General features: G+C 61.3%; 57 protein-coding genes and 4 pseudogenes (2 of these 61 running past the window's edge). 30 read left to right on the top strand and 31 right to left on the bottom strand.

Annotation, left to right across the window (positions count from 1 at the left end; genetic code table 11):
* The 4 genes from ACO77H_RS10870 to ACO77H_RS10855 all read left to right on the top strand — a co-directional run.
* A protein-coding gene (locus ACO77H_RS10870; protein WP_432755435.1) for a GMC family oxidoreductase crosses the window boundary here: on the top strand, positions 1–526 show its 3' end. 1,121 nt of this gene lie to the left of the window's left edge; only the last 526 of its 1,647 coding nucleotides appear in the window; the start codon falls outside the window, past its left edge; the stop codon is at positions 524–526.
* 94 nt (positions 527–620) lie between these two features.
* Entirely contained in the window at positions 621–2,246 is a 1,626-nt protein-coding gene (locus ACO77H_RS10865) for an MFS transporter (protein WP_170043170.1), read from the top strand.
* Positions 2,247–2,475: 229 nt separating this feature from the next.
* Positions 2,476–4,425: a DNA topoisomerase III gene (locus tag ACO77H_RS10860; protein ID WP_169956174.1), complete on the top strand. Its 1,950-nt coding sequence runs from the start codon at positions 2,476–2,478 to the stop codon at positions 4,423–4,425.
* Positions 4,426–4,549: 124 nt separating this feature from the next.
* Positions 4,550–4,990, top strand: a complete 441-nt coding sequence (locus tag ACO77H_RS10855) for a CBS domain-containing protein (protein WP_169956176.1) — start codon at positions 4,550–4,552, stop codon at positions 4,988–4,990.
* Between the two features lie 137 nt (positions 4,991–5,127).
* On the opposite strand, the gene ACO77H_RS10850 is transcribed toward ACO77H_RS10855, so the two are convergent.
* Positions 5,128–5,289: a hypothetical protein gene (locus ACO77H_RS10850; protein WP_169956119.1), complete on the bottom strand. Its 162-nt coding sequence runs from the start codon at positions 5,287–5,289 to the stop codon at positions 5,128–5,130.
* A 332-nt stretch (positions 5,290–5,621) separates the two neighbouring features.
* Here ACO77H_RS10850 and ACO77H_RS10845 point away from each other — a divergent pair, with 332 nt between their 5' ends.
* Entirely contained in the window at positions 5,622–5,951 is a 330-nt protein-coding gene (locus tag ACO77H_RS10845) for a hypothetical protein (protein WP_029296579.1), read from the top strand.
* Between the two features lie 120 nt (positions 5,952–6,071).
* On the opposite strand, the gene ACO77H_RS10840 is transcribed toward ACO77H_RS10845, so the two are convergent.
* Positions 6,072–6,974, bottom strand: a complete 903-nt coding sequence (locus ACO77H_RS10840) for a LysR family transcriptional regulator (protein WP_169956177.1) — start codon at positions 6,972–6,974, stop codon at positions 6,072–6,074.
* A gap of 132 nt (positions 6,975–7,106) precedes the next feature.
* Here ACO77H_RS10840 and ACO77H_RS10835 point away from each other — a divergent pair, with 132 nt between their 5' ends.
* The 3 genes from ACO77H_RS10835 to ACO77H_RS10825 are packed head-to-tail and all read left to right on the top strand — an operon-like array spanning position 7,107 to position 9,692.
* Positions 7,107–7,805, top strand: coding sequence for a CoA transferase subunit A (locus ACO77H_RS10835; protein WP_010211319.1), 699 nt, complete (start codon positions 7,107–7,109; stop codon positions 7,803–7,805).
* 34 nt (positions 7,806–7,839) lie between these two features.
* The gene (locus tag ACO77H_RS10830) at positions 7,840–8,499 is read left to right on the top strand and encodes a CoA transferase subunit B (RefSeq protein WP_027603173.1); all 660 of its coding nucleotides are present in this window, start codon (positions 7,840–7,842) and stop codon (positions 8,497–8,499) included.
* Between the two features lie 11 nt (positions 8,500–8,510).
* The gene (locus ACO77H_RS10825; RefSeq protein ID WP_432755434.1) at positions 8,511–9,692 is read left to right on the top strand and encodes an acetyl-CoA C-acetyltransferase; all 1,182 of its coding nucleotides are present in this window, start codon (positions 8,511–8,513) and stop codon (positions 9,690–9,692) included.
* Positions 9,693–9,881: 189 nt separating this feature from the next.
* Here the strand turns inward: ACO77H_RS10825 and ACO77H_RS10820 are convergent, their stop codons facing one another.
* Positions 9,882–10,292, bottom strand: coding sequence for a PaaI family thioesterase (locus ACO77H_RS10820; RefSeq protein ID WP_432755433.1), 411 nt, complete (start codon positions 10,290–10,292; stop codon positions 9,882–9,884).
* A 168-nt stretch (positions 10,293–10,460) separates the two neighbouring features.
* Between ACO77H_RS10820 and ACO77H_RS10815 the strand changes: the two genes are divergently transcribed.
* The gene (locus tag ACO77H_RS10815) at positions 10,461–11,240 is read left to right on the top strand and encodes a DUF4349 domain-containing protein (RefSeq protein ID WP_432755432.1); all 780 of its coding nucleotides are present in this window, start codon (positions 10,461–10,463) and stop codon (positions 11,238–11,240) included.
* A gap of 2 nt (positions 11,241–11,242) precedes the next feature.
* Here ACO77H_RS10815 and ACO77H_RS10810 read toward each other — a convergent pair whose 3' ends face one another.
* From ACO77H_RS10810 to ACO77H_RS10795, 4 genes are all read right to left on the bottom strand, one after another.
* Positions 11,243–12,328, bottom strand: coding sequence for a DUF1615 domain-containing protein (locus ACO77H_RS10810; protein WP_432755431.1), 1,086 nt, complete (start codon positions 12,326–12,328; stop codon positions 11,243–11,245).
* Positions 12,329–12,455: 127 nt separating this feature from the next.
* Positions 12,456–13,430 carry a porphobilinogen synthase gene (gene hemB / locus ACO77H_RS10805; protein ID WP_057959111.1) on the bottom strand — a complete coding sequence of 325 codons (975 nt, stop codon included), beginning with the start codon at positions 13,428–13,430 and terminating at the stop codon, positions 12,456–12,458.
* A gap of 218 nt (positions 13,431–13,648) precedes the next feature.
* Positions 13,649–14,491, bottom strand: a complete 843-nt coding sequence (locus ACO77H_RS10800) for a PhzF family phenazine biosynthesis protein (RefSeq protein ID WP_169956185.1) — start codon at positions 14,489–14,491, stop codon at positions 13,649–13,651.
* A gap of 3 nt (positions 14,492–14,494) precedes the next feature.
* Positions 14,495–15,193, bottom strand: coding sequence for a glutathione S-transferase N-terminal domain-containing protein (locus ACO77H_RS10795; RefSeq protein ID WP_169956187.1), 699 nt, complete (start codon positions 15,191–15,193; stop codon positions 14,495–14,497).
* Positions 15,194–15,448: 255 nt separating this feature from the next.
* Between ACO77H_RS10795 and ACO77H_RS10790 the strand changes: the two genes are divergently transcribed.
* Positions 15,449–16,150, top strand: a complete 702-nt coding sequence (locus ACO77H_RS10790; protein WP_169956188.1) for a histidine phosphatase family protein — start codon at positions 15,449–15,451, stop codon at positions 16,148–16,150.
* Positions 16,151–16,202: 52 nt separating this feature from the next.
* Positions 16,203–17,258: a permease gene (locus ACO77H_RS10785; protein ID WP_170057907.1), complete on the top strand. Its 1,056-nt coding sequence runs from the start codon at positions 16,203–16,205 to the stop codon at positions 17,256–17,258.
* Between the two features lie 117 nt (positions 17,259–17,375).
* Here ACO77H_RS10785 and mnmH read toward each other — a convergent pair whose 3' ends face one another.
* From mnmH to ACO77H_RS10765, 4 genes are all read right to left on the bottom strand, one after another.
* Positions 17,376–18,476, bottom strand: a complete 1,101-nt coding sequence (gene mnmH, locus ACO77H_RS10780; RefSeq protein ID WP_432755430.1) for a tRNA 2-selenouridine(34) synthase MnmH — start codon at positions 18,474–18,476, stop codon at positions 17,376–17,378.
* Positions 18,476–19,510 (bottom strand): selenide, water dikinase SelD, encoded by a 1,035-nt coding sequence (selD, locus tag ACO77H_RS10775; RefSeq protein WP_170043177.1) that lies wholly within the window; start codon positions 19,508–19,510, stop codon positions 18,476–18,478. Before selD ends, mnmH begins: the two co-directional genes overlap by 1 nt.
* A gap of 94 nt (positions 19,511–19,604) precedes the next feature.
* The gene (locus ACO77H_RS10770; RefSeq protein WP_057726241.1) at positions 19,605–20,354 is read right to left on the bottom strand and encodes a TerC family protein; all 750 of its coding nucleotides are present in this window, start codon (positions 20,352–20,354) and stop codon (positions 19,605–19,607) included.
* A gap of 29 nt (positions 20,355–20,383) precedes the next feature.
* Positions 20,384–20,635, bottom strand: a complete 252-nt coding sequence (locus ACO77H_RS10765) for a hypothetical protein (protein WP_170043178.1) — start codon at positions 20,633–20,635, stop codon at positions 20,384–20,386.
* Positions 20,636–20,783: 148 nt separating this feature from the next.
* On the opposite strand from ACO77H_RS10765, the gene nhaR reads away from it, so the two are divergent.
* Positions 20,784–21,689 carry a transcriptional activator NhaR gene (gene nhaR, locus ACO77H_RS10760; protein WP_169956198.1) on the top strand — a complete coding sequence of 302 codons (906 nt, stop codon included), beginning with the start codon at positions 20,784–20,786 and terminating at the stop codon, positions 21,687–21,689.
* On the opposite strand, the gene ACO77H_RS10755 is transcribed toward nhaR, so the two are convergent.
* Positions 21,686–22,840 (bottom strand): MFS transporter, encoded by a 1,155-nt coding sequence (locus ACO77H_RS10755; RefSeq protein ID WP_170043180.1) that lies wholly within the window; start codon positions 22,838–22,840, stop codon positions 21,686–21,688. The genes nhaR and ACO77H_RS10755 overlap by 4 nt on opposite strands.
* Before the next feature lie 209 nt (positions 22,841–23,049).
* Between ACO77H_RS10755 and sstT the strand changes: the two genes are divergently transcribed.
* Positions 23,050–24,273 (top strand): serine/threonine transporter SstT, encoded by a 1,224-nt coding sequence (gene sstT, locus ACO77H_RS10750; RefSeq protein WP_169956202.1) that lies wholly within the window; start codon positions 23,050–23,052, stop codon positions 24,271–24,273.
* Between the two features lie 174 nt (positions 24,274–24,447).
* Here the strand turns inward: sstT and ACO77H_RS10745 are convergent, their stop codons facing one another.
* Complete coding sequence (locus ACO77H_RS10745; RefSeq protein ID WP_432755429.1) at positions 24,448–24,957, bottom strand: DUF1993 domain-containing protein; 510 nt, start codon at positions 24,955–24,957, stop codon at positions 24,448–24,450.
* 115 nt (positions 24,958–25,072) lie between these two features.
* Here ACO77H_RS10745 and ACO77H_RS10740 point away from each other — a divergent pair, with 115 nt between their 5' ends.
* On the top strand, positions 25,073–25,723 hold the full coding sequence (locus ACO77H_RS10740) for a YceH family protein (RefSeq protein WP_169956206.1): 651 nt from the start codon (positions 25,073–25,075) through the stop codon (positions 25,721–25,723).
* Positions 25,724–25,854: 131 nt separating this feature from the next.
* On the opposite strand, the gene ACO77H_RS10735 is transcribed toward ACO77H_RS10740, so the two are convergent.
* The gene (locus ACO77H_RS10735; RefSeq protein WP_170057903.1) at positions 25,855–26,673 is read right to left on the bottom strand and encodes a shikimate 5-dehydrogenase; all 819 of its coding nucleotides are present in this window, start codon (positions 26,671–26,673) and stop codon (positions 25,855–25,857) included.
* Between the two features lie 164 nt (positions 26,674–26,837).
* Between ACO77H_RS10735 and ACO77H_RS10730 the strand changes: the two genes are divergently transcribed.
* The 3 genes from ACO77H_RS10730 (at position 26,838) to ACO77H_RS10720 (ending at position 27,900) form a co-directional block, all read left to right on the top strand.
* The gene (locus tag ACO77H_RS10730) at positions 26,838–27,185 is read left to right on the top strand and encodes a hypothetical protein (protein WP_169956210.1); all 348 of its coding nucleotides are present in this window, start codon (positions 26,838–26,840) and stop codon (positions 27,183–27,185) included.
* A 231-nt stretch (positions 27,186–27,416) separates the two neighbouring features.
* Positions 27,417–27,611 (top strand): hypothetical protein, encoded by a 195-nt coding sequence (locus tag ACO77H_RS10725; protein WP_029296627.1) that lies wholly within the window; start codon positions 27,417–27,419, stop codon positions 27,609–27,611.
* Positions 27,612–27,720: 109 nt separating this feature from the next.
* Complete coding sequence (locus ACO77H_RS10720; protein WP_169956212.1) at positions 27,721–27,900, top strand: hypothetical protein; 180 nt, start codon at positions 27,721–27,723, stop codon at positions 27,898–27,900.
* Here the strand turns inward: ACO77H_RS10720 and ACO77H_RS10715 are convergent.
* On the bottom strand, positions 27,897–28,964 hold the full coding sequence (locus tag ACO77H_RS10715) for an AI-2E family transporter (protein ID WP_169956214.1): 1,068 nt from the start codon (positions 28,962–28,964) through the stop codon (positions 27,897–27,899). The genes ACO77H_RS10720 and ACO77H_RS10715 overlap by 4 nt on opposite strands.
* A gap of 162 nt (positions 28,965–29,126) precedes the next feature.
* On the opposite strand from ACO77H_RS10715, the gene yegQ reads away from it, so the two are divergent.
* A complete protein-coding gene (yegQ, locus tag ACO77H_RS10710) occupies positions 29,127–30,446 on the top strand; it encodes a tRNA 5-hydroxyuridine modification protein YegQ (RefSeq protein WP_432755428.1) in 1,320 nt (439 codons plus the stop codon).
* Between the two features lie 558 nt (positions 30,447–31,004).
* Here yegQ and ACO77H_RS10705 read toward each other — a convergent pair.
* From ACO77H_RS10705 to ACO77H_RS10695, 3 genes and pseudogenes are all read right to left on the bottom strand, one after another.
* A pseudogene (locus ACO77H_RS10705) lies at positions 31,005–31,595 on the bottom strand (methyl-accepting chemotaxis protein); the annotation flags it as partial.
* 315 nt (positions 31,596–31,910) lie between these two features.
* A pseudogene (locus ACO77H_RS10700) lies at positions 31,911–32,684 on the bottom strand (cache domain-containing protein); the annotation flags it as partial.
* A 91-nt stretch (positions 32,685–32,775) separates the two neighbouring features.
* The gene (locus ACO77H_RS10695) at positions 32,776–34,095 is read right to left on the bottom strand and encodes a Na+/H+ antiporter family protein (RefSeq protein ID WP_166647879.1); all 1,320 of its coding nucleotides are present in this window, start codon (positions 34,093–34,095) and stop codon (positions 32,776–32,778) included.
* 166 nt (positions 34,096–34,261) lie between these two features.
* On the opposite strand from ACO77H_RS10695, the pseudogene ACO77H_RS10690 reads away from it, so the two are divergent.
* Both ACO77H_RS10690 and ACO77H_RS10685 read left to right on the top strand, forming a co-directional pair.
* Positions 34,262–35,575 (top strand): annotated as a pseudogene (locus tag ACO77H_RS10690) (chemotaxis protein); the annotation flags it as partial.
* A gap of 150 nt (positions 35,576–35,725) precedes the next feature.
* Positions 35,726–36,481 (top strand): methyl-accepting chemotaxis protein, encoded by a 756-nt coding sequence (locus ACO77H_RS10685; protein WP_407073444.1) that lies wholly within the window; start codon positions 35,726–35,728, stop codon positions 36,479–36,481.
* A gap of 7 nt (positions 36,482–36,488) precedes the next feature.
* Here the strand turns inward: ACO77H_RS10685 and ACO77H_RS10680 are convergent, their stop codons facing one another.
* The 7 genes from ACO77H_RS10680 to ACO77H_RS10650 all read right to left on the bottom strand — a co-directional run bounded on the left by ACO77H_RS10680 (position 36,489) and on the right by ACO77H_RS10650 (position 42,781).
* Complete coding sequence (locus ACO77H_RS10680) at positions 36,489–36,905, bottom strand: DUF1850 domain-containing protein (RefSeq protein ID WP_432755427.1); 417 nt, start codon at positions 36,903–36,905, stop codon at positions 36,489–36,491.
* Complete coding sequence (locus ACO77H_RS10675; RefSeq protein WP_432755426.1) at positions 36,902–38,929, bottom strand: TRAP transporter permease; 2,028 nt, start codon at positions 38,927–38,929, stop codon at positions 36,902–36,904. The genes ACO77H_RS10680 and ACO77H_RS10675 overlap by 4 nt, the downstream gene beginning before the upstream one ends.
* 88 nt (positions 38,930–39,017) lie before the next feature.
* Complete coding sequence (locus tag ACO77H_RS10670; protein WP_432755425.1) at positions 39,018–39,971, bottom strand: TAXI family TRAP transporter solute-binding subunit; 954 nt, start codon at positions 39,969–39,971, stop codon at positions 39,018–39,020.
* Positions 39,972–40,174: 203 nt separating this feature from the next.
* Positions 40,175–41,494, bottom strand: a complete 1,320-nt coding sequence (locus ACO77H_RS10665) for a sensor histidine kinase (RefSeq protein WP_432755424.1) — start codon at positions 41,492–41,494, stop codon at positions 40,175–40,177.
* A complete protein-coding gene (locus ACO77H_RS10660; RefSeq protein WP_169957029.1) occupies positions 41,491–42,159 on the bottom strand; it encodes a response regulator transcription factor in 669 nt (222 codons plus the stop codon). Before ACO77H_RS10660 ends, ACO77H_RS10665 begins: the two co-directional genes overlap by 4 nt.
* Positions 42,159–42,473, bottom strand: coding sequence for a PepSY domain-containing protein (locus ACO77H_RS10655; RefSeq protein ID WP_169957028.1), 315 nt, complete (start codon positions 42,471–42,473; stop codon positions 42,159–42,161). Before ACO77H_RS10655 ends, ACO77H_RS10660 begins: the two co-directional genes overlap by 1 nt.
* Positions 42,473–42,781 carry a PepSY domain-containing protein gene (locus tag ACO77H_RS10650; protein ID WP_169957027.1) on the bottom strand — a complete coding sequence of 103 codons (309 nt, stop codon included), beginning with the start codon at positions 42,779–42,781 and terminating at the stop codon, positions 42,473–42,475. Before ACO77H_RS10650 ends, ACO77H_RS10655 begins: the two co-directional genes overlap by 1 nt.
* Before the next feature lie 159 nt (positions 42,782–42,940).
* Here ACO77H_RS10650 and ACO77H_RS10645 point away from each other — a divergent pair, with 159 nt between their 5' ends.
* From ACO77H_RS10645 to ACO77H_RS10600, 10 genes and pseudogenes are all read left to right on the top strand, one after another.
* Positions 42,941–44,020 carry a patatin-like phospholipase family protein gene (locus ACO77H_RS10645; RefSeq protein WP_170043188.1) on the top strand — a complete coding sequence of 360 codons (1,080 nt, stop codon included), beginning with the start codon at positions 42,941–42,943 and terminating at the stop codon, positions 44,018–44,020.
* 91 nt (positions 44,021–44,111) lie between these two features.
* A complete protein-coding gene (locus ACO77H_RS10640; RefSeq protein ID WP_170043189.1) occupies positions 44,112–44,693 on the top strand; it encodes a hypothetical protein in 582 nt (193 codons plus the stop codon).
* A gap of 3 nt (positions 44,694–44,696) precedes the next feature.
* Positions 44,697–44,909, top strand: a complete 213-nt coding sequence (locus ACO77H_RS10635; RefSeq protein ID WP_169957024.1) for a helix-turn-helix domain-containing protein — start codon at positions 44,697–44,699, stop codon at positions 44,907–44,909.
* A gap of 301 nt (positions 44,910–45,210) precedes the next feature.
* Positions 45,211–45,606 carry a hypothetical protein gene (locus ACO77H_RS10630; protein ID WP_169957023.1) on the top strand — a complete coding sequence of 132 codons (396 nt, stop codon included), beginning with the start codon at positions 45,211–45,213 and terminating at the stop codon, positions 45,604–45,606.
* Positions 45,607–45,746: 140 nt separating this feature from the next.
* Entirely contained in the window at positions 45,747–46,103 is a 357-nt protein-coding gene (gene queD / locus ACO77H_RS10625; protein WP_003190259.1) for a 6-carboxytetrahydropterin synthase QueD, read from the top strand.
* Between the two features lie 73 nt (positions 46,104–46,176).
* A pseudogene (locus tag ACO77H_RS10620) lies at positions 46,177–46,317 on the top strand (DNA mismatch repair protein MutT); the annotation flags it as partial.
* Positions 46,318–46,499: 182 nt separating this feature from the next.
* The gene (gene codB, locus ACO77H_RS10615; RefSeq protein ID WP_432755423.1) at positions 46,500–47,768 is read left to right on the top strand and encodes a cytosine permease; all 1,269 of its coding nucleotides are present in this window, start codon (positions 46,500–46,502) and stop codon (positions 47,766–47,768) included.
* Between the two features lie 102 nt (positions 47,769–47,870).
* Positions 47,871–49,106 (top strand): cytosine deaminase, encoded by a 1,236-nt coding sequence (gene codA, locus ACO77H_RS10610; protein WP_432755422.1) that lies wholly within the window; start codon positions 47,871–47,873, stop codon positions 49,104–49,106.
* 181 nt (positions 49,107–49,287) lie between these two features.
* Positions 49,288–49,950, top strand: a complete 663-nt coding sequence (locus ACO77H_RS10605) for a carboxymuconolactone decarboxylase family protein (RefSeq protein WP_169957020.1) — start codon at positions 49,288–49,290, stop codon at positions 49,948–49,950.
* Between the two features lie 137 nt (positions 49,951–50,087).
* A complete protein-coding gene (locus ACO77H_RS10600; RefSeq protein WP_170043192.1) occupies positions 50,088–51,239 on the top strand; it encodes an MFS transporter in 1,152 nt (383 codons plus the stop codon).
* A 13-nt stretch (positions 51,240–51,252) separates the two neighbouring features.
* On the opposite strand, the gene ACO77H_RS10595 is transcribed toward ACO77H_RS10600, so the two are convergent.
* The 6 genes from ACO77H_RS10595 to ACO77H_RS10570 all read right to left on the bottom strand — a co-directional run.
* Positions 51,253–51,843 carry a type III secretion effector protein gene (locus ACO77H_RS10595; RefSeq protein WP_432755748.1) on the bottom strand — a complete coding sequence of 197 codons (591 nt, stop codon included), beginning with the start codon at positions 51,841–51,843 and terminating at the stop codon, positions 51,253–51,255.
* A 13-nt stretch (positions 51,844–51,856) separates the two neighbouring features.
* Positions 51,857–52,204: a hypothetical protein gene (locus ACO77H_RS10590; RefSeq protein WP_169957017.1), complete on the bottom strand. Its 348-nt coding sequence runs from the start codon at positions 52,202–52,204 to the stop codon at positions 51,857–51,859.
* Positions 52,194–52,331 (bottom strand): hypothetical protein, encoded by a 138-nt coding sequence (locus ACO77H_RS10585; protein ID WP_170057895.1) that lies wholly within the window; start codon positions 52,329–52,331, stop codon positions 52,194–52,196. Before ACO77H_RS10585 ends, ACO77H_RS10590 begins: the two co-directional genes overlap by 11 nt.
* A gap of 45 nt (positions 52,332–52,376) precedes the next feature.
* A complete protein-coding gene (locus ACO77H_RS10580; RefSeq protein ID WP_169957016.1) occupies positions 52,377–52,724 on the bottom strand; it encodes a hypothetical protein in 348 nt (115 codons plus the stop codon).
* Positions 52,725–52,948: 224 nt separating this feature from the next.
* The gene (locus ACO77H_RS10575; RefSeq protein ID WP_262380943.1) at positions 52,949–53,779 is read right to left on the bottom strand and encodes a hypothetical protein; all 831 of its coding nucleotides are present in this window, start codon (positions 53,777–53,779) and stop codon (positions 52,949–52,951) included.
* Between the two features lie 204 nt (positions 53,780–53,983).
* Positions 53,984–55,222, bottom strand: partial view of a TonB-dependent siderophore receptor gene (locus ACO77H_RS10570; protein WP_432755421.1) — the 3' portion only. Its footprint extends 1,167 nt past the window's final position; the window shows 1,239 of its 2,406 coding nt (coding positions 1,168–2,406); its start codon lies beyond the right edge, outside the window; the stop codon is at positions 53,984–53,986.

Below are 55,222 nucleotides of genomic sequence, written 5' to 3'. Positions count from 1 at the left end.
GCTGCACGCGTTCCCGGCGTTTACCGCGTCGGTCTGCGACTTGCGCCCACAAAGTCGCGGACGCATTGATATCCGCTCGGCCGATCCGGCGGCGCCGCCCCTGATCCAGCCCAACTACCTGAGCCATCCCGAAGACTTGCGCGTGGCCGCCGCAGCTATCCGCCTGACCCGGCGCATTGTCGGCGCCCAGGCTCTGCGCCCCTTCAACCCGGTGGAATACCTGCCCGGTGAGGCGTTGCAGAGCGACGAACAATTGCAGGAAGCCGCCGCGCGGATCGGCACCACGATTTTTCACCCGGTCGGCACCTGCCGCATGGGCCAGGATAAGGACGCGGTGGTCGATGCCCAATTGCGCGTGCACGGCGTGCCGGGCCTGCGCATCGCCGATGCCTCGATCATGCCGCGTATCACCTCCGGCAACACCTGCTCACCCACGTTGATGATCGCGGAAAAAGCCGCGCAACTGATCCTGTCCCCGCCAACAAGGAACCTCACCCCCGAAAGAGAACAGACAACACCGGCATGACCTGTAGAAGCCGGCAAGCCTACAGGGCAAGAGCGGCGCTGAAGTTGGCGCCGACAGTGGAACAACAATAAATAATCACTGTGAGGGCTACCCCATGTCAGAACGTGCTCAACCCCTGGACGCCACTCCTGGCGCCACTGTCTCCAGCAAGGAGTCGCAAAAGGTCATCTTCGCCTCGTCCCTGGGGACGGTGTTCGAGTGGTATGACTTTTTCCTCTATGGCGCCCTCGCGGCGGTGATCAGTAAGCAATTCTTTGCCGGGGTCAACGACACCACGGCCTTTATCTTCGCCTTGATGGCCTTTGCCGCCGGTTTTGTGGTGCGGCCGTTCGGCGCGCTGGTATTCGGCCGCCTGGGGGACATGATCGGGCGCAAGTACACCTTCCTCGCCACCATCATCCTGATGGGCGTGGCGACTTTCTGCGTAGGCCTGTTGCCCACCTACGCCAGCATCGGCATCGCTGCGCCGATCATCCTCGTGGTGCTGCGCATGCTCCAGGGCCTGGCCCTGGGCGGTGAATACGGTGGCGCCGCGACCTATGTCGCCGAGCACGCCCCGGCCGGCAAACGCGGCTTCCACACCAGTTGGATTCAATCCACCGCGACCCTCGGCCTGCTGCTGTCGTTGCTGGTGGTGCTGGCCTGCCGTTACTTCACAGGCGATCAATTTGAAGTCTGGGGCTGGCGCCTGCCGTTCCTGCTGTCCATCGTGCTGCTGGGGATTTCCACCTGGATCCGCATGAGCCTGCACGAATCGCCCGCGTTCCTGAAAATGAAAGAGGAAGGCAAGGCCAGCAAGGCGCCGATCCGCGAGTCGTTCGGCAACTGGGAAAACCTCAAGGTGGTGTTGATTGCACTGTTCAGCATCAACGCCGGCCAGGCCGTGACCTTCTACGCCGCGCAGTTCTACGTGCTGTTCTTCCTGACCCAGTTCCTGAAGATGGACCCGGCCCTGGCCAATATGCTGCTGATCATCAGCGTGGTGATTGGCGCGCCGTTCTTTATTTTCTTCGGCTGGCTCTCGGACAAATGGGGGCGCAAGCCAGTACTGATGGTCGGCCTGCTGCTGGCCACCGCCCTGTACTTCCCGATCTTCAAGGGCCTGGCCCACTACACCAACCCGGCGATGGACCAGGCTAGCCGCCAGGCCCCGATCACCGTGCTGGCGGACCCGGCCACCTGCACCTTCCAGTTCGACCCGGTAGGCAAGGCGCGCTTTGACAGCCCATGCGACAAGGTCAAGACCTTCCTGGTCAAACAGGGCCTGCCCTACAGCAGCGAAGCCGCACCTGCCGGCAGCGCGGTGCAAGTGAGCATCGGCGATGTGCGCATCGACGGCTACGACGAAGACGCCCTGCGCGGCGCCGTGACCCTGGCTGGCTACCCGAAATCGGCGGACGTGGCCCAGGTCAACAAAACCATGGTGGTGGTGCTGATCGTCGCCCTGATCCTGATCGCCGCGATGTGCTACGGCCCGCTGGCCGCGCTGATGGTGGAACTGTTCCCGACGCGCATCCGCTACACGTCCATGTCGCTGCCCTATCACATCGGTAACGGCTGGTTTGGCGGGTTCCTGCCAACCGTGTCGTTTGCCCTGGTGGTGTACACCGGCGATATTTTCTACGGGCTGTGGTACCCGGTGGTGATTACCGGGGTGAGCCTGATCGTCGGGCTGCTGTGCCTGAAGGAAACCAAGAATGTGGATCTGGATAAAAACTAATATCCCGCAAAGCCTGTAGATCCCTTGTGGGAGCGGGCTTGCTCGCGATGGCGGTAGGTCAGTCAATGAATGCAGTGACTGGCACACCGTCATCGCGGGCAAGCCCGCTCCCACATTGGTTTGCCGGCGCCCACACAAATTGCTGTATATCCATACAGATAAAGGTTGCTCAATTCCCTTCTTTTGCCCATCCTGCTCTCCATTCAACTATGTAACGAATGGGCTGAGCATGCGGCTGTTCCTCTGTGAAAAACCCTCCCAGGCCAAGGATATCGCGGCCGTGCTCGGCGCCCGGCGCCGGGGCGACGGTTGCTGGCTGGGAACCGACGTCACCGTCACCTGGTGCATCGGCCACCTGCTGGAAACCGCCCCGCCCGATGCCTACGACGCCAAGTACAAGCGCTGGGTGCTGGCCGACCTGCCCATCGTCCCGGAAAAATGGAAGATGACGGTCAAGCCCAAGACCGCCAACCAGTACAAGGCGGTCAAGCGCCTGCTCGGGGAAGCCCGGGAATTGGTGATTGCCACCGATGCCGACCGCGAGGGCGAGATGATCGCCCGGGAGCTGGTGGAGCATTGCCGCTATCGCGGGCCGATCCAGCGCCTGTGGCTGTCGGCTCTGGATGATGCCTCGATCCGCAAGGCCCTGGCCTCGTTGAAGCCTGGCGCAGACACCTTCAGCCTCTACCATTCGGCCCTGGGCCGCTCCCGTGCCGACTGGCTGATCGGCATGAACATGAGTCGCCTGTTTACCCTGCTCGGCCGCCAGTCCGGCTATCAGGGCGTATTGCCAGTGGGCCGGGTGCAAACCCCGACCCTGCGCCTGGTGGTGGACCGCGACCGCAGCATTGCCGACTTCGTCCCGGTGGCTTACTGGGCAATCGACGTCGAACTGCTGGACCAGCAGATGCGCTTTATCGCGCAATGGCGCGCCGCCGACGATCTCTGTGACGATCAGGGCCGCTGCCTCAATCCGGAGCGGGCACAGCAGGCGGCAACGGCGATGAGCAACGCAGCCAGCGCGCGCCTGGTGAAGCTGCGCACCGAACGCATGCGCGAAGTGGCACCGCTGCCCTTTGACCTGGGCACGCTGCAGGAGATCTGCTCGAAGAAGCTCGGTCTCGGCGCCCAGGAAACCCTGGATATCGCCCAGTCCCTCTACGAAACCCACAAGGTCATCACCTACCCACGCAGCGACTGCGGCTACCTGCCCGTGAGCCAGCATGGCGACGCGGCGACTATTCTCGCGGCACTGGGCCGCGCCGACCCGGCGGTAAATGCGCTGATGCCACACCTCGATGCGCAACGCCGCTCCCGCGCCTGGAACGACGCCAAGGTCAGCGCCCACCACGGCATCATCCCCACTGGGGCCGGCAAGGACCTCGCGCAACTGACCGGCAAGCACCGCGCCGTCTACACCTTGGTCCGCGCCCGTTACCTGGCGCAGTTTCTGCCCAACCACGAATACGACCGCACCCAGGCGGATTTCGACTGTGCCGGTGAAGCCCTGCGCGCGGTAGGCAAAGTGGTGGTGGAGCCGGGCTGGAAGCGCGCCTTGCCCGAAGCCCTGGCGCCCAGCAAGGGCCGCGAGGCGCCGGCGCCACAGCCTTTGCCAGCGTTGGTGCAGGGCCAGGATTATGCAGTGGCGAAGGTCAACCTCAAGGACCTGTGGACCCAACCGCCCAAGCCTTTCACCGAAGGCGACCTGATCAAGGCGATGAAGAACGTCGCCAAACTGGTGGAGGACCCGTTGCTCAAGCAAAAGCTCAAGGACACCACCGGCATCGGCACCGAGGCGACGCGGGCCGGAATCATCCAGGGCCTGCTGGACCGTGGTTACCTGGTGAAAAACGGCAAGGCACTGTCTGCCACACCGGCGGCCTTCAGCCTTATCGACGCGGTGCCCAGGGCGATTGCCGACCCCGGCACCACGGCGATTTGGGAGCAGGCCCTGGACATGGTGCAAAGCGGTGAGATGAGCCTGGAAGAGTTTGTCGCCAAGCAGGCGGCCTGGATGAGCAAGCAAGTGGCCCGCTGCAATGGTATGCAAATGACCATCAGCGGCCCGGCCAGCCCGGCAGGCCGTGGCGCCACCCCCTGGAAAAACAAACGCAAGCCGGCCAAACGCAAGGCCGGCGCCAGCCCGAAACGGGTGGCAAAACCGGCAAACAAGGGCTGAAATACCGAAAAAAGTCGAGTAATGACGCTTTTCAAGCGGATATACGCCGCTTTAGGTCTTGCTCTGGCGCCGGCGGTCTAGGATTCTGTAGGAACTGCCTAATAACAAAACCGGGGTGGCCACCATGAAGACCGTCGCACAGTTGCTCAAGTCCAAGGACCAGAAGAATCAGGAAGTCCATACCATCCAGTGGAACCACACCGTGTTTGAGGCGCTGGTGGTGATGGCAGCGAAGAACGTCGGCGCTTTGCCGGTGGTCAAGGACGACAAGGTCGTTGGCATCATCAGTGAGCGCGACTACGCGCGTAAACTGATTCTCCATGGACTGTCCTCGACGAGCACACAGGTCCACCAGGTGATGAGTTCACCGGCAATCACCGTGGACACCCACAAAAGCGTCGAAGACTGCATGGGTATCATGACTGACGGCCACCTGCGCCACCTGCCCGTGGTGGAAGGCGGAGAACTGCTGGGCCTGCTGTCCATTGGCGACCTGGTCAAGGAAGCCATCGCTGAACAGGCTGCCCTTATCCAGCAATTGGAACAGTACATCCGCGGCGAATAGCATTTACCAAAACACCTCGAAGCCAATGTGAACACAGGCTTATGTGGGAGCGGGCTTGCTCGCGATAGCGGTGGATCAGTCAAAAAAATTACTGACTAATCCACCGCTATCGCGAGCAAGCCCGCTCCCACATTAGATCACTGGAAGGGTCCAGCATCGCCATGCTTACCCCGACTCCCCGGCACAAAAAATGACGCCCAAGTCACCTTTTCCCAGACCGCCCTCTCTTCTGCAAAAAATATGTAGTGATCAAAAATAATCACTACATAACCGTTGACGTAACCATTTTGACCTTGCATGATTCAAGCGTCTCCCGGATCGGGAGCGTTGGTAACACGCGTTTTGAACAAGCTCGTCTGACCGCCGAGCTGTTTTTCCGGATGTGCACTGCCCACAAGGCAGATTGATGAAGCTGACCGGCCCGAAAGGATCGGTACAAGAAGCTCAAATGCTGCTTGTCTTCGTTATGAAACCATTGCGTAGCAGTTCATCAGAAACACTACATGCATCAGGTTCAAGACCCTGCCCGTATTTGGCAGACCGTTTCTGACGCCCGGTTTTCGCAACCGGAGACAACTAACGTGAATTAACGAATCAACTGAAGATCGCCAACTGGTCAAGGGGCTTACACATGAATCTGAACAACCAACCAACTATCGATGAATTGGCTGAGATGTTCGCAGCGCAGAAAGACACACTCGACGACCATATCCTGTGGATTGGTAAATCGGGCGAAGTGCAAATTGACTGCCTGGCGCCCCATACCGAAGAAGCCGAGTTCGACCGCAATAACCGTGAACTGGCGGCGCGCCTGAAGATGTACCGCCGCGGCCAGGGTTATGTCGGTAAAAAGGCCGCTGCCGATCGCAACTTTATTGAGCAGGTCTTCGATACACTTAACAATGCCTGGGAGTCGTTCAAGGACAACTCGCAAGTTAAAGTGATTGACCGCTACTACTAAGAATAACTAGACCTTTGTGGGAGCTGGTTTGCTTGGGATAACCGTTTAACGATCAACAGAGTTGTTGAATGTTAGATAGCTATCGCTGGCAAGCCAGCTCCCACATTTGTTTGTGTTGACTTAAATCCCCGGGAATCGCCCCTTCTGCGCTTCGCCCCTGAAGATATCAAACAGTGCCTGCGCCGCCGCCGACAGCTCATGTCCTGGCTTGGTCAGCACCCCAATCGGCCGCTCGATCACGGGATCACACAAGGTGATGCAACGGGCACCTGCCTCTTCCATCTGCTGCGCGCACAATGCTGGCACGGCGCTGACGCCCAGGCCGCTGGCGACCATCTTGCCCACCGTCGCCAATTGATGGCTTTCCAATGCCACCGGCAGCTTCATCTGCAAGGCACCCAGGTGCTCTTCCAACATCACCCTTACCGTCGAAGGCCGCTGCAAGGTAATGAAGGGTTGTGCCAGCAGGGTTTTCCAATCGATCTCGGTCATGTGTGCCAGCGTTGAGTCACCGGGCACTACCGCGACAAAGCGGTCCAGGTACAGCGGGGTAAAGGCCAACGACGATCCCGATGAAGGTTCAAATGCCACACCCAACTCGACCTGGCGATCGCGGACCATTTCCAGGACCTGTTCGTTGATCAGGTCGTGCACCGTGACATTGACCTGGGGAAACCGCGCGCGAAAGATCTTCAGGATCGGCGGCAGCAGGTTGCCGGCAAACGACGGCATAGCCGCCACCGTCACTCGCCCGCGCTGCAGGGTGAAGCGCTGGCGTAGTTCATCCTCGGCATTGTCCCAGTCGGCAATCAAGCGCCGGGCCAGGGGCAGCAGGGATTCGCCTTCCGGGGTCAGCGCGACGTTGCGCGTATTACGGCTGAACAGCCGCCCGCCCAGGCCTTCCTCCAGGCCTTTGATAGTCAGGCTCAAGGCCGACTGGGACAAATGCAGGCGCTCACAGGCGGCGGCAAAACTCAAGGTCTGGGCCACGGCAAGGAAGGCCCGCATCTGTTTAACTGTCATAACGCTGCTCCAATGGCCGGATAATTGTGCTGTTTTTTAAATCAATCAACCTTAAAAAACAACTTAACAAATCAATCCCCCGGCGCAACACTCGGTTCACTGGCTGGACCACAAACAATAAAAGAGGTGCATATGGCAGGTTTCGATAAACGCGTGGCGTCCTATGAAGAAGCGCTGGCAGGCCTGGAAGACGGCATGACCGTACTCTCCGGTGGTTTTGGCTTGTGCGGCATCCCAGAAAACCTCATCGCCGAAATCAAGCGCAAAGGCACCCGCGACCTCACGGTAGTTTCCAACAACTGCGGCGTCGACGGCTTCGGCCTGGGTGTATTGCTCGAAGAAAAACAGATCAGCAAGGTCATCGCCTCCTACGTCGGTGAAAACGCCCTGTTCGAGAAGCAACTGCTCAGCGGTGAAATCGAAGTGGTGCTCACGCCCCAGGGCACCCTCGCGGAAAAAATGCGCGCAGGCGGCGCCGGCATTCCAGCGTTCTTTACCGCCACAGGTGTTGGCACGCCCGTCGCCGAAGGCAAGGAAACCCGTGAATTCAACGGGCGCCCATACCTGATGGAAGAATCCATCACCGGCGACTTCGCCATCGTCAAAGGTTGGAAAGCCGACCATTTCGGCAACGTGATCTACCGCCACACCGCCCAGAACTTCAACCCGCTGGCCGCCACCGCCGGCAAGATCACGGTGGTCGAAGTCGAGGAAATCGTCGAACCGGGCGAGCTGGACCCGGCGCAGATCCACACCCCTGGCATCTACGTCGACCGGATTATCTGCGGCACCTTCGAGAAGCGCATCGAACAGCGCACTGTCCGCAAATAATCTGCCTCCAGCCCGAACAATAAGGACTCATAAAATGGCTCTTACCCGCGAACAAATGGCTCAACGCGTCGCCCGCGAAATGCAGGACGGCTTCTACGTCAACCTCGGCATCGGCATCCCGACCCTGGTGGCCAACTACATTCCCGAAGGCATGGAAGTGATGCTGCAATCGGAAAACGGCCTGCTGGGCATGGGACCGTTTCCTACCGAAGACACCATCGATGCCGACATGATCAACGCCGGCAAGCAGACCGTCACCGCACGTATCGGCGCGTCGATCTTCTCCTCGGCCGAATCCTTCGCGATGATTCGCGGCGGCCACGTTGACCTCACGGTGCTCGGCGCCTTTGAAGTGGACGTGCACGGCAACATCGCCTCGTGGATGATCCCCGGCAAGCTGGTCAAGGGCATGGGCGGCGCCATGGACCTGGTGGCCGGTGCAGAAAACATCATCGTGATCATGACTCACGCCTCCAAGGACGGTGAGTCCAAGTTGCTCAGCCAGTGCAGCCTGCCGCTGACCGGTGCCAACTGTATCAAGCGCGTGCTGACGGACTTGGCCTACCTGGAAATCGAAAATGGCGCTTTCGTCCTCAAGGAACGCGCACCTGGCGTCAGCGTGGAAGAGATTGTGAGCAAGACCGCCGGTAAACTGATCGTCCCGGACCACGTTCCAGAAATGCACTTCCAGTGAGGACAGATTCCATGCAAGACGTCGTGATTGTTGCTGCCACCCGCACCGCCGTGGGCAGCTTTCAAGGGGCCCTGGCCGGCATCTCGGCACCGGAACTGGGCGCCGCCGTGATCCGCCGCCTGCTGGAGCAGACCGGCCTGGACCCTGCACAAGTGGACGAAGTGATCCTCGGCCAAGTGCTGACCGCAGGCTCCGGCCAGAACCCGGCGCGCCAGGCGTCGATCCTCGCCGGGCTGCCCCACGCGGTGCCGAGCCTGACCTTGAACAAGGTCTGCGGCTCGGGCCTCAAGGCCTTGCACCTGGGCGCTCAGGCCATCCGTTGCGGTGATGCCGAAGTGATCATCGCCGGCGGCATGGAAAACATGAGCCTGGCCCCTTACGTGCTGCCCGCGGCCCGCACCGGCCTGCGCATGGGGCACGCGAAGATGGTCGACAGCATGATCACCGACGGCCTGTGGGATGCGTTCAACGACTATCATATGGGCATCACCGCCGAGAACCTGGTGGACAAGTACGGCATCAGCCGTGAAGCTCAGGATGCCTTCGCCGCCGCCTCCCAGCAAAAAGCGGCCGCGGCGATTGAAGCCGGGCGCTTTGCCGATGAAATCACGCCGATCCTGATTCCCCAGCGCAAGGGCGACCCGATTGCCTTTAGCGTGGACGAACAACCCCGCGCCGGTACCACCGCCGAGTCCCTGGGCAAGCTCAAGCCCGCCTTCAAGAAAGACGGCAGCGTCACCGCCGGTAACGCGTCGAGCCTCAATGACGGCGCCGCCGCCGTGCTGCTGATGAGTGCCGACAAAGCCAAGGCCCTCGGCCTGCCAGTGCTGGCGCGTATCGCCAGCTACGCCAACGCGGGCGTCGACCCGGCGATCATGGGCATTGGCCCGGTGTCTGCAACCCGTCGCTGCCTGGACAAGGCCGGCTGGCAGTTGGCCGACCTGGACCTGATCGAAGCCAACGAAGCCTTCGCCGCGCAAGCGCTGGCAGTGGGCAAGGAACTGGAGTGGGACGCGGCCAAGGTCAACGTCAACGGCGGCGCGATTGCCATCGGCCATCCGATTGGCGCATCAGGCTGTCGGGTGCTGGTGACCCTGCTGCATGAAATGATCAAGCGCGATGCCAAGAAAGGCCTCGCGACCTTGTGCATCGGCGGCGGCCAGGGCGTGGCATTGGCCCTTGAGCGCGACTGATTCAACGAGCAACACGAAAAAGGCCTGGCTCCACGAAAAGCCGGGCCTTTTTTTTTGCCTATTTTGATTGGCGAACACCGTCCAATGTAGGAGCTGGCTTGCCTGCGATAGCGGTGTAACAGTCAATGCTACCGGTGACTGCCCCACCGCTATCGCAGGCAAGCCAGCTCCTACATTAGATCTCTATCGTCAATTGGATTGCGGCACGGCAAACACCGCATTGGCCCGCACCACCACCTTCTCCCCCACCTGCAAGCTGACCGTGGCAAACGCCATCTGCCGCCCGCGCTTGTGATGCTCCAGCTGCACCTCGATCCACTCGCCGACCTGCACCGCCCCCAGATAATCAAGGGTCATGCTGGCGGTAATCAACGGCACCGGTGGGTCGCTGGAAAACGCCATGGCGTAGCCCATGCCGACATCCGCCAGGGTTGCCAATACACCACCGTGCACCGTGCCGCGCCCATTGGCATGGCGGTTGTCGGCGCGCAGGCCCAGTTGCAGCCGTAGGCCCTCACCACGGCAATACACCGGGCCCAGTAGATCCAGGAGCGGGCTGCTGCGGGATAAGGGAGCAAAACCTTCAGGGACGTTCGTCATGGTGGATCTTCCTTGTGACCGAGCATGAGGTTTAACCTGCATCGCTCGATGCGGCCAGCATGATCAACCGGGGAAATCTGGGCCGATAAGCGTGCGCCTGCTTTGCGTTCGCCGGGCAAACCGGCTTTAATCGCCGCGCATTTATCCCGCACAGTTGAAGGAACCGTAATGCGCCACCTGGAAGGCAGATCTACTGCGTTGATGTTATTGGCCGCCCTGCTGCTCGGCGGCTGTTCGCCCAAGGAATATTCCGAAGGCACGCCGATCAATGGTGAACAGGGCCGGGCCGGCGCGCTGCTGGCCTATGAACACGAGTTGAGTCTGGCGATGCCGCTGGCGCTACTCGCGCCGCGCATGCAGGCCACCCGCCAAGCCTGCGAGTCGGCACAGTTCGGCGCCTGCAATATCCTGCGTATCGAAGAAAACAGCGACGGCGGCATGATCGTGTTGCGCATCGCCCCCAGCGGGGTCGAACCCTTGGTGAAGATGGCGGCCGAGGGCGGGCAACTGGGCCAGCGCATCACCAGCGCCGAAGACCTGGCCGACGCAGTGGCCGATGTGCGCCGCCGCCAGCAACGTTTGCAGGCCCAGCAAAAGCGCCTGGATGAACTGGCCGCACGCAAGGACATCACCGTGGGCGACCTGATCACCCTCACCAAGGAACAGGCTGCCATCGAAAACGAGCTGCAGGAGCTGGCGCAGATCGCCGCCGGCCAGCAGCGGCGCCTGGACACCAACCGCGTGACCCTGAACTTCAGTCCATCCGACGGCGAACATCAGCAATCACGTTTTGCCCGGATGTTCGGCAACCTGGGCGACAACCTGGTCGACGGCACCGCCGATGCCCTGGAACGCTCCAGCTACGTGCTACCGTTCGTGATCCTCGCGTTCCCGGTGTTGTGGCTGTGGGTCTGGCTGTGGCGCAAGCTGGTCAAGCGCCGCTCCTGACCTCAACGCTTCATGCAGCGCTGGTAACGCTCATCCACGCGCTTGGCGAACCAGGCCGTGGTGAGGTTGCGGGTAATCTTCGGGCTCTTGAGCACAATCCCCGGCAGGATCGCCCGTGGCAGCGGCTTGCCTTCGGCTTTTTCGGCCAGGGCAAATACCCGCTGGTACAGGGTGGTCTGTTCAAAGTCCAGGCGATCGCCCTGCTCCAACTGGCTGCGAATGCTCGGGTTGCGCATGTCCAGCTTCTTGCCCAGTGAGCGCACCGCCAACTCCGTGGTGCCGGGCATGATCGAGCCATAGCGGATCAAATCGCCATCCAGCACCAGGCGGGTACCGGAAGCGCGGCTGACTGCGGCCTGGAACGCGGCATTGCGGCTGGCGTACCAACCGGCGTTGAAGTCGGCAAAGCGGTACAGCGGCTGCTCGTAGCTCACCGGATAACCCAGCAAATGGGCAATGCCGAAGTACATGCCGCCGCGCCGGGTGAACACTTCGCGGCGAATGCTCCCATCTACGGTGTAGGGATAATTGCGCGCCTGCTGCTCGGCGAAGGTAATGCTCACCTGCATCGGGCCTGCGGTATGCACTGGGTTGAAACTGCCAAACAAGGTACGGCCCAACGGCACGGTGCCGATAAAGTCGTCAAAGATCCCACTCAGGTCCTTCTCGGTTCGCGCGGCGCTCAGGCGTTCGGCGTAGGACTTGCCCGTGGGCGAGCGCAGTTGCAACGCGGTGCGCACCAGCACCGCCGGCACGTGGACCTTGGCCGCGCGCTTGAGGATTTCATCCTGGGCGATCTTGCCCATGTTCGGCACCGGCGGGTCCACCTGATAGGTGGACTCTTGCTCGGTGACCGCCAGCACCGCACAGATATTCTCGGTGCTGGGGTAGATTTTCTGGCTGTCGAGTGCCGTGTAGATATCCTGGGCCCAACCGGCGCGATCCGGCACCTTGGCCGGCATCAGTCGCACGATCTGCGCCTTGACCTCGGCCTCGCTGCGCTCGGGGAGCTGCTGGCTGCGTTGGGTCGAACAACCGGCCAGCACCAGTAAGGCGGCCAGGCACAGAGTCAGCCGGGATGAAAACATGCGGGGGGTTTCCTGTGAGTCGCTGAAAGCACCCACTATCTCACAAACCCACACCCATCCCTGTAGGAGCGGGCTTGCCCGCGATGGCATCCTCAAGCCGGCCCCCACAGTACGGCATGCGCCGGGATCAGATACCGGCGAGCGCCAGGTCCATCGCAAAGTAGGTAAAAATCAGGTCCGCACCGGCACGCTTGATCGAACCCAGGGTTTCGCGCACCACACGGGCTTCGTCGATGGCACCGGCCTGGGCACCGAACTTGATCATCGCGTATTCGCCGCTGACCTGGTACGCCGCTACTGGCAAGCGCGAGGCTTCGCGGATGTCACGGATGATGTCCAGGTACGCACCGGCCGGCTTGACCATCAGCGAGTCGGCCCCTTCCTGCTCATCCAGCAAGGATTCGCGCACGGCTTCGCGGCGGTTCATCGGGTTCATCTGGTAGCTTTTGCGGTCGCCCTTCAGTGCACTGCCGCCTGCCTCGCGGAACGGGCCATACAGGGCCGAAGCGAATTTGGTGGAGTACGCCATGATCGGGATATGGCTGAACCCGGCCGCGTCCAGGGCCCGGCGAATGGCCTGGACCTGGCCGTCCATCGCGGCCGACGGCGCGATCACATCGGCACCGGCACGGGCTGCCGCCACCGCTTGCTTGCCCAGGTTGGCCAGGGTGCGGTCGTTGTCCACTTCATTGCCGTGCATCACGCCGCAATGGCCGTGGTCGGTGTATTCGCAGAAGCAGGTGTCGGACATCACGATCATTTCCGGCACTGCGTCCTTGCAGATCGCCGACATGCGCGACACCAGCCCACGCTCGTTCCAGGTATCGCTACCGCTGGCGTCCAGGTGATGGGACACGCCGAATGTCATGACCGACTTGATCCCGGCGCGGGCAAAACGCTCGATTTCACTGGCCAGTTTCGATTCGGGGATGCGCATCACACCGGGCATGCTGGTAATCGGCACGAAGTCGTCGATTTCTTCTTCGACGAAGATCGGCAATACCAGGTCATTGAGGGTGAATTCGGTTTCCTGGAACAGGCTGCGCAGCTCGGGGGAACGGCGCAGGCGGCGGGAACGGGCTTCGGGGAACTGACTGGACATGGGTTTTCCTACAATTTCCTACAAAAAACGCCAGGGCAAGTGGCAAGGCCGCTAGCTTAAAGGCGAAAGCTTATGCCTGGATTGACCGAGAGCACAAATACGGCGGCCATAACGGTGTTTTGCCGTTCACGTAACAATGCGCCCAGGCGGAACAAGCAGCAGCAACGAGTGACCTGCAGCGACCGGGCTGGCCCGTTCCCCACAGGTGCTTTTCGGCGTTACAGGGTCAGGCTGCCTTCGATACACACCGAGACGGCGCCGCCGATCCAGATCTCATCGCCCTGCTGCTGCACCCGGATACGCCCGGCGCGGCCAATGGCCGTGCCCTGGCTGACCACATACTGGCTGGGGGCCAGGCCCGCACTCAGCAGCCATTGCGCGACGCCCGCATTCAGGCTGCCGGTGGCCGGGTCCTCGGGTGCACCGTCACCGGCAATAAACGCACGCACTTCGAACTGCGCATCGACGTCATCGCGTGTCGGATCGCACGGGGCAACCACGCCCACCGCCAGCCCGAGCAGTTTTGAATAGTCCGGCTGCAAGTCCAGCACTGCCTGGCGATCCGGCAACATCAACGCCAGCCAGCCGGCGCCGTTATCGACCCATTGGCTGCGCACAATCGCTTCAGGCTCAAGGTTAAGCGCCAGGCGTACACGCTCCAGCAGCACGGCATCCAACGGCCCTGAGCGCAGCAACGGCGGCGCGATAAACGCCAGCTCCTCGCCCTGGCGACGGATGCGCACCAGGCCAATCTCGCACTCCTGGATGATTTCGCTGCCCCGGGGCACGCCACCGGCTTGCAGCCACGCCTGGCAACTGCCCAGGGTTGGGTGACCGGCGAACGGCAGCTCCTGCACGGTGGTAAAAATACGCACCCGGTAATCCGCACGCGGGTCGCGCGGTTGCAGCAGGAACGTGGTTTCGCTGAGGTTGGTCCACTTGGCGAAGTCGGCCATCTGCTGGTCGCTGAGGCTATCGGCGCCCAGCACCACTGCCAGTGGGTTGCCCTTGAGGGCCACGCTGCTGAATACGTCCAGTTGCTTGAAATCGAAAGTCGGCATGGGTCAGCTCGGAATATTCAGGCCACGGATCACCGCCGGCCGGGCGACAAAGCCATCCAGCGCGCGCAGCACATTGGGGAAGTCACTGATGCCCACCAGATCGCCCGACTCATAGAAGCCAATCAGGTTGCGGATCCAGGGAAAGGTCGCGATATCGGCGATGGTGTACTCATCGCCCATGATCCAGCTGCGGCCCAGCAGGCGTTTTTCCAGGACGCCCAGCAGGCGCCGGGCTTCAGCCGCGTAGCGATCACGAGGGCGCTTGTCTTCGTAGGCCTTGCCGGCAAATTTATTGAAGAAGCCAACCTGGCCGAACATCGGCCCGATCCCGGCCATCTGGAACATCAGCCATTGCAGGGTTTCGTAGCGCGCGGCAGGTGCCTGGGGCAGCAGTTGCGCGGTTTTCTCCGCCAGGTAGATCAGGATCGCCCCCGACTCGAACAACGCCAGCGGTTCACCGCCCGGGCCGTTGGGGTCGATGATCGCCGGGATCTTGTTGTTGGGGTTCAGGGACAGGAACTCCGGCGAGAGCTGGTCCTGGGTGTCGAAGCTGACTTTGTGCGCCTCATACGCCAGGCCCACCTCTTCGAGCATGATCGAGACCTTGACCCCATTGGGCGTCGGCAACGAGTACAGCTGCAGGCGCTCGGGGTGCTGGGCTGGCCATTTGGTAATAATCGGAAACGCTGCAGCTGAAATCATCGATATACCCCAAGGTGAGAAAAACCCATGATAGCCATCCGGCGGCACGCTTGCATCGGTCTTCAATTCGCAACATCCGCTGGCTAATCTCCTGTACCAAGCGAACCAAAACGCCCTGACGTACTCTTAGAAGCGCTTGAACGGTTGAATGGAGGCATACCGCCATATCTGTCACGGAAAACCGCACGATGCTTGGAGCGTCGCTGTGGCTGGGCCTTCCAGCCTTGATCCGACGCACTGAAGACTCGAACCCTAATGACTATCAAGCCTTTGTGCATTGGCAAACGTTTTAGAAAATGTGCTTATTTCCTGGTGCCGACACTGTTTGTCGGTGGCGCCTTGATGCTGGCCTTTGAAGCCCGCGAAAGCAGCGCCGAGCCGAAGAACGGCGTGCAGACCCTGGTGTTCCTGCGCCATGGCGAGAAGCCCGTGGGCGGCCTGGGCCAACTCAATTGCCAGGGCCTCAACCGCGCGATGAACCTGGCCACCGTATTGCCAGAAAAATTCGGCGCCGCCGATTTTGTATTCGCGGCCAACCCGACGCGCAATGTCGAGGAAGGCGAGTTCGACAATTCCTACAGCTACATTCGCCCATTGATGACCATCAGCCCCAGCGCGATCAAACTCGGGCTGCCGGTGAACATCGAGTTTTCGGCCAACGACACCAGCGATCTGGCTGACGAGTTGATGGAGGACAAGTACCACAACTCCACCATCTATACCGCCTGGTCCCACGGCTACCTGCCGGAATTGATCAACAAGGTCGCGAGCGAAGCGGTCGGCGAGAAGTACACCATCACCGAAGACTGGTCCGGCGGCGACTTCGACACCTTGTACGTGTTGACCCTGACCTGGCAGAACGGCAAGGCCAGCCTGCTCAGCCGCAACTACAAGCAAGGGCTGGATAACGGCTTGCAGACCTGCCCGGATGCGACACACGCAGGCGCCGACACCTGACACCGGGACCGCGTATGATGCGTCGCTATCGACTTATCTGCGGATCTTGACCATGTCTAACCTCACCTCTGCCAGCCCTGTACGCGGCTGGTCCTTCTGGTGGAAGCCGGCGCTGTTCCTGTTGGTGGCCTGCGTCGGCCTGTATTACGTGAAGTGGTCACCCTACTACTTCAAGGCGTTCGTCGCGGCGGACAGCCACAGCATCGGCAACTCGATCCTCAATGACCAGCAAGGCTCGCCATTGGCGGCGGCCCTGGCCTATGCCCAGGTGTATTTCCTGGCGATCTGGAAAGCCGCCGTGCTGGCGGTAATTCTCGGCTCGTTGCTGCAAGTATTGATTCCACGGGACTGGCTGTTGCGCCTGTTCGGCCGCGCCGGGCTAGGCTCCACGGTGCGTGGCGGGCTGTTCGCCCTGCCGGGCATGATGTGCAGTTGCTGCGCCGCGCCGGTGGCCGCCGGGATGCGTCGCCAGCAAGTATCGGTGGGCGCGGCCCTGGCGTTCTGGATGGCCAACCCAGTGCTCAACCCCGCGACCCTGGTGTTCATGGGCTTTGTGCTGGGCTGGGATTTTGCCGCGCTGCGGCTGGTGGCCGGGGTCGTACTGGTGATCGGCGTCGCCCTGATCGCCCAACGTATCGCCCGCCCCGAGCAGGTGCCACAGGTGGCGCTGGAGGCCGTGGCCGACGTCAGCGGCGCCGAGACCCAACCCTTCCTCAGCCGCTGGCTGCGCACCTTGTGGCAGTTGTTCTGGAGCACCATCCCGATCTACATCCTCGCGGTGTTGCTGTTGGGCGCGGCGCGGGTGTGGTTGTTTCCCCATGTGGACGGGGCGATGGCCGACAGCCTGCTGTGGCTGGTGCCGCTGGCGATTGTCGGCACCCTGTTTGTGATTCCGACTGCCGCCGAAATCCCGATCGTACAGACCATGATGGCCCTGGGGCTCGGCACCGGGCCCGCAGTGGCACTGCTGATGACCCTGCCGAGCGTGAGCCTGCCGTCGCTGTTGATGCTGCGCAAGGATTTCGACACGCGGGTGCTGGTGACGGTGGCCGGGTTGACCATGCTGATGGGCGTGGTGTGTGGGTTGGTGGCGGTGGTCGTCCTGTAGGGAGGGGTTGACTGTCAGGGCCTTATCGCAGGCAAGCCAGCTCCCACATTTGGAACTGTGAATACATTCAAAATGTAGGAGCTGGCTTGCCTGCGATGAGGCCCGAAAACCAGCCAATCACCCGCGCCGGGCACCACGCTCGCGAAGATACTCCAGCACCGCCCCCCGCTCCCCGGCAAACTCGATCCGCGCGCCCTTCTTCTCACGCTGGAACGCGTACATCGGGTCGTAGTATTCACGCAGCCCGACAATCCAGCCGCGGTGCAAATCCACGTTCCCCGAGCGGGCCTGCTCGGCCAGGGCGTCCTGCATCAGCCCGTGCAAGCGCTGGTAGCGTTCGCCGCCCAGGCGCTTGTGGATATTGGCCAGGCTCTGCACCAGACGCTCGGCGAACAGGCTGAAGCCCGCTTCGCCAAACTCGGCCTCGAACTGCGCGCACAGGTCGATCACATAGTCGCGCAAGACCCGCTCGACGCGGTTTTCCAGGCTTTCTTCCAGCCATACCATCGGGTACGCCTGCATGCCCCGGTGCAGGTTCAGCGGCAAGGCGCAGCTGCCGATCATGCGGCTTTCATCTTCAAGCACAAACTGCTCGATCCCTTGCGCACGTTTTTTCAACACGTCCACCGCCAGGCGGTTTTCAAAGTCGATATTCGATGGCTGGCCCGTGGCGCGCTTGCCAAAGCTGGAGCCCCGGTGATTGGCATGACCCTCCAGGTCCAGGCCATTGCGCAACTGATGGAGCACCTCGGTCTTACCACTGCCCGTCAGGCCACCCAGCAGGACAAAGTCACACTGCTCGACCGCCTGCTCCACAGTCTCCAGCAAGAAGGTACGCATGGCCTTGTAGCCACCGCCGACCCGGGGATAGTCGATCCCCGCTTCGTCCTTGAGCACCTTCTGCACCAAGTGCGAACGCAAGCCGCCACGGAAGCAATACAGGTAACCGTCAGGGTTGGCCTGGGCAAACGCGGTCCAGCGCGCCAATCGCTCCTGCAAAATTGCGCCGCTGACCAGTTGGTGCCCCAGCACAATCGCCGCCTGCTGCCCCTGCTGCTTATAACAAGTGCCCACCCGCTGGCGTTCGTCGTCGTTCATCAACGGCAGGTTGACCACGCCGGGGAACGCGCCCTTGACGAATTCGACCGGTGCGCGGGTGTCCATCATCGGCCGGCCGTTGAGAAAGATATCGCGGTAATCGGTAATGTCGATGGGCATCAAGACACCTCTACCGCGTTGCTCTGTCGCTCAACCAACTGGCCAATCGGCGCCAGGTTCAAGCCCAGTTCGGCAGCTGCCGCCAGAAACTCGGCTTCGCCCTCGGGCGTGACCGCCACCAGCAGCCCGCCACTGGTTTGCGGGTCGCACAGCACGCGCTTGTGCAATTCATTGATACGGCCCAACTGGCTGGCGTAGCTGTCGAAATTGCGCAGGGTGCCACCGGGCACACAGCCCTGGTCCAGGTAGTACTCCACCCCCGGCAGGCGTGGGACTTTTTCGTATTCGATAAGGGCAGTCAAACCACTGCCGTCAGCCATTTCCACCAGGTGCCCGAGCAGGCCGAAACCGGTCACGTCGGTCATGGCGCTGACCCCGGCCAGCTTGCCGAAGCGGCTGCCGGGCTTGTTGAGGGTGCACATCCAGTCCCGCGCCAGGCCGATATCCGCCTGCCGCAGCTTGCCCTTCTTCTCGGCGGTGGTAAGGATGCCGATGCCCAGGGGTTTGGTCAGGTACAAACGGCAGCCAGCGGTGGCGGTGTCGTTGCGCTTCATATGGCGTTTGTGCACCAGCCCGGTGACGGCTAGGCCGAAGATCGGCTCCGGGGCGTCGATGGAATGGCCACCGGCCAGGGGGATGCCCGCTGCGTCGCACACCGCGCGGCCACCGCGAATCACTTCGCGGGCGATTTCCGGGGCCAGCACGTTGACTGGCCAGCCGAGAATCGCGATAGCCATCAACGGATCGCCGCCCATGGCGTAGATATCGCTGATGGCGTTGGTGGCGGCTATGCGCCCGAAATCGAAGGGGTCGTCGACGATCGGCATGAAAAAGTCAGTGGTGGACACCACCCCGCGCTCGTCGTCGATGGCGTACACCGCCGCGTCGTCCCGCGAGGCATTGCCCACCCAGAGCTTGGGGTCGAGGTTCTGCGCACCGCTGCCGGCGAGGATCACTTCCAGCACCTGCGGCGAAATCTTGCAGCCACATCCGGCACCGTGGCTGTACTGGGTCAGGCGAATCGGCTCGTTCATGGTGGACCTCAAGCAATCAAGTGCGGGGATTCTAACAGACAGCAAAAAGCCGGCTGGGCTCATGTGAGCGCAGCCGGCCTTTGGGTTCCAGCGGTTACTGGCGGGCAGCGAGCAAACGCTTGTGGCGATTGCGCCGCGCGATGTTCAGGCACTCGATGGCAGCCGAGAAAGCCATGGCCGCATACACGTAGCCTTTAGGCACATGGGCACCGAAGCCTTCGGCGATCAAGGTCATGCCGATCATGATCAAGAAGCCCAGGGCCAGCATGACCACAGTCGGGTTGTCGTTGATGAACTTGGCCAGGGGTTCAGCCGCCACCAGCATCACGATCACCGAGGTCACCACGGCAATGATCATGATCGGCAAATGCTCGGTCATGCCAACGGCGGTGATGATGCTGTCGATGGAGAACACCAGGTCGAGCAACAGGATCTGCCCGATGGCCGCGGCAAAGCCGATCGCCACGGTATTGCCGACGCTGGCCTTCTCTTCGGGCTCCGGGTCCATGCTGTGGTGGATCTCGGTCGTCGCCTTCCACACCAGGAACAGGCCACCGGCGATCAGGATCATGTCCTTCCACGAAAACGCCTGGCCGAACACTTCAAACACCGGCGCCGTCAGTTGCACGATAAACGCGATGGTGCTCAACAGGCCCAGGCGCAGTATCAGCGCCATGCTGATGCCGATGCGCCGTGCCTTGGCCCGGTGTTGCTCCGGCAGCTTGTTGGTGAGGATCGAGATGAAGATCAGGTTGTCGATCCCCAGCACGATTTCCATGACGATCAGCGTCGCCAGGGCCACCCAGGCGGTGGGGCTGGCGGCCAACTGTAAAAGGTAATCCATAGGTCAGTCCTGACTGGGTGTACGGGAAATTAAGCTTCTTTGGAATCTGGCTCAGGCTTGGAATCCTGCTCTTGCTCGTCTTCCTTGGGGGCAATCAAACCCTGGGTCGCTTCGCTCAACGCCTGTTCGGCGGCTTTATGGGTGTCATCAATGGCCTGCTTGGCCGCTTCGCTGGCTTTGCCCAGCACCTGCTGGGTGCTCTTCTCGACCTGGTCGCAACCACTGAGCACCACTAATGAAAGCGCAAGCAACGACGCCGCGCCCAGGGAATTGAATTTCATGATGTATTCCTCGTTAGAACCGTTGGACCCAAGCATTGGGCCCGCGATAGCGAGGCATTCTAAGGAAGCGAACACTTCAGGAAAATTCGTATTTTTTTCGCTTATACTTCGGTTTACACGAAGTAACACTCTGCAACCGAGGCGCCTGATGCTCAATTACCGACAACTGCACTACTTCTGGGTAGTCGCCAAGACCGGCAGCATCGTGCGTGCCTGCGAGCAACTGAACCTCACGCCGCAGACCATCAGCGGGCAAATCAGCCTGTTGGAGCAGACATTTGGTATCGCACTGTTTCAACGAGTCGGCCGCCAACTGGAGCTGACCGAGGCTGGGCGCCAGGCCCTGCCCTATGCCGAGCAGATGTTCCAGACCGGCAATGAGCTGGAAGCGATGTTGCGCGCCCAGCCCAATGAACAGCAGATTGTGTTTCGCGTTGGCGTGGCGGACGTGGTGCCCAAGTCCATCGTCTATCGCCTGATCGCGCCGACCATGGAGTTGAGCGAGCCACTGCGCATTACCTGCCGTGAAGACAAACTCGAACGCCTGCTGGCCGACCTGGCGATCCAGCGTCTGGACCTGGTGATCTCCGACAGCCCGATGCCGACGCACCTGGACATCAAGGGCTACAGCCAGAAGCTTGGGGAATGCGGCATCAGTTTCTTCGCCACCCAGGCGTTGGCGGACCTGCACGGTGGTGATTTCCCACAGTGCCTGCACGGTGCGCCACTATTGATTCCCGGTGCCGAAACCGTAGTGCGCAGCCGTTTGCAGCGCTGGTTCGCCGAGCAGCAGATCCGCCCGAAAATCATCGGTGAGTTCGACGACAGCGCCTTGATGCAGGCCTTCGGCCAGTCCGGCAGCGGGATTTTCATTGCCCCCAGCGTGATTGCCGAGGAAGTGCTGCGCCAATACGGCGTGGCATTGATTGGCCAGACGGACGCGGTCACCGAGTCGTTCTATGCCATCTCGGTGGAACGCAAGGTCAAGCACCCCGGCATCGTGGCGATTACCGAAGGTGCTCGCCGCGAACTGTTTACCGCGTTGCCCGCCTAGGCGCAGGCGACCCGGGTCTTGGCGGTCATCAGCCACAGGGCCAGGAGAATCGACAGCAGGATAAAACCCGACGCGGCGAACCCCAGGCTGCCCAGGCCCAAGGTGTCGATCACCCGCCCGCCGACCATCGCGCCCAGGCCAATGCCCAGGTTGGCCCCGGCAATGTTCAAGGACGCGGCAAATGCCGGCGCATGGGGCGCCGCCTTCATCAAGCGCACATGGCTGACCAAAAACAGCGCCGCCTGGGTCACGCCCCAGATCCCCATGGCCGCAGCCAGGCCGAGGGTGGAGTGGATCGCCGGTACCAGCGCCACCATGCCGGCAATCATAAAGCCGCAGAACACCATGGAGGCGATCAGCGGATGCTTGTCGACCATGCGTCCGCCCAGGGAATTGCCGATCAGCCCCACGGCGCCAAAGCCCATCAGGCACCAGCCCACCAGCGTGCCATCGAAGCCGGCCAGGCGCTCGAGAATGTCGGCCAGGTAGGTATAGGCAGTGAACATGCCGCTAAATACCAGGATCGACAGCAGTACGTGGCCCTGCATCAACGGGTTGCGCAGGATCTTGAACTGCGAACGCAGGGTCACCGCGTCCTTCTTCACTGTGGTCGCCGGCAGGTAAATCAACAGCAGCAATGCCTTGAGCACCGCCACCCCGGCGAGAATGCCGAAGGCGCTGCGCCAGCCGAACATATCGGAGATCAGCGTACCCACCGGGATGCCGAAGACCGTGGCGCAGACGATGCCGAAGCCGATCTTGGCAATCGCCCGGCCAGCGTAGTCCGGCCCGACGATGTCCACCGCCGTCTCGCTGGCCAGGGCCCAGAACACCGGCAATCCGAGGGCCGGAATCAGGCGGGCCACGGCCATTACCCAGATATTCGGCGCCAGTGCCGCGAGGGTGTTGGCCGCGCCGAACATCAACAGAATGCTGATAAACAGGCGCTTGCGCTCAAAGCGTGCGAAATACGCGGTGAGGAACGGCCCAAACGCGGCTACGGTGAAGGCAAACAGGGTCACCAGCAGACCAGCCTGGGACACGCTCACATCCAAATCACGGGCGATGGAGGGCAACAGGCCCACGATGACAAATTCGGTGGTCAACACCGTAAAACCGGCTGCGGACAGCAGCAGGATGGGCAACAACATGCACAACTCCAGAAACGGCGACGCCAGCGCTGACCCAAGGGCCCGCTGACATAGAGATAAGAAGAGGATGGCGAATCTTAACAGAATGTGACCGGACCACACACGGCCTTGGCGACTGAATGCCGCAGCAAACGGGATGTTTCCTACAGCATGTTAGACTTCGCGCCCTGCATAGCGCTGCACACATTAAAAAAACTAGAGACACTATTATGACTGCTGCTCCTTCGCTGCTTCAACGCCTGCTGCGCGTCAGCCTGGTGACCCAAATTGTCATCGGCCTGGTTGCTGGCATCTTGCTAGCCCTGCTGTCGCCCAGTGCTGCCCTGTCCACCGCGTTCATCGGCAAGGTATTTGTCTCGGCGCTCAAGGCCGTGGCGCCCATCCTGGTGTTTGTGCTGGTGATGGCCTCGATTGCCAACCACAAGCATGGCCAGGAAACCCATATCCGGCCGATTCTGTTCCTGTACCTGCTGGGTACCTTTTCGGCGGCGGTGGTCGCGGTGATTGCCAGTACCCTGTTCCCGTCGAGCCTGGTGCTCAGCACCCATGACGTGGCCATCAGCGCTCCCGGCGGGATCGGCGAAGTGATGCAGAGCCTGTTGCTCAGCGTGGTGGACAACCCCGTCAGCGCTTTGATGAACGCCAACTTTATCGGGATCCTGGCGTGGGCCATCGGCATGGGCATCGCGATCCGTCATGCCGGGGAAACCACCCGTACCGTGCTGGACGACCTGTCCAACGGCGTCACGCTGATCGTGCGCGTGGTGATTCGCTTCGCACCGCTGGGGATTTTCGGCCTGGTGGCCTCGACCCTGGCCGCTTCTGGCTTCGATGCGCTGCTCGGTTATGCGCACCTGTTGCTGGTGCTGATCGGCTGCATGCTGTTCGTGGCCCTGGTGGTCAACCCGGCGATCGTGTTCTGGAAATTGCGTCGCAACCCCTACCCGCTGGTGCTGCTGTGCCTGCGTGAAAGCGGGATCACCGCCTTCTTCACCCGCAGCTCCGCGGCCAACATCCCGGTCAACCTGGCGTTGAGTGAGCGCCTGGGCCTGCACGAAGACACCTATTCGGTATCGATCCCGTTGGGTGCGACCATCAACATGGCCGGCGCCGCCATCACCATCACCGTGCTGACCCTGGCCGCCGTGCATACCCTGGGCATCGCGGTCGACCTGCCGACCGCCGTGCTGCTCAGCGTGGTGGCGGCGATCTGTGCCTGTGGCGCGTCGGGTGTGGCCGGGGGTTCGCTGTTGCTGATTCCACTGGCGTGCAGCCTGTTCGGCATTCCGAGTGAAATCGCCATGCAAGTGGTGGCCGTGGGCTTCATTATCGGGGTGTTGCAGGATTCGGCGGAAACCGCGCTGAATTCGTCTACCGACGTGCTATTCACCGCAGCGGCGTGCCTGGGCCACGAAGACAAGAACCCGGCCTGACACAACCCGGCAAGCAAGTAGGAGCTGGCTTGTCGGATCGCCGCATCGCTGCGATAGCATCACCTCGGTCTATCAGTGATACCGAGGTGATGCTATCGCAGCGATGCGGCGATCCGACAAGCCAGCTCCCACACAAGCCCGCTCCCACATCTGTTTTGCAGTGTTACTCAGGGTTTAGAACGCGCCCATGTAGTCACGCTTGCCCACTTCCACACCGTTATGACGCAGCAACGCGTAGGCGGTGGTGACGTGGAAGAAGAACTGCGGCAGACCATAGGTCAGCAGGTAGGACTGGCCGCTGAAGCGCTTCTCTTTAGGGGTGCCTGGGCGGGTGACGATCTCGATGCCTTCCTTGCCGTCGATCTGCGCCGGGGTAATGGTGTCGATGAAGGCCAGGACCTTGGCGATCAGCGCTTGCAGGTCGGCGAAGGTGACTTCGGTGTCTTCGTATTTCGGCACTTCAATCTCGGCCAGGCGCGCGGAAACACCCTTGGCAAAATCCACGGCGATCTGCACCTGGCGTACCAGCGGGAACATGTCCGGGAACAGACGCGCCTGCAGCAAGGCGTTCGGGTCGATGTTCTTGGCAGTGGCGTGGGCCTCGGCCTTGTTCAGCACATCGCCCAGGGCGTTGAGCATTTGCTTGAAGACCGGAAGGGAAGCGGCGTACAGGGAAATAGTCATGACAGTCTCGACAGTGGTGACAGGGTTTGAACAGCCGCGATTATAGACATGAGCGCTGCTTGTCTTTTATTTTTTCGGGATTAGGCTAGTGGGCTCACTGCATAGGGAAAGCGCGATGACCGCCGAGCACGACACCACCTCCTCCGAGCCGCGCCTCAACAGCACGGAAATCCGCGTTCTGGGCTGCCTGATCGAGAAGCAGGCCACCAACCCGGAAACCTACCCGCTGACCCTCAATGCCCTGGTCCTGGCCTGCAACCAGAAAACCAGCCGCGAACCGGTGATGAACCTCAGCCAGGGCCAAGTCGGCCAGAGCCTGCGCGCCCTGGAAGGCCGTGGCTTTACCAAACTGGTGATGGGCAGTCGCGCCGACCGCTGGGAACACCGCGTAGACAAGGCCCTGGAACTGGTGCCGGCGCAGGTGATTCTGACTGGCCTGCTGTTCCTGCGCGGCCCGCAGACGGTCAACGAATTGCTGACCCGCAGCGGGCGCATGCATGACTTTGAAGATGCCGAGCAGGTGGTGCACCAACTGGAACGCCTGATCGCTCGCGATCTGGCGGTGCTGGTGCCCAAGCAGGCCGGCCAGCGCGAAGACCGCTACACCCACTCCCTGGGCGACCCGGCGGATATCGAGGCGATCCTGGCCGCCCGTGGCAGCCCGGTGGAGCGCAGCAGCGCTGGCAGCGGGGTTCCTCTGGAACGCATCGAAGAGCTCGAAGCACGGATTGCGGCGCTGGAAGAGCGCCTGTCGCGGCTCGAATAAACGTCCCCCCTTATGGGAGCGGGCTTGTGTGGGAGCGGGCTTGCTCGCGAAAGCAGTGGGTCAGTCAGCATCAATGTTTGCTGGGCCGACGTCTTCGCGAGCAAGCCCGCTCCCACATGGGCCGGCGGTGTTTACTGGCGGGCGAAATTCACCGCCTTCTGGAACTGTTCGTCGGTCGGCCGGATGCCGGTGTACAGCACGAACTGCTCCAGGGCCTGGATCGCAATCACTTCCAGGCCGGTAATTACCCGCTTGCCCTGGGCCCTTCCCCGCACGATCAGCGGTGTTTCGGCGGGGATCGCCACTACATCGAACACCGTGTCGGCCGCATCAATCGCGTCGGCCTCGAATGCCAGGTCCTGCGCCTGGGCGCCGCCGGTCATGCCGATCGGCGTCACGTTGACCAGCATCTGCGGGCGCGCCTTGCCCAATGTCGCCTGCCACTCATACCCCAGGTTGTGCGCCAGGGCCCGGCCCGCCGTTTCATTGCGCGCAACGATCAGCCCATTGGCATAGCCACCATCACGCAAGGCGCTGGCCACGGCCTTGGCCATGCCGCCGCTGCCGTGCAGGGCGAAGGTCGAGTCCTTGGGCACCGCGTGCTTTTGCAGGAGTTGCTCGATGGCGATGTAGTCGGTGTTGTAGGCCTTGAGGTGCCCGGCGGTGTTGACGATGGTGTTGATCGAGGCGATGGCGCGAGCCGAGTCGTCGAGTTCGTCCACTAACTCGATACAGGCCTCCTTGAACGGCATCGACACCCCGCAGCCACGGATACCCAAGGCCCGGATGCCGGCCACGGCGCCGTTCAGGTCTTGGCTGCTGAAGGCCTTGTAGTAGAAGTTCAGCCCCAACTGCTCATACAAATGGTTATGAAATCGCAGGCCGAAATTGCCTGGCCGGGCCGACAACGACATGCACAGCTGGGTATCCTTGTTAGGGTTCATCAGCATCAGTAACGCCTCTTCAAGTAAGCAAATCGGTACAGACCTTACACAACCTTTACCTAGTGGTAGTGCTGTTTTCCTGAAATACGTTGTCTTAAAAGTATCCCCGCGACAATCCTTGAGTCTATTGATTGCAGACCACAAGCGCAGGGGCCAACCGAGGAAAGACCATGATTCGTAAAATCCCCAGGATCGCCTTGCTGATCGGGGCACTCGCTGTAGCCGGCCAAGCCTGCGCCCATGGTGGCGGTTGGGGTGGCCCGGCCGTATTGGGTGCGGTTGTCGGCGCAGCCGTAGTGGGCTCAGTGATCGCCAGCCATGATCGGCCGGTATATGTGCAGCAACAACCGGTGTATTACCAACCGCAGCCGGTGTATGCCGCCCCGCCACCGGTCTATTACCAGCCGGCGCCGGTGTATGTACAGCAGCCGGTGTATTACCGCCCGGCGCCGGTGTATTACGGGCCACCACGCGGTTATTACGGCCCGCCCCGCGGCTATTACGGGCGCGGCTGGTAAGCCCAGCAGAAAAAGCCTCGCCCTCCAGGCGGGGCTTTTTTATGGGCTGCCAGGTCTGAATAAATCTCGCCAAGGTCGCTATCGAGACAACGCCGACTGTTAAATCCGACATTATTAAGGCCAAAGTGCACTTGCCCAACCGGGGGGCGCGCTGTCATGTTTGTGTCACGCGGCACTCTCACTATCGAAACTGTCCCCCATAACAGGTCATAACAACAAGGACGACCCACCATGCCCACACAAAACCCGCACCGTACCGCCGGCCTCTGCACTTCGAGCAAGGTCTACAGCGCCTTGACCGAACTCAAGCACCTGGAGGGCCATCGCAGCGCCAAGTTTCTCTCGCTGCTGGCAGAAAACCTGGTCCACAAGGGCCTGCTCAATGAACAGGAAGTGCTGCACATGCTGGACCAGGTGGTTGACTGAACCCCTGCCGGCGCAGTCTCGATCACAGTGATGTTGACTATCGAGCAGGGTGATTTTCCCTCGTCGCCTGGCCGCCGTAAGGTGACCTCCATCAGCAATGGAGGTAGATATGCCCACTATCCAGATCATGTCCGTCATCGGCAGTGCCGTCCCCGGCCCCCTGCGGGAACTGGGTTTGCTCGCCTGCTGGTACCTGGTACGCGACGGTGAAGCCATCAGCGGCCCACTGACTTCACTACCCGATGCCCAAGCCCTGTCACGCAAGATGGCCCATTGCTTCTCAGCCTAGGGCAATGGCAGCCGCACCCGCGGTTTGGTCTCGACAAACAGCGCCCAACTGGAGATAAACAGCGCGGCAATCAACGGCCCGATGACAAAGCCGTTGAGGCCGAAGATCGACAGGCCGCCCAGGGTCGAGATCAGGATCAGGTAATCCGGCATTTTGGTGTCCTTGCCTACCAGGATCGGGCGCAGCACGTTGTCCACCAGGCCGATCACAAACACCCCGAACAAGGCCAGCACCACCCCCTGCCAGATTGAACCGCTGAGCAGGAAATAAGCGGCCACCGGCCCCCAAACGATCCCCGCACCCACGGCCGGCAGCAAAGACAGAAACGCCATCAATACCGCCCAGAGCAACGCGCTGGGGATATCCAGGAACCAGAAGATCAGGCCGCCCAACGCGCCCTGGGTCACCGCCACCAGCACATTGCCCTTTACGGTCGCGCGCACCACGCGGTTGAACTTCAGTTGCAGGCGACGCTTCTGCGGCTCGGCCAGCGGCACCGCCGTGCGCACTTTGCGCACCAGGTCGGGGCCGTCGCGCAGCAGGAAGAACAGCAAGTACAGCATGATGAAAAAGCTCACCAGGAAATCAAAGGTGCCCTGGCCAAAGCTGAACGCCTGGCTGGCAAAGAACTGGCTGCCCTGCATCGCGCCCTTGACGATTTTCTCGCGCAGGCCTTCCAGGTTGCCCATGCCGAAGCGGTCCAGCAGGTGCTGGAAGTACGGCGGCAGGAAGTTCTTGAATTGTTCGATGTAGCCGGCCACATCCAATTTGCCGCTTTCGACGTTCTTGTACAGCGTCGCCCCCTCCTGCACCAGCAAGGCGCTGGTGATGATCACCGGCAAGATCGCGATCACCAGGCACACCATCAGGGTACACAACGACGTGAGGTTGCGGTTCCAGCCAAACTTGAGCTGCAGGCGGCGCTGCATGGGCGCAAAGATGATCCCCAGGATGACCGCCCAGAACACCGCGCCATAGAACGGCAACAGGATCCAGAAGAACGCGAGGGTCACGATGACCAGCAGCAACAGCAGGGTTTTGAATTGCAGATTCGTTTGGTTCATGTCCGATCCGTACCAGAAAAACGCCGGGCGCCCAGCGCGCCCTGTTGCTTAGTCCGCCGGGCGTCGCACGAGTGCCATCTTTATTTCTACAGCGTAGACCCAGATCAATAAGCGCCCGCCCCGGCTCGGCTACCCTGCCGCCCTTTTGCGACCCAAATCCCCATGCTCCCTGTCCTTGCCCCCGAATTGCTCGCCCCTGCCGGCACCCTGAAAAACATGCGCTACGCCTTTGCCTACGGTGCCGACGCGGTCTACGCCGGCCAGCCGCGCTACAGCTTGCGGGTGCGCAACAACGAGTTCGACCACGCCAACCTGGCCCTGGGCATCGCCGAGGCGCAGGCCCAGGGCAAGCGCTTTTATGTGGTGGTCAACATCGCGCCGCACAACGCCAAGCTCAAAACCTTTCTCAAGGACCTGGAACCGGTGATCACCATGGGCCCGGACGCGCTGATCATGTCCGACCCGGGCCTGATCATGCTGGTGCGCCGGCACTTCCCGCAGATGCCGATCCACCTGTCAGTACAGGCCAATACGGTGAACTGGGCCAGCGTCGAGTTCTGGCAGCAGCAAGGCATCTGCCGGATCATCCTGTCGCGGGAGCTGTCCCTGGAAGAAATCGCCGAGATCCGCCAGCACGTGCCGGCCATGGAGCTGGAAGTGTTTGTGCATGGCGCACTGTGCATGGCCTATTCCGGGCGCTGCCTGTTGTCGGGCTATATGAACAAGCGCGATGCCAACCAGGGCACCTGCACCAACGCCTGCCGCTGGAAATACCAGGCCACCCCGGCGGTCGAAAACACCGTGGGTGATATCGTCCAGCAGTATCAACCCGAGCCGACCCTGGGCCTTGGCGCGCCCACCGACCAGGTGTTTCTGCTGCAAGAGGCCAATCGCCCGGATGAGCAGATGCCGGCTTTCGAGGACGAGCACGGCACTTACATCATGAACGCCAAGGACCTGCGGGCGGTGCAGCACGTCGAGCGCCTGACGCAGATGGGCGTGCACTCGCTGAAGATCGAAGGCCGCACCAAATCCCACTTTTATGTGGCGCGCACCACCCAGGTGTACCGCCAGGCCATTGATGATGCAGTGGCCGGGCGCACGTTCGACCGGGGCTTGATGACCAACCTTGAGTCCCTGGCCCAGCGCGGCTACACCGAAGGCTTCCTGCGCCGCCATGTGCACGACGAGTACCAGAACTACCAGAACGGCAGCTCCGTCTCGGAACAACAGCAGTTTGTCGGGGAATTGACCGGCGAACGGCGCGGGGAACTGGCCGAGGTCAAGGTGAAGAACCGCTTTGCCGTGGGCAATCACCTGGAGTTGATGACCCCAGCGGGGAATTTCCACTTTGATTTGGGGATGATGCATAACGCCAAGGGCGAGGCGATCGAGGTGGCGCCGGGGGATGGGCATACGGTGTATGTGCCGGTGCCGTTGGAGATGGATATCGGGTTTGGGTTGTTGATGCGGGATGTGTAGCGGCTGTTAGGGCCTCATCGCGGGCAAGCCCGCTCCCACATTTTGAACTGTGAATACATTCAAATGTAGGAGCTGGCTTGCCTGCGATGGGGCCAGAACCAGCACCGCAATCGCCAGGTCAGATCCTGAACTGCCCCACCAACCCCCACATTTTGAACTGTGAATACATTCAAATGTAGGAGCTGGCTTGCCTGCGATGAGGCCAGCACCAGCACCGCAATCGCCAGGTCAGATCCTGAACTGCCCCACCAACTCCCCCATTTTGAACTGTGAATACATTCAAATGTAGGAGCTGGCTTGCCTGCGATGGGGCCAGCACCAGCCCCCCAATTACCAGGTCAGATCCTGAACTGCCCCACCAACCCCCACATTTTGAACTGTGAATACATTCAAATGTGGGAGCTGACTTGCCTGCGATGAGGCAAGAACCAGCACCCCAATTACCAGATCAGATCCTGAACTGCCCCACCAACTCCCCCATTTTGAACTGTGAATACATTCAAATGTAGGAGCTGGCTTGCCTGCGATGAGGCCAGAACCAGCACCCCAATTACCAGGTCAGATCCTGAACTGCCCCACCAACTGTCCCAACCGCTGCCCCAGTTCCGCCAGGCTGCGGGAGGTCTGCGCGCCCTGTTGGGTCTCGTCCGCCACGCTGTCCACCGCCACGGCAATCTGATGCACGCTGCGGTTGATCTCTTCGGCCACGGCGGTTTGCTCTTCAGCGGCGCTGGCGATCTGCGCGTTCATGGTGTTAATGGTGCCGATCAACTGCGCCATGGTATCGAGGGACGCCCCGGCTTCATTGGCCTGGGCCGAGGTGCCGTCGCCGGCATCGCTGGAGCGGCGCATGGATTCCACGGCCGCCTCGGTGCCTTTTTGCAGGCGGTCGATCATGCCCTGGATTTCCTGGGTACTTTGTTGAGTGCGGCTGGCCAGCGCGCGGACTTCATCGGCCACCACCGCAAACCCACGCCCGGCTTCACCGGCACGGGCCGCTTCAATGGCGGCGTTGAGGGCCAGCAGGTTGGTTTGCTCGGCAATCGAACGGATCACCCCAAGCACACTGACAATCGACGACACGTCCTGTTGCAGGCTGTCCAGGGACACGCCACTGCTGCGGATGTCATTCACCAGCGCATGAATCTGCGCGATGCTGCCATCCACCACGCGCTTGGCGGCCTGACCTTCGGCGTCGGTCTGCTGGGCCGCCACCGCCGCGCCCTGGGCACTGCGCGCCACTTCATGGGCGGCGGATGACATTTCATTGATCGCGGTTGCCACCTGGTCGGTTTCCTGGCGCTGGCGCTCCATGGCCTGCTCCGAACGATGGGCCTGCTCGGACACCTGGCTGACCAGGCCGGTCAGTTGCGAAGTCATGTCGGTGATCTGGCGCACCAGGCCGTGGATCTTGTCGACAAACCGGTTGAACGAGCCCGCCAGTTCACCCAGTTCGTCCTGGCTGGTGATTGCCAGGCGGCGCGTCAAGTCACCTTCACCGGCGGCGATGTCGTCGAGGTTGGCCTTCATCAGGTGCAAGGGACGCAAGATGGTATTGGCCAGCAGCATGCCCACTGCCGCGATCAGCAACAGCAGCACCGCCGCAATACCGATAATGCTCAACAACACCCCTTCCATACGCTCGTTGACCTTGGCTTCCACCTCGCTGACCAGGGCGTCAATACCGTCGAGGTTGACTGACGTACCAATCACCATGTCCCACTTGGGCAGGTATTCGGTGTAGCCGAGCTTGGGCACCAGTTCGGTTTGCCCCGGCTGGGTCGAGCTGTATTGCAGGTAGTGGCTGCCGTCCTTGCCGACCTTCACCAGGTCGCGGTTGACGTAGACACCGTTGGGGTCGCGGTTGTCCTTGAAGCTTTTGCCCACGCCGTCGGGGCTGTTGCCCTTGAACAGGCGGATGGTTTCGGAGTCGTAGCCAAAGAAATAACCGTCCTTGCCGTAGGTGGTGTTGGACAGCAACCTGACCACCTGCGCCCGCGCCTCTGTGTCGCCAGGGGCTGCGGCGTCGTACAGCGGCTTGATGGTGGTCATCGCCACCTCGACATAACTTTGCAGGGTGGCCTTGGCGTTATTGAGCAGGCGCTGGCGGGTTTCGGCCACCTCGGTGCGCGCCTGTTCCTTGAGAATCCACACCGTGGTCAGGCTGATGACCACCGCAAACAACAACACCGGCAATACGGCAAGGGACAGGACTTTGGCCTTCAGACTCAGACGCATGGATCTTCTCTCTTGTAGGGCAACGTTAAGAGGTTAACGGCCCGCAGAGAAAAAACTGTAGGAGCCGGCAAGCCAACTCCTACAGGGGGTGTTACAGGGTCATCGCGGCAAACCAGCCGAACACCAGCAACGGCAGGTTGTAGTGCAGGAAGGTCGGGACCACGGTGTCCCAGATATGGTGATGCTGGCCGTCAATGTTCAGACCCGAGGTCGGCCCCAGGGTGGAGTCCGACGCTGGAGAGCCGGCGTCGCCCAGGGCCCCGGCGGTGCCGACGATGCAGACGATGGCCAGCGGGCTGAACCCCAGTTGCACACACAGCGGCACAAAAATCGCCGCAAGGATCGGCACGGTGGAGAATGACGAGCCAATGCCCATGGTCACCAGCAGGCCCACCAGCAGCATCAACAGCGCCCCCACGCCACGGCTGTGGCCGATGAAGGCGGCGGAGGCCTGCACCAGCGTCTGTACCTGGCCGGTAGCCTTGAGCACTTCGGCAAATCCGGAAGACGCGATCATGATGAAGCCAATCATCGCCATCATCTTCATGCCTTCGGTGAACAGGTCATCGGTGTCGCGCCAGCGCACGATGCCCGATACCGAGAAGATCAGGAAACCCGCCAGGGCGCCGATGATCATCGAGTCCAGCCACAACTGGATAATAAAGGCCGAGGCAATGGCCAGCCCGGCCACCAGCAGGGTCAGCGGGTTGTATTGCACCGCCACTTGCTCGACCCGCTCGATCTTCTCCAGGTCATAGACGCGCTTTTTGCGGTAGCTGATAAACACCGCCACCAGCAGGCCGAACACCATGCCCAGCGCCGGGATGCCCATGGCATGGGTGACATTGACCTGGCTGATATCCACCCCGCTCTTGGCAACGTTGGCCAGCAGGATCTGGTTGAGGAAGATGTTGCCGAAGCCCACCGGCAGGAACATGTACGGGGTGATCAGGCCGAAGGTCATGACGCAGGCGATCAGGCGCCGGTCAATCTGCAACTTGGTCAGCACATACAGCAGCGGTGGCACCAGCAACGGGATAAAGGCGATATGGATCGGCAGGATGTTCTGCGAGGCAATCGCCACCGCCCCCAGCAGGCAGATCAGCAGCCATTTGACATGACTGCCGCCGGTAGCCTCCTGGCGGTCCACCAGCAGCAGGGCCTTGTCCGCCAGGGCGTGGGCCAGGCCGGACTTGGCAATCGCCACGGCGAAAGCACCGAGCAACGCGTAGGACAGCGCCACTGTGGCACCGCCGCCCAGGCCGCTGTTGAACGCGCTGAGCGTCGCGTCGATCCCCAGGCCGCCGGTCAAGCCGCCGACCAGCGCGCCGACGATGATCGCGATGACCACATGCACGCGGGACAGGCTGAGCACGAGCATGGTACCGACCGCGGCGATTACTGCGTTAATCATGGTTACCTCAAGACAGAAACATAAAAACAACACGCGCCGGCGCCCTGGCCAGATGGCGACCACGACACACGCAGAAAGGGAGTTTTATTAGAGGGCGCGCACTTTGCAGCAGCCGGCGCGTCATGTCAAAGCGCGACGTCGCAAACAGAATTCAATTGATCGTATGAATAAAGAAAAAAACCACGCGGCCGATACAACGGATCATCTCTGTCGTAACGAAAGGTTAAGGATCTCCATGTCGCTCAGGCAGCTGTCCATTCAATGGAAAATCACCCTCCTCGCCGGCCTTTGTCTGTTGGGGATCGTGACCCTGCTGGTGGGTCTGTCGCTGTATCGGATGGACCAGAGCTCACAAAGGGTCCAGACCTCCAGTACGCAGATGCTCAATGTCGCGGCCCAATCGCGCATCGAAGCCCAGGGTGAAGTCCAGGCCCTGGGCATCCGCCAGCAATTTATGGACGCCTATCAGTACGGCCATGGTTTTTCGCGCCAGGTGTTGTTTTTGCGCGAGCAGGCCGAGAAGCGCTTCCTCGATGCCTTCGACCTGCGTGAGGACCTGACCCGCCAGGTCAAGGCTGCCCTGCAAGCCAACCCGGACCTGCTGGGCCTGTCCCTGGTCTTTGAAGCCAATGCCCTGGATGGCAAGGATGAGCTGTTCGCCGGCCAGGCGGAGCTGGGCAGCAATGAAAAGGGACGCTTTGCCCTGTACTGGTCGCAGCCGACACCCGGCACGCTGACCTCGATGGCGCTGCCGGAAAGCGATATGTCCGACACCAGCGTCGGCCCCAGCGGCGAAAAGGCCAACACCTGGTTCACCTGCCCGCGCAGCACGCTCAAGCCGTGTGTGATCGAGCCGTACTTCTATGTGATCGACGGGCACAACGTATTGCTGACCAGCATCGTGTTCCCGCTCATGGTCAATGGCAAAGTCATCGCCTCGCTGTCGGTGGACATCAACCTCAACAGCCTGCAGGCCGTCAGCCAGAACGCCAGCCGCAAACTGTATGACGGCCAGACCAACGTCAGCATCATCAGCCCGGTGGGTTTGCTCGCCGGCTACAGCCCGGATGCCAGCAAGCTCAGCCAGCGCCTGGACAGTGTGGATACCGCCAGCGGCGCGCAACTGATCAGCGCCATGGCCAGCAGTACCCAGACCTACAGCCTGCGTACCGATCATCAACTCAAGGTCCTGGCCCCCTTCCAGCCCATTCCCAATGGCAAGTCCTGGGGCGTGTTGCTGGATGTGCCGGAACAAGTCCTGATCGGCCCCGCGCAAGCCCTCAAGGCCGAGCTGGATGCCGACAACACCAAAGGCACCCTGCTGGAACTGGGCCTGGGCCTGCTCGCCGCCATCGTCGGCTTGCTGTTGGTGTGGCTGATGGCCCGCAGCGTGACCCGGCCGATCCTCGGCGTGGCTCGTATGCTGGAGGATATCGCCAGTGGCGAAGGCGACCTGACCCGGCGCCTGGCCTACGACAAGCGCGATGAGCTGGGCGAGTTGGCCAGTTGGTTCAACCGCTTCCTCGACAAACTGCAACCGATCATTGCCGAGGTCAAACGCTCGGTACAGGACGCGCGCAGCACCGCCGACCAATCGGCGGCAATTGCCAGCCAGACCAGCGCCGGCATGGACCAGCAGTACCGCCAGGTGGATCAGGTGGCCACCGCCTCCCACGAAATGAGCGCCACCGCCCAGGATGTCGCGCGCAGCGCAGCCCAGGCAGCACAAGCCGCCCGCGATGCCGACCAGGCCACCCGCGAAGGCCTGACCGTGATCGACCGCACCACCACCAGCATCGGCCACCTCGCCGCCGACATGAGTACGGCGATGGCCCAGGTCGAAGGCCTGGCGGCCAATAGCGAGCAGATCGGTTCAGTGCTGGAAGTGATCCGCGCGATTGCCGAACAGACCAACCTGTTGGCGCTCAACGCCGCCATCGAAGCCGCCCGCGCCGGTGAGGCCGGGCGCGGTTTTGCGGTGGTGGCAGACGAAGTGCGCAACCTCGCGCGGCGCACCCAGGAGTCGGTGGAAGAAACCCGCCAAGTGATCGAACAGTTGCAAAACGGCACCCAGGAAGTGGTGAGTTCCATGAACAACAGCCACCGCCAGGCCCAGGGCAGTGTCGAGCAGGTGGGCCAGGCCGTCACGGCATTGCGCCAGATCGGCGACGCCGTGACTGTGATCAGCGACATGAACCTGCAGATCGCCAGCGCCGCCGAACAGCAAAGCGCGGTGGCCGAGGAGATCAACAGCAACGTGGCGACGATTCGCGACGTGACCGAATCGCTGTCGGAACAAGCCAATGAATCGGCGCGGGTCAGCCAGACGCTGAACAGCCTGGCCAATCAGCAACAGGGCTTGATGGACCAGTTCCGAGTCTGATGGCGCCTTAAAATGCGCGGGGCCTGGCGCTGGATGCAATATCCAGCTCACACCCCCACAGCTCCAGCGCCGGTCGGCTCGCGTGTGGCGGGCCGAGCCAGGCACTCAGCCAGTGGCAGCGCTGGTTGAAGCACACTTGATAATCCCCGGCCTCGGGGGCTCGCCCCACACGCAACGGTTGCACAGGCGGTAACTGACGCCGGTAATGCCAACTGCCCTCGCGCAGTTCGGCGCCGTGCGGGATTTCCATGCCTGCCCCGGAACCCTTGACCCGCGCCTCGCCCAACAGCAACCCCTCGGGCGTTATGCGGTAGTCCTCCTCCCAGCGCACTTTCTCAACGGTATGGGTCCAGGCCAGGGTGAAGGCTGGCGTGGGGATTTGTGCCCAGACCGCGCCGGCCAACCCCAGGCACAGGCCGATCACGCAGTGGCCACCTGAGCTCGGCGAGCACGCCAGCAGTGCTGTGCGATCAACAGTACGGCCAGGGCGAAGCCGATTTCATCGCTTAACGGCGTCGCCAGAATCAGGCTGGCACCGGCGGCAAAGCCCAGCATGCGTTCCCACCCACTGAGCCGAGTCTGTAGGTAACCGGTGAACACCGCGCCCCAGATGCCAATGGCCAGCAGCGCCTTGGCCACCACATACAGTGTGGCCAGCAGACTGTCGCCCTGGAGCATCAACGCCGGCTCGTACACCGCCATGAACGGCACGACAAACCCGGCCACCGCGATGCGGATCGCCCACAGGCTGATGTTCAGGCCGCTTGCCCGGGCAATCGGCGCCGCCGCGAAACAGGCCAGCGCCACCGGTGGCGTGAGGTCCGCCATGATGCCGAAATAGAACACGAACATGTGCGACACAATCAGCGGCACCCCCAGGTCGAGCAAGGCCGGGGCGGCAATCGAACTGGTGATGATGTAGTTGGGAATGGTCGGGATGCCCATGCCCAGAACCAGGCAAGTGAGCATGGTGAGCAGCAGCGACAGGAACAGGCTGTCCTGGCCGATGGCAAGGATATAGCCGGCAAAGGTGGAGGCCACCCCGGTCAGCGACACCACGCCGATGATCACCCCCACCAGGGCGCAGGCGATGCCCACCGGCACGGCATGGCGCGCGCCTTCGACCAGCGCATGCAGGCAGAGGCCCAGGGTGTCGCGGCCGCCCTTGATAAACCAGCACACCGCCACCAGCAGCGCCACCACCCCGAACACCATGCCGATACCCAGCCGGAAGAACCCCGCGCAGAGCACGCCCAGGGCAATCCAGAAGGCCAAGCGCATGACCCTGGATGAAACACGCAGGATGATCGCCGAACCAAGAATCACGATGGACGTCAGTACCAGGCCGACCATGCCCGAGAACAACGGTGTGCGCCCGGAGAACAGCAGGTAGATCAGCACCAACAGCGGTATCAGCAAGTACCAGCGCTGTTTGACCGCCGCCCAGGGGTTTGGGCATTCGCTCTTGGGCAGGCCACACAGGTTGGAGCGCCGGGCTTCCAGGTGAACCATCCAGAACACCGAGCCGAAGTACAGCAAGGCCGGAATCAGCGCGGCCCTGGCCACTTCGAAGAACGGCACGTTGATCGTCTCGGCCATGATAAACGCCACTGCGCCCATGATCGGCGGCATGATCTGGCTGCCCATCGACGAGGTCGCTTCCACGCCGCCGGCAAACGCCGATTTGTAGCCAAAGCGCTTCATCAACGGGATGGTGAACTGGCCGGTAGTGACCACGTTGGCCACGCCCGAACCGGTGATGGTGCCCATCAGTGCCGACGACACCACCGAAACCTTGGCCGGGCCACCGAGCTTGTGGCCGAACAGGCCCATGGCGAAATCGGTGAACAGCTTGATCATCCCGGCCTGTTCAAGGAATGCGCCGAACAGGATGAACAGGAAGATGTAAGTGGCTGAAACATAGGTCGGCGTGCCATACAGCCCCTCGGTGCCAAAGGCCAGTTGGTTGACGATCTGGTCGATGGCGTAGCCACGGTGCATCAAGTCGCCCGGCAGGTACTGGCCGAACAGGCCGTAGGCCAGGAACAGTGCACAAATCAGTGGCAGGGCAATGCCCATCACCCGTCGCGCGGCTTCAAATACCAGCACGATCAGCAGCAGGCCGACGAGCATGTCACTGCCAGTCAGGTCGCCGGAGCGTTGAATCAGGTCGGCTTCGAAATACCACTGGTAGAACGCCGTGGCCATCCCGGCCAGCCCCAGCAGCCAGGCCAGCGGTTGCCAGGGCTGGGCCCTGCCCCGCGCCGGAAAACACAGAAACACCACCAGTAACAGGAAGCCCACGTGCACGGCCCGCAGAATCTGGCTGGAAACCGGGTGGAAGGCGGCGGTGATGATCTGGAAGGTGGAAAACAACAGCGCGACATAGAACAGGGCTCGGGGCCAATCCCTGGGATTGGCGGCGAGGCTTTGGTCTTGCTCACTCATGGAGGCACTCCCACATTACAACGTCGATAGGCCAATAAAACCTGGCGTACGGTGTACGCAGGCTTTACTGGCAGCCCTGGTACGTGGTCTACAGGGCGCCCACTTCCCTGTAGAAGCGCTCGGCGCCTGGATGCAGCGGGATCGGCAGGCCCTTGGCCGCGCCTTCGAGCTGGATATCCTTGGCGGCCGAATGGGCATTGCCCAGGTGATCGAGGTTGTCGAACATGAGTTTGGTCATCTGGTAGGCCACGTCATCGGGCACACCGTCATGGCTGACCAGGAGGTTGGTGATGGCCACTGTCGATACATCGCTGGCCTGACCGTCGTAGGTGCCCGCCGGGATCGTGCCGGCCTGGTAGGCCGCGTTGCCGATCTTGGCGATGACATCCGCAGGAATGGCAACGAAGGTGACCGGCAGGGTCGCCGCCAGGTCACGAATCGCCGCCATGCCCAGGCCCGAAGACTGCAGGGTGGCATCCAGCTGGCGGTTCTTGATCAACTCCACTGACTCGGCATAAGGCAGGAACTCGACCTTGGCCATGTCTTCGTAGCGCAGGCCAGCCGCCTTGAAGATTGCGCGGGCGTTGAGCTCGGTGCCGGACTTTGGCGCGCCGACGGAGATGCGCTTGTTTTTCAGGTCGGCCAGGGTGGTGATGCCGGACTCCTGGCTGGCAACGATCTGAATGTAGTTGGGATAGGTACCGGCAACCGCCCGCAGTTTTTGCAGCGGAGCCTTGAAGCCAGCGTCCTCTACGCCATTCCAGGCATCGGCTACCGAGTCACCGAGGGCAAAGGCCAGCTCGCCGCGACCGGCTTGCAGCAGGTTGAGGTTTTCCACGGAAGCCTTGGTGGCCTGCACCGAGGTCTTCGACCCTTCGATGCCGTTGCTGTAGAGCTGCGACAGGCCCACGCCAATCGGGTAATACACGCCGCTGGTGCCGCCAGTCAGCACGTTGATAAATGTGGGAGCGGCGAGTGCCGCCGTACTTGCGGCAAAGGCTGCGACAGCAGCAAACACGCACAAACGCTTGGTCATTCGCATGGGAGTCACCTTTTATCTTTCTTATTAGGTGCCGAGCAAGCGAGTGCCCGGCTGACAAGTGCTCTGACATATGCCATGGGTTGCGAGCGGGAAAACCCGCTCGACGTGGCCAGCCAGGCGGCTGTTATAAGCGAAATAGTCCCAGCCAGGCGTTACAGGAAAAGCCTTGTTGCAAATTCCTACAGATCGGAAGCAAGGTGCCATCAGACCTGGCGTCGGGGCAGCTCGATCAGCACCTTGAGGCCGCCCAGTTCACTCTCGCGCAACTGCAATGTGCCACCCCATACCTCGACGATATCGCGCACGATCCCCAGCCCCAGGCCGTGGCCATCGGTCTGTTCATCCAGGCGGGTGCCGCGGCTGAACACCTGGGTGCGCTGGGCCTCGGGAATCCCCGGCCCGTCATCCTCGACCCGCAACTGAAAACCGTGGGGCGCCTCGTCAATGCTCACCCGCACTTCGGCATCCGCCCATTTGCAGGCGTTGTCCAGCAGGTTGCCCAAGAGCTCCAGCAAGTCCTCGCGGTCCCACGGCAGTTGCAGGCCGGGGCGAACGTGGTAGCTCAGGTCCAGGTGCTCGCCGTGAATCATGTTCAGGGTCGCCAGCAGGCCCGGCAATTCGCTGTCGCAGTCGAACAACGCACCGGGCAGGGTTTCACCGGCAAGGCGCGCGCGATTGAGTTCGCGGTTGAGGCGTTGCTGCACCTGCTGTAATTGCTCGCGCAGCAGCTTGGCCAGTTGCGGCTGGTCCTTGAGCTGCTCGCTGGAGGCCACGCTCAACAGTACCGCCAGGGGGGTTTTCAGGGCATGCCCGAGGTTGCCCAGGGCATTGCGCGAGCGCTTGAGGCTGTCTTCGGTGTGGGCCAGCAGGTGGTTGATCTGCGCCACCAGCGGCTCCAGCTCCACTGGCACCTGGGTGTCCAGTTGTGAGCGTTGGCCTTGTTGCAGTTGCGCAATCTGTTCACGCGCGGTTTCCAGCGGGCGCAAGGCCCGGCGCACGGTGACCCGTTGCAGGATCAGGATCAGCAGCAACGCCGCCAGCCCGAGGACCAGGCCGACCTGGCGCATCAGGCGGAAACTTTCCCGCACGGGCGTGTAGTCCTGGGCCACGCTGATGGAAATCGACTGGCCGAAACGCTTGTAGTCCGAACGCAGCACCAACAGTTGCTGGCCTTCCGGGCCCAACTGCAGGTTGCCCTGCAGGCCGGCCTGGGGCAGTTGCGGCAGTTCCTGGTCCCAGAGTGAGCGCGAGCGCCAGTGGTGGTCGCTGAAGTCGATACGGAAATAGTGCCCGGAAAACGGCCGCTGATAGGCCGGTGACAAGCGCTGCTCATCCAGTTGCACGCCGCCAGGGCCGCGCACCAAGGCCACCAGCAGGTTTTCGCTGTCATTGCGCAAACCCGACTCCAGGTAGCGCTGCAAACCCATTTCAAACAGCCACAGGCTGGTTTGTGCCAGCACCAGGCCGACGATCACCATCACGCTGATCAGCCCCAGGCTCAACCGCCGCTGGATCGACCTCACGCGGGGCTGGCGCCAAAGCGATAACCCTGGCCGCGCCGGGTTTCAATCACGCTGCGTCCCAGCTTACGCCGCAGATGGTTGACGTGGACCTCGAGGACATTGGAGTCGCGCTCGGTCTCACCGTCATACAAATGCTCGGCCAGGTGGCTTTTGGAAAGGATCTGTTCGGGATGCAGCATGAAGTAACGCAACAGGCGAAACTCGGCAGCGGTCAGTTGCACCTCGGCACCGTCGCGCATCACGCACTGGCGGCCTTCATCCAGATGCAAGCCTGCCGCCTGCAAGGTCGGCTGGTTGGCCTGGCCATGGGAGCGGCGCAACAACGCCTGGATGCGCAGGTACAGCTCTTGGGGGTGGAACGGCTTGCTCAGGTAATCGTCGGCCCCGGCCTTGAGCCCTTCGATGCGCTCGGCCCAGGAGTCGCGGGCGGTGAGGATCAACACCGGCGTCGCCAGGGCGGCGGCGCGCCATTGGCTCAACACCTCAAGCCCAGGCAGCCCAGGCAGGCCCAGGTCAAGGATGATCAGGTCATAGGGCTCGCTGCGCCCCTGATACACCGCGTCACGCCCGTCCGCCAGCCAATCCACGGCATAACCCTGGGCTTTGAGCCCGGCCAGCAGTTCATCAGCCAACGGTACGTGGTCTTCCACCAGAAGCAGGCGCATCAGTCATCTTCCTCGTCTTTAAGCAGTGCGCCAGTGGTCGCGTCCAGTTTGATTTCCCGGACCACGCCATCGGTGGTCACCAGTTCCACTTCATAGACATAGCTGCCGTGTTTGCTCTCAAGCTCGGCCTCCAGCAACCGGGAGCCGGGATGCCGCGCCATGGCCTGCTGCAACAGTTGTTCAAGGGACAGGATCACCCCCTGCTGGCGCAGTTCCAGGGCTTCATCCTGGTTGAGGTCCCGGGCAGCCACCACCGAGCAAAAGGCCAGGAGCACCAGCGCCAATCGACTGCCGGTGCGTAGATTTACCTTCATTACGTATCCTGATGATCCTTGAGGACTTGCCCGGTGACAGCGTCCAATTCCACATCCCACTCGACGCCTTGGGCATCGCGCAGGTCAACCTGGTAAATATATTTGCCGTATTCCTGCTCCAGTTCGGTTTCATGCACGGTGCCACCTGGATGTTTGGCCAGGGCGGCGGCATTGAGCTTCTCGAAGGACTGGATGGTACCAGCGTCACGCAATTTCAGCGCTTCATCCGGCCCCAGGTCCCGCGCCTGGGCCAGGCCGGTGGTCAGGGCGATGATACTGGCGGCGACAATTGCTGTGAGGTTTTTCATGACAAGTCTCCATTTCACAATGTTTTACCTACGGCCCCCACAGTACGACGCGCAACTTAACTGAAACTGAATTGCCACTATGGCAATTGTCCCACAACACCTTGCCAGCCCCCTGGGGAAATTTCCTATACTGCCCTGCTCGCCTGCACAGAGATCGGTATGACGGCCATCCACATCAAGTTCCCAGCCCTGACGCTCAAGGCTGGCCAGCGCGCCTTTACACGCATTCGCGAGCACGGCCTCAAACCTCAAGACGTGGGGATTCTGCCCGGCGCGGCCGGGGGCCCCAAGGCCTTGGGCATTCAGGGCCTGGACCTGGCGTTGTTCGGTGACTGGCTGGCACGCGCGCCCCGCGAGCGCGCGCTGATTGGCGCATCGATCGGCTCCTGGCGCTTTGCCAGTGCCTGCCTGCCCGACCCGGTACAAGGCTTGCTCGACCTCGGTCGCCTGTACAACGAGCAACGTTTTGCCAAGGGCGTGACCATGGCCGAGGTCAGCCAGAGCTGCCAGCGCATGCTCGATGACTTGCTGGCCGGGCGCGATGCAACGCTGCTGGATAACCCGCACTATCGCCTGAATATCGTGGTGGTCAAAAGCCATGGCCTGCTCGCCGATGACCACCGTGGGCGCTTGGGCCTGGGCCTGTCCTCGGTGATCGCCGACAATCTGCGCGGCCGTGCGCGACTGTCGCGGCACTTTGAGCGGCTGATCATCCACGACCCGCGCCAGGCCCCGCCGCTGCACCCACTCAAGGATTTCCCGTCGCGCTTCCTCGACCTGGAACTGGGCAACCTGCGCCAGGCCTTGCTGGCGTCCGGCTCGATCCCCATGGTGATGCAAGGCGTGCGCGACTTGCCGGGCGCCGGTGCCGGCACCTATCGCGATGGCGGCCTGCTGGACTACCACCTCGACCTGCCCTACCACGGTGATGACATTGTGCTATACCCGCACTTCACCGACAGAGTCATCCCCGGCTGGTTCGACAAGAGCCTGCCGTGGCGGCGCAGCAGTCCGCAGGGTTTGCGCGATGTATTGCTGGTGGCCCCTTCACGGGACTACCTGGCCCGCCTGCCCTACGGCAAATTGCCGGATCGCAGCGACTTCAAGCGCTTTATGGGGGACGACACCCGGCGCAATCAGTACTGGCAAACCGCGATGAATGAGAGCCAGCGGCTGGGCGATGAATTCCTTGAACTGGCCGATAGCGGTCGATTGGGTGAGCGTTTGATTGCACTCTAAGCATCGGCCACTGTTTTTTTTCGCAAAAAATTATTGTAATTCGATAATTATTCATGGATTATTCTTCCATCAACCCCGTATGGATCAACCCATGAGCAATCACCTGCATACCGTCTCCACCAACACCCGGCTGCGGTCCATAGGCGCGTTTGCCGCACTGTTGGCGTGGTCGGTCGCGCTGATCGAATTCGGCGCGCCGATTTTGTACTGGATCTTCGACTATCCCACCGCCCTGGCAGAGTATCTCAATGCCTACGGCGAGCAGATGCCTTCGCTGTTAGCCCCTGGCTACCAACCGGCCCCCTGGATCATGGGCCTGGTCCTGGCCCTGGAAATGCTGCCGATCAGCCTTACAGTGCTGGCGCTGGTGCTGACCGGGATCTTTTTCATGCGCCTTTCCAAGGGGCACATCTGGACCGAGGCCAATATCAAGATCCTATGGTGGATGGGCCTCCTATTCATTGCTACCCCGCTGCTGGCACCGGTTGTTTCCACCCTGCAAGGCTTGGCCCTGGCGATTGAAATGCCGCCTGGCGAGCGCACATTCAGCCTCAGTGTGGGTGTATCATCCGCAGCCATCTATGCAATCATACAAGGCATCTTTCTGTGCGCATTCTCATTGATAGTGGCCGAATCAAAAGTTATCGACGATGAAAATAAAAGCATCATCTAACCCATGACAATCATTATTCGATTGGACGTCATGATGGCGAAGAAAAAGATTCGCTCCAACCAACTGGCAGATGCCATTGGGATTACCGAAGCCAATCTGTCGCTATTGAAAAATGGAAAGATCAAAGGCTTCAAACTCGAAACCCTGAACAAGCTGTGTATCGCCCTGGATTGCCAGCCAGGCGACTTGCTGGAGTTCGAGAGCGAAGACGCCTAGCTCTGGAATGGGCTGCCTGGCTTGCGGGCAACCCTGTAAGATACTGATCAATTTAACGCGGACCTCCCCCCTATGACACCCATAAAGTTCCTGGGCCTCTTCACTATCGCCCTGATTACTGGCTGTAGTAACAGCAGTTACGACCCTTCCTCGTTCAAGTTTTATGAACCAGGCACGCAGTTCGGCAACCGCTACGGTTCATCTTTCTGGTTGAATACTCCCTGCCCTAAACGTGGTTGCGATAACAACAAGTTGTTCTTCAATCCAGCCCATCAAGAAACAACTTTGGAAAGATACAACCATGCATTCTAATCGCAAAAAACTGTATAGCCTTGGCATGTTCCTGCTTCTGGCGGCCGGCCACGCAAACGCGCAGGACTTGCCCAATCTCTCGCTTCTCACTCGCTATGGCGTCACCGAAGACCAGTTGCCGGCAGCCCCCACCGACCTGGCACTGAACACCGAGCCGACGAAAAGCCGCTTTGAAATCCAGCCCGAACGGCCATTGATCCGGGTGGAGAAAAACGGCGACCTGGTGTCCGAAACCACCGGCAATATCAGCATTGATAATGCAGCCGCCCAAGGCCAGGTGCAGTGTGCTCGTGCGCACGCAGAACTGGAGCGCCGCGGGTCGCAGAGCTCATTGGCCTGCGGGGATGGGGTCAAGGTCAGTACTACGCTATGGTCCCAGGAATAACCGTGCTTTACACACCACGCCAGGTCGCCCGATAAACAGGTTAGAATACGCGCCACGTCGGTCGCCTGGGCCCATCAAGCGCTCACCCGACCCTGACAATCGCACACCGCCCTAGAAACTCCTGCCTTACAGGTCATACCGTGGAAATTTTCAAAGAGTTCACCTTCGAGTCCGCCCACCGCTTGCCTCACGTCCCCGAAGGCCATAAATGCGGGCGCCTGCATGGTCACTCCTTCAAGGTGGCCATCCACCTGAGCGGCGACCTCGACCCGCATACCGGCTGGATCCGTGATTTCTCGGAGATCAAGGCGATTTTCAAGCCGCTCTATGAGCGCCTCGACCACAACTACCTCAACGACATACCCGGCCTGGAAAACCCTACCAGCGAAGTGCTGGCCAAGTGGATCTGGAATGAGTTGAAGCCGTTGTTGCCGGAACTCAGCGCTATTCGCATCCATGAGACCTGCACCAGTGGCTGTATTTATCGCGGTGAGTAATTCGCTGCTGTGCTCGGTGGCAACAGCGATTAAAACCAGGCCTTGAAGTACACCAAGCAAGCCCACCATGGCATCAGGCTTTGAAACCACCGACGTTGGTTTCTTCAGACTCGACGACCTGCCACCGCTATCACGCGGGCGCACCATCGAGAGTGATCTTGCAGCAGCCTTCGCCTTTCACCGCGGCGAAATCAGCCAGACCCTGTTTGACTGACACCCTGGCACGGTGATCCAACTTGTATCACCGCTGCACCGCTTTTGTGCCTGGCTGGGCCTAACCAACAAGCAATCCCAGCCTCCTGCCCTTCCCCGCGCCCGAATACTGTGCAACCTGCACAGCCCCCACTTGGCACGGGCGCTGCAACAAGCCCTGGGTCACTCACAGGGGAACGGCACATGACGCAGAACGAACCGGGCAACGATTACCCTCTCAGCGAAGTGCCCATGCATGCACGCAAGGGCCTTGGCTCCACGGCCATGGTGTTGCTGGGCTTCACTTTTTTTACCGCAACCATGTTTGCTGGCGGCAAGCTGGGGGTGGCCTTCAGTTTTACCCAGATGCTCGGTGTCGTGGCCCTGGGTAACCTGCTATTGGGTATCTACGCCGCAGGCCTGGGTTATATCGCCTTCAAGAGCGGCTTGAACTCGGTGCTGATGGGGCGTTTCTGCTTTGGCGAAGTGGGTAGCAAATTAAGTGACCTGATCCTGGGGTTCACCCAGATTGGCTGGTACGCCTGGGGTACCGCCACGGCGGCCGTGGTACTGGGCAAATATTTCGAATTGGGCCAGGGCAGCGTACTGGCACTGATGGTGCTGTTCGGCCTGGTGTTCTGCGCCACGGCCTACGTGGGCTACCGGGGGCTGGAAATCCTTTCCTACATTGCCGTCCCGGCCATGGGCCTGCTGCTGTTGCTGTCGATGTGGGTGGCCACCGTAAAAGTCGGCGGGCTGCAAGGTTTGCTCACGGTGGTGCCCAGCGCGGAGCTGGATCTGTCTACGGCCATTACCCTGGTGTTCGGCACCTTTGTCAGCGGTGCTACCCAGGCCACCAACTGGACGCGCTTTTCCCGCTCGGCCAAGGTCGCGGTACTGGCCAGCCTGATCGGCTTTTTTGTCGGCAACGGCCTGATGGTGCTGATCGGTGCCTACGGCGCCATCGTCTATCAGCAACCGGATGTGGTGGAAGTATTGCTGCTGCAAGGTTTCGCCATGGCGGCGATGGCCATGCTGCTGCTCAATATCTGGAGCACCCAGGACAACACCATCTACAATTTCGCCGTCGCCGGCTGCAACCTGCTGCGCACCAAACGCCGCAAGACCGTAACCCTGGTCGGCGCCGTGATCGGCACCCTGCTCGCCTTGCTGGGCATGTACGACATGCTGGTGCCCTACCTGATTTTATTGGGCACAGTGATACCACCGATTGGCGGGGTGATCATGGCCGACTTCTTCTATCGCTATCGCGGTCACTATCCACGGCTGGCAGACGTGCGCTTGCCGGCCTTCAATTGGCCGGGGCTGATTGCCTATGCGGTGGGTACGGTGCTGGCGTTCAGCTCGCCATGGGTCGCGCCCCTGGTGGGGATTATCGCGGCAGCCGCTACCTACATTGCACTCACTGCCGCCCTACGGGTGCGCGTACCATTGGCTGACATCCAGGCATGAGCCTGAGAGCCCCGACACTCCAATGACCGTCGGACATCGGCGTCGCGCTGATGATCTGGCGGCTGTCTGCCTGATTGCTGTTTGCCCAAGAGGAACTTGCCCATGCATATCATCAACGCCCGCCTGCGCAACCGTGAAGGCCTGCATGATCTGCACCTGGAACATGGCCGGATCGCCAGCATTACCCCACAAACCGTCACGCCGCCCCTGGGGCCGGACGACCTGGATGCCGCTGGCAACCTGGTAGTGCCACCGTTTGTCGAGCCGCATATCCACCTCGACGCCACCCTCACTGCCGGCGAGCCGCGCTGGAACATGAGCGGCACGCTGTTCGAAGGGATCGAGTGCTGGGGCGAGCGCAAGGCCACCATCACCCAGGCCGACACCAAGACCCGTGCCAAGCAGACCATCCAGGCCCTGGCAGCCCATGGTATCCAGCATGTGCGCACCCACGTCGACGTCACCGATCCGGACCTGACGGCGCTCAAGGCCATGCTCGAAGTGCGCCAGGAGAGTGGCCACCTGATCGACCTGCAGATCGTGGCGTTTCCCCAGGAAGGCATCGAGTCCTACCGCAATGGCCGCGAACTGATGGAAGAAGCCATTCGCCTGGGCGCCGATGTGGTGGGCGGCATTCCCCATTTTGAGTACACCCGCGACCAAGGGGTCAGCTCGGTCAAATTCCTCATGGACCTGGCCGAACGTACGGGCTGCCTGGTGGACGTGCATTGCGATGAAACCGACGACCCGCATTCGCGCTTTCTCGAAGTGCTGGCCGAAGAAGCGCGCAGCCGCGACATGGGTAGCCGGGTCACGGCCAGCCACACCACGGCCATGGGCTCCTACGACAATGCCTACTGCGCCAAGCTGTTTCGTCTGCTGGGGCATTCTGGCATCAGCTTTGTGTCCTGCCCCACCGAAAGCATTCACTTGCAGGGCCGCTTCGACAACTTCCCGAAACGCCGGGGCGTGACCCGGGTCAACGAGCTGTTGGAAGCCGGCATGAACGTGTGCTTCGGCCAGGACTCCATCGTCGATCCGTGGTACCCACTGGGCAACGGCAATATCCTGCGAGTGCTCGAAGCCGGGCTGCATATCTGCCATATGCTCGGCTACAGCAACCTGCAAAAAGCCCTGGACCTCGTCACTGACAACAGTGCCCAAGCCATGGCCCTGGGCGACCGCTACGGCCTGGAACCCGGGCGGCCGGCCAACCTGCTGATCCTGTCGGCAAACAGCGACTATGAAGTGATTCGCAGCCAGGGCCTGGCGCTGTATTCGATCCGTAATGGCAACGTGCTGATCAAGCGCCAGCCTGCGCAGGTGGAGTTCATGTAGGTCAGCCCCATTCGCACGCTATCGCCGACACCGCACACCACCTGCACCATTGGTGTGCATGACCCTGGCAAAAACAGCCACTCGCCCTACACTCCTAGTTCCCCTGGATGGACGTTTTCATCAGGCCGAAGTCCGTGCGCAGTCGAGCAAACGCCGTCCTCATTTTCTCGGAGGATGCACCATGAAGACCCTTGCCCCGCAAAGTCCCGTTGAAACGCTTTACCGCGAAGGCCGCAAAACGTTCATTGAGCTGGTACCTGATGGCGGCGCACGCCTGGATGCGTTGTTCCATACCGCACCGGCCCTGGGCGAATTGGCGGTCGGCGTGGTGTATGGCTATCTGCATGATCGCCCGGGCCTCGATCCGCGCCTGCAGGAAGCGGCGATTTTTGCCGCGATCGTCGCCGCCGGCATGGTCGGCCCACCGTTGAGCGTGCACTTCAAGACCAGCCTGGCCCAAGGCTTGGCGCCTGGGGAGTTGACCGAACTGCTGCTGGTCGCCTCGGCCTTTACCGGCTTCCCGCGCGCCGTCGCCACCGCCGATCAACTCAACCTGCTGTTCGCCGGGGCCAACCTGCCCTCGCCACCACCACCGACACCCCGCGCCGTGGCGCTAGCGTTTTGCGACAGTGTGCGCCGCGGCCACCCCTCATTCCCGGTGGACGCCCAGGCTCGCAAGCTGCTGCGCAAACCCCATAAGCTATCGCTGCAAGCCACGGCTGCGGACCGAGTAATGGTAGAGAGCTACATCGGCCAGGAAACGACGCCCCGTGGCACGGTCGTGGTGCGCGTCGACGGCGCCGACGTCGTGCAAGTCAGGGCGTATCTGCCGGCAACCACCTGACCCGAAGGCCAGCAGTATCCGCTGCTGCTGCAGGAAAGTTCGCGATCGCCAAGGGAACCTGGCTCGCTCCACAGGGCCTGATGTGCAAGGATGTCGCGCCGGACATCGTTCGCTGAACGCAAAAACCAAGGACTTTCATGACTGCCATTCCCACCCCTGCGCCCGTGGTTCCCGGGCGCCTGGAACAAATGTCGACCCGTATCGCGTTTTTTATTGCCGGCTTCGGCATTGCCGCCTGGGCGCCTCTGGTGCCCTATGCCAAGGCCCGCGCAAATCTCAACGAAGGCACCCTGGGCCTATTGCTGTTGTGCCTGGGGGTGGGCTCGATCATTGCGATGCCGGTGGCCGGCGCGCTGGCTTCACGCTATGGCTGCCGGCGCGTACTCAGCGCCGGCACGCTCCTGCTCTGCGTGGCCTTGCCGATGCTGGCCACCGTCAGCTCGATACCCTTGCTGATGGCAGGATTGTTTCTGTTTGGTGCGGGCCTGGGCACGGTGGACTCCACCGTCAACCTGCAGGCGGTGATCGTCGAACGGGCCAGTGGCAAAACCATGATGTCGGGCTTCCACGGGTTGTTCAGCCTGGGAGGGATTGTCGGGGCGGCGGGGGTCAGCGCGTTGCTGGGCTTGGGGCTGTCACCGCTGTCGGCCACCCTGGTGGTCATCGTGATTACCCTGGCCGCCCTGCTCAAGGCGGCCCCGCACTTGCTGCCCTACGGCAGCGAAAGCTCCGGCCCCGCCTTCGCCATCCCCCACGGGGTAGTGCTGTTTATCGGCTGCCTGTGTTTTATCGTGTTCCTGGCAGAAGGTGCCGTGCTCGACTGGAGCGCGGTGTTCCTCAGTGACGAACGCGGCCTCGACGAAGCCTATGCGGGCCTGGGTTATGCGGCATTTGCCCTGACCATGACCATCGGACGCCTGACCGGCGATGCCATTGTGCGTCGCCTGGGGGCCAAACGGGTGATCGTGATCGGCGGCTTGCTGGCCACTGCCGGCATGCTCCTGGCTACCCTGCTCCCAGCCTGGGAAACCGCACTGCTGGGCTATGCCCTGGTAGGCGCCGGCTGTTCCAATATCGTCCCGGTGTTGTACACCGCAGTCGGCAAGCAAACCGTCATGCCGGAGCATATTGCAGTGCCCGCCATTACCACCTTGGGGTATGCCGGTATTCTCGCCGGCCCCGCGCTGATCGGCTTTATCGCCCATGGCAGCAGCTTGAGCGTGGCCTTTGTGTTGATCGCCGCGCTCCTGCTGGGGGTGGCGATCAGCGGGAAAATCCTGCGGGTGTAACGCGCTCAAGACCCTACAGGGCCTTGTTGTTTTCCAGCCAGCCATCAAGGTCCTTGTTGCTCAACCAGCCCTTCTGGTAATGGCTGCCGTAAAGGCGTCGCCAGCCAGAATGGATGCGTTCCAGCGAGTTCAAGAGCCTGGGGCGGTCCACCAGGTTTTTTGACATGTACACCAGTTGTTCGCTGTACATTTTTTTCGCTAACCCCGTGACGGGGTCCCGGATAACGGCGCCTTCCTGGTCCGTTTCGTCCGGGTCCTTGCTGATTGAAACAAGCCGCTCGATCTGCACGTAGCCGACGCTCTCGAAAAAGCCCGTGCGATCCCGGGACCTGTCACGCAGTTCATCAAATGCCGCCCTGAACGCCTGCACCAGTTCGACGTTGGTCTTGGCGTGAAAGGGATCCGAACTGAAGGCATTCGGGTCGCTGTTGCCAAACACTCCCTGTACCGCTTTGGACAGGCTTTGCCGCGTAATCAAGCCCTCCTCGTCGAGGATCGCGTCGATCAGTCGCGGGCGCTGGAGCAGGGCCTTGGCCAGCAGAATGGCGTTATTGAGCGCTGGTGTGTCCGTCATTTTTTCACCCGCGATCCGTCGCAACGCCACCAGTTTCAAGCCTTCAGTTTTCATGAAAATTTTCCAGCACGGAAAAATGATCACCCAAGGCCTTCACCAACTGGCTATCCGGCAATTGGGTATAGGGGTTCATATGGGAGGTACGCGCCGAAGGCGTGTTTCTGAGTTCCTGATGATGCAGAGTGACTTCGTCAGGCGTGGCCCACCGCAAGGGGCGCCGGAAACCCGAAGATCGAATCGTGCTGGGCAGAGGCTGATTGTCAACCTGCCACCCACGCGGCGTGCTCTCGATTGAAGCAGCATGAGCTTTCTGTTGTGCGTCATCCGGTATCGCATCATGGCGGCTCGTAACATCAGGCCGCAGGAGAGGTACCCCACCGTCAATTGCCATGTTTCATATCCACCTTTTCTAGATCCATACTCAGACCGGCTATCACCACCGTCACTACAAGGGTGGTTTCCAAAAAGCGCAAAGTATGTGGCCAAGCACCGGCAATGGTTCCGGGGCGGTCGATCATTTTCGATGACTACATGTAAACAACGGAGGGGGCCTGGGCGCGGCTTCAGTCAGGTTTTTGGGGCGGCAATGCCACGGATTTCGAAACACCCAGCATGGCCTTTATTGCATTGATCAACCCCACCGTGGTACCCGCCGTTGTCGACACATCAGAGCCTGGCGTCGCGGTGGCTCGGTGAGCAAGCATGCCTTTGGCGAAGTCATCCGCCGCCGGGGCCTTGAATGTGTACTGTGCGGAAAAACCCTTCGCTCGCTGAACCTCGGCACCTCCCTCGCCAGCCACGCCCTGGTGCTGAGCATCGAAACGTTGGCACTGCGCGCGGGTTTCGCAAGGTGGTGCAAGAAGGGATTGTGGCAAGCCAGGAGTTTGAGTTCCAAACGACGTAGAAGTCATGTCAACACCCTCTCTTTGAGTGAAACCGTCGGCGTCATAAAGGCCGTCAGTTACAAGCTATGTGGCAGACCGCTGAAAACAGTTCCTGTTCATTGAAGTGGCAGGCGATGAGCGGACGCTGGCACTTTCAGCCAGCCCTGCCATCGTTAATGGCCGAACCGGGAAACACGGCGTAATACTCGCGGCCCATCCCGGTTCTATGCTTGCGCTGCAATACCCGCGGCTTAACGGGACAACTTCTTCAAGGCTTGTCTGCTGATCCTGCCGTCATAATCGGGGCTGGCCGTATTGTCCATTTGTTGGCGCAGGTTCGAGCGGTTATTGACCTCCCTGGCCAGTTGGGTGAGTTGGTCCCGGTACGGGTCACCCGTCAGCGGGCGCTGGGCCTTGGCATCGAGATCGGCGAACTTGATGTCTTTGTTCCAGAAATTTCCTTTCAACTGATTGAAGTTATTCAGCATGTCCTTGGCCAGCTGTGCGTCGTCCTTGAACTTCAACGGGTTGTCCGAGCGTATGACGTCATAAATGTTTTGTCGGGTGAGTTGGGCATCCAGCGCCCCCGTACGACCGTCACGGTCTAGCGCCTTGAGCAGGTCCGGACGTTTCAGGATCTCCCTGGCCAGCCGGGTGTCCTGATCCTTGCTCGAGTAGCCGGTCAGGGGCATCTGTGCCTTGTCTTTCAGACCTTGGGGCGTGATGTAGGACGGGTTGCTCGGATCCTTGAACGACTGGAAGTTATCCAGCAGTTGCTGGGCCAACTGATCATGGCTGCGTTTTGAGTAGATAGGATCGGGCTTCTGCGCAACAGGCCTTGGCGGCGGCCCCCCATAGGACGCAGGCGCAGCCCCCCGAGCTGCATCGCCCTGTGCCATCGGCTGCGGTGCTGCGAACACCGGCCCCGACTGACTCTGCGGCCCGCTGAAACTGGGCCCCTTGGAGGCTGCCCCGGCGGCCGGCGCCGCAGCGCCCGAGGTGCTGGCCTTTGCCTCAGCCCCTTGAGGTGTGGCGTCATTCGGTAGTTTGACGACAGGCTGATTGAATGCAGTTACCGACATAATGTTCTCCAGTGCGGCTTGTTGACACAGTTCACCTCACGGTCCCAGGCACCCAGACAATGGGTGCCCGCACACGATGAGCTGAAGGTGTGTGGCAGGCCTACGGAGTTCGGTTCCGCAAAGTGCAGAAAATCACAAAATAAAGGTAGGAAACGCGTCCCTACGACCCTTCGCTTTCGTCAGAAGGATCGTAGGAAGCACGCGTCAGAACCCCACGCTCGCCTGCACAAAGAACGTACGGGGCTCACCCAGGTAGATCCCGGAGTTGTTATCGCTGGACCGGGTGTAGTGCTGCTGGTCGAACACGTTTTTCACCCCCACGCCCAGCTTCAGGTTCGACAGTTGCGCGCCAAAGTCATAGCCACTGCGCACGTTGACCGACACATACCCGGGGATATCACCGTACTGGCCGTCCGCAGTCGGCTGGGTGATATAGGTGCTGGTGGTACCTGGCGCCCGCTGCCCGGACTGGGCATACGCATCCAGGTTATGGGTCCAGCGGTTGACCGCATAACGCAGGCCCAGGGTTGCCACTTGCCGCGAGTACAACGGCAGGTCACGACCCTTGAAGGCCACATCACCTTCGGAGGTCGCCTTGGTGTAGGTAAAGCCGGCATTTGCGCTCAGGCCATCCAGGCGCGGGTCAAGGTTGGCCAGGTCGTAGCGGGCAGAGGCTTCGATACCCGCATGCTTGGTGGCGCCCAGGTTGGTCCAGCCCACGTCATTGCTGACGTACTGCAATTCGTCAGAGAAGTCGATGTAGAACAACGTCACTTCGCCGCCCCACACATTGTCGTTGTAGCGGGTGCCGACCTCGTAGGTCTTGGCTTTTTCCGGTTGCAGGCCATTGGCCGTCTGGTCGCCATTACCGCCCTGGCCCAGCTGGAAATACTGCAGGCTGCCGAAGGACGTTTCGTAGTTGGCGAACAGTTTCCAGGCGTCGGAGACGTGGTACATCACGCTCAGTGCCGGCAGCGGTTCGTTGTTCTTGATCTCGCGGCGCTTCTCCTGGACGGGAGTGCCATTGAGTGCCAGCACCGGGCGGTCATGCCATTGGGTGCGGATGCTTTCAAAGCGGATACCGGGGGTAATCGTCCATTTGCCCACATCGATCTTGTCATCGATATAGAACGCGTTGGCTTCGGTGCCACCGGTGCGGTCCTGGTACACATGGCCATCACTCTGCGGCCCCGGCGTAGGGACGTTATTGGTCAGGTTCAGGCGTGTGGCCTGTTCGTGCATGCCTTCTTTCAAGTAGCGGTAGCCCACGCTGACTTCCTGGCTGGTGGGCCCCAGGTCAAAGACATGGGACACCTGTGGCTCGATACCGAAGGTGTAGTAGGTACGCGGATAGGAACCGATAGTAGCCAGGTCACGGTTGGCGATGTTGCTGCCACGGAAGCTGTCGGAATAGTAAGTCAGCACTTGCGCCTGGGTACGGTC

Source organism: Pseudomonas sp. WMBT8, from assembly GCF_050916005.1.
GTDB lineage: Bacteria > Pseudomonadota > Gammaproteobacteria > Pseudomonadales > Pseudomonadaceae > Aquipseudomonas.
This window is presented reverse-complemented; position numbering and strand designations above follow the sequence as displayed.

Bases quoted from the DNA above. Each gene is read 5' to 3' on its own strand.
- ACO77H_RS10865 (WP_170043170.1), top strand. From the start codon at position 621: ATGTCAGAACGTGCTCAACCCCTGGACGCCACTCCTGGCGCCACTGTC.
- ACO77H_RS10860 (WP_169956174.1), top strand. From the start codon at position 2,476: ATGCGGCTGTTCCTCTGTGAAAAACCCTCCCAGGCCAAGGATATCGCG.
- ACO77H_RS10855 (WP_169956176.1), top strand. From the start codon at position 4,550: ATGAAGACCGTCGCACAGTTGCTCAAGTCCAAGGACCAGAAGAATCAG.
- ACO77H_RS10850 (WP_169956119.1), bottom strand. From the start codon at position 5,289: ATGCAAGGTCAAAATGGTTACGTCAACGGTTATGTAGTGATTATTTTT.
- ACO77H_RS10845 (WP_029296579.1), top strand. From the start codon at position 5,622: ATGAATCTGAACAACCAACCAACTATCGATGAATTGGCTGAGATGTTC.
- ACO77H_RS10840 (WP_169956177.1), bottom strand. From the start codon at position 6,974: ATGACAGTTAAACAGATGCGGGCCTTCCTTGCCGTGGCCCAGACCTTG.
- ACO77H_RS10835 (WP_010211319.1), top strand. From the start codon at position 7,107: ATGGCAGGTTTCGATAAACGCGTGGCGTCCTATGAAGAAGCGCTGGCA.
- ACO77H_RS10830 (WP_027603173.1), top strand. From the start codon at position 7,840: ATGGCTCTTACCCGCGAACAAATGGCTCAACGCGTCGCCCGCGAAATG.
- ACO77H_RS10825 (WP_432755434.1), top strand. From the start codon at position 8,511: ATGCAAGACGTCGTGATTGTTGCTGCCACCCGCACCGCCGTGGGCAGC.
- ACO77H_RS10820 (WP_432755433.1), bottom strand. From the start codon at position 10,292: ATGACGAACGTCCCTGAAGGTTTTGCTCCCTTATCCCGCAGCAGCCCG.
- ACO77H_RS10815 (WP_432755432.1), top strand. From the start codon at position 10,461: ATGCGCCACCTGGAAGGCAGATCTACTGCGTTGATGTTATTGGCCGCC.
- ACO77H_RS10810 (WP_432755431.1), bottom strand. From the start codon at position 12,328: ATGTTTTCATCCCGGCTGACTCTGTGCCTGGCCGCCTTACTGGTGCTG.
- hemB (WP_057959111.1), bottom strand. From the start codon at position 13,430: ATGTCCAGTCAGTTCCCCGAAGCCCGTTCCCGCCGCCTGCGCCGTTCC.
- ACO77H_RS10800 (WP_169956185.1), bottom strand. From the start codon at position 14,491: ATGCCGACTTTCGATTTCAAGCAACTGGACGTATTCAGCAGCGTGGCC.
- ACO77H_RS10795 (WP_169956187.1), bottom strand. From the start codon at position 15,193: ATGATTTCAGCTGCAGCGTTTCCGATTATTACCAAATGGCCAGCCCAG.
- ACO77H_RS10790 (WP_169956188.1), top strand. From the start codon at position 15,449: ATGACTATCAAGCCTTTGTGCATTGGCAAACGTTTTAGAAAATGTGCT.
- ACO77H_RS10785 (WP_170057907.1), top strand. From the start codon at position 16,203: ATGTCTAACCTCACCTCTGCCAGCCCTGTACGCGGCTGGTCCTTCTGG.
- mnmH (WP_432755430.1), bottom strand. From the start codon at position 18,476: ATGCCCATCGACATTACCGATTACCGCGATATCTTTCTCAACGGCCGG.
- selD (WP_170043177.1), bottom strand. From the start codon at position 19,510: ATGAACGAGCCGATTCGCCTGACCCAGTACAGCCACGGTGCCGGATGT.
- ACO77H_RS10770 (WP_057726241.1), bottom strand. From the start codon at position 20,354: ATGGATTACCTTTTACAGTTGGCCGCCAGCCCCACCGCCTGGGTGGCC.
- ACO77H_RS10765 (WP_170043178.1), bottom strand. From the start codon at position 20,635: ATGAAATTCAATTCCCTGGGCGCGGCGTCGTTGCTTGCGCTTTCATTA.
- nhaR (WP_169956198.1), top strand. From the start codon at position 20,784: ATGCTCAATTACCGACAACTGCACTACTTCTGGGTAGTCGCCAAGACC.
- ACO77H_RS10755 (WP_170043180.1), bottom strand. From the start codon at position 22,840: ATGTTGTTGCCCATCCTGCTGCTGTCCGCAGCCGGTTTTACGGTGTTG.
- sstT (WP_169956202.1), top strand. From the start codon at position 23,050: ATGACTGCTGCTCCTTCGCTGCTTCAACGCCTGCTGCGCGTCAGCCTG.
- ACO77H_RS10745 (WP_432755429.1), bottom strand. From the start codon at position 24,957: ATGACTATTTCCCTGTACGCCGCTTCCCTTCCGGTCTTCAAGCAAATG.
- ACO77H_RS10740 (WP_169956206.1), top strand. From the start codon at position 25,073: ATGACCGCCGAGCACGACACCACCTCCTCCGAGCCGCGCCTCAACAGC.
- ACO77H_RS10735 (WP_170057903.1), bottom strand. From the start codon at position 26,673: ATGCTGATGAACCCTAACAAGGATACCCAGCTGTGCATGTCGTTGTCG.
- ACO77H_RS10730 (WP_169956210.1), top strand. From the start codon at position 26,838: ATGATTCGTAAAATCCCCAGGATCGCCTTGCTGATCGGGGCACTCGCT.
- ACO77H_RS10725 (WP_029296627.1), top strand. From the start codon at position 27,417: ATGCCCACACAAAACCCGCACCGTACCGCCGGCCTCTGCACTTCGAGC.
- ACO77H_RS10720 (WP_169956212.1), top strand. From the start codon at position 27,721: ATGCCCACTATCCAGATCATGTCCGTCATCGGCAGTGCCGTCCCCGGC.
- ACO77H_RS10715 (WP_169956214.1), bottom strand. From the start codon at position 28,964: ATGAACCAAACGAATCTGCAATTCAAAACCCTGCTGTTGCTGCTGGTC.
- yegQ (WP_432755428.1), top strand. From the start codon at position 29,127: ATGCTCCCTGTCCTTGCCCCCGAATTGCTCGCCCCTGCCGGCACCCTG.
- ACO77H_RS10685 (WP_407073444.1), top strand. From the start codon at position 35,726: ATGGACCAGCAGTACCGCCAGGTGGATCAGGTGGCCACCGCCTCCCAC.
- ACO77H_RS10675 (WP_432755426.1), bottom strand. From the start codon at position 38,929: ATGAGTGAGCAAGACCAAAGCCTCGCCGCCAATCCCAGGGATTGGCCC.
- ACO77H_RS10670 (WP_432755425.1), bottom strand. From the start codon at position 39,971: ATGCGAATGACCAAGCGTTTGTGCGTGTTTGCTGCTGTCGCAGCCTTT.
- ACO77H_RS10660 (WP_169957029.1), bottom strand. From the start codon at position 42,159: ATGCGCCTGCTTCTGGTGGAAGACCACGTACCGTTGGCTGATGAACTG.
- ACO77H_RS10655 (WP_169957028.1), bottom strand. From the start codon at position 42,473: ATGAAGGTAAATCTACGCACCGGCAGTCGATTGGCGCTGGTGCTCCTG.
- ACO77H_RS10650 (WP_169957027.1), bottom strand. From the start codon at position 42,781: ATGAAAAACCTCACAGCAATTGTCGCCGCCAGTATCATCGCCCTGACC.
- ACO77H_RS10645 (WP_170043188.1), top strand. From the start codon at position 42,941: ATGACGGCCATCCACATCAAGTTCCCAGCCCTGACGCTCAAGGCTGGC.
- ACO77H_RS10640 (WP_170043189.1), top strand. From the start codon at position 44,112: ATGAGCAATCACCTGCATACCGTCTCCACCAACACCCGGCTGCGGTCC.
- ACO77H_RS10635 (WP_169957024.1), top strand. From the start codon at position 44,697: ATGACAATCATTATTCGATTGGACGTCATGATGGCGAAGAAAAAGATT.
- ACO77H_RS10630 (WP_169957023.1), top strand. From the start codon at position 45,211: ATGCATTCTAATCGCAAAAAACTGTATAGCCTTGGCATGTTCCTGCTT.
- codB (WP_432755423.1), top strand. From the start codon at position 46,500: ATGACGCAGAACGAACCGGGCAACGATTACCCTCTCAGCGAAGTGCCC.
- codA (WP_432755422.1), top strand. From the start codon at position 47,871: ATGCATATCATCAACGCCCGCCTGCGCAACCGTGAAGGCCTGCATGAT.
- ACO77H_RS10605 (WP_169957020.1), top strand. From the start codon at position 49,288: ATGAAGACCCTTGCCCCGCAAAGTCCCGTTGAAACGCTTTACCGCGAA.
- ACO77H_RS10600 (WP_170043192.1), top strand. From the start codon at position 50,088: ATGACTGCCATTCCCACCCCTGCGCCCGTGGTTCCCGGGCGCCTGGAA.
- ACO77H_RS10590 (WP_169957017.1), bottom strand. From the start codon at position 52,204: ATGGCAATTGACGGTGGGGTACCTCTCCTGCGGCCTGATGTTACGAGC.
- ACO77H_RS10585 (WP_170057895.1), bottom strand. From the start codon at position 52,331: ATGATCGACCGCCCCGGAACCATTGCCGGTGCTTGGCCACATACTTTG.
- ACO77H_RS10580 (WP_169957016.1), bottom strand. From the start codon at position 52,724: ATGACTTCTACGTCGTTTGGAACTCAAACTCCTGGCTTGCCACAATCC.
- ACO77H_RS10575 (WP_262380943.1), bottom strand. From the start codon at position 53,779: ATGTCGGTAACTGCATTCAATCAGCCTGTCGTCAAACTACCGAATGAC.